Here is a 46354-nt window from a genome sequence, read left to right as displayed (position 1 = left end):
TCGGAAATCGGGTAGACTACAGTCTATAACCCTTTCAGCGATTTTATCCTTTTAGAGTGAGACCTTAAGGATACCGTAAAATCGCTAGATTGGGTTATTTTTCTTTGGAGAACTTTTCACTGTCCAGCACATTCATCAACCTAAATTGAGGGGGAATCGAGGCGTTTTATGTGATTTTTCACATACATACGCCAACTCGAGCCGCAATTTTCTCCATGTATGCTATTTTTCACATAGAACCGTCCAAACGACCTACCATCGAGCCGCTCCAATGCGATTTTTTACATAAAATTCGCAGTTGCCGGGTTCGGGGATTCAGAGGGTCGGGGGGTCGAAGGTTCCGAGGGTCGAAGGTTCCGAGGGTCGAAGGTTCGGGGGTTCGGGGGAATCACAGCTTTGACGATAGACTGAGCGGTCATGCTTTCTTTCATGCCAAAAAGAGGCCTTACGGCCCCTTTTGCCCACTGCCATCCTGCTCTTCACTTGTCTTGGCTGCTCCGCTGCTGTCTCGCCTATCCTACTATCTCTCGCTCACCCTTGAGACGTGCCGAACTTGCGGCGAAGAGCCGATTCCACTGCCGGAGGGACGAGGTCCTGAACCGGTGCGTTGAACTTCGCGATCTCCTTGACCATGCTCGAGCTTAAATACGAATACTTCGGATTCGTCATCATGAAGATCGTCTCGATGCCCTCATCCAACTGACGATTCGTCGAAGCCATCTGCAGCTCGTATTCGAAGTCGGTCACCGAGCGAATGCCGCGGATACTCACTTGGGCGCCTCGCGAACGCATGTAGCGCACGAGCAAATCCCGGAAAAAATCGATCTCGACGTTCGGAAGATCCTTCGTGACCTCCCGAAGCAGTTCCACCCTCTCTTCGACGGTGAACAACGGATTTTTGGACGTGTTGTTCAGGACGGCGACGATCAGCTTGTCGAACTGCTTCGCGGCCCTCCGGATAATGTCCAAGTGGCCGAACGTCGCCGGATCGAAGCTGCCGGGATACACCGCGATGCGCGGCTCCCCCTCTTGCCGAATTTTGCCGCTGGTCATCATTCCGCTTCGCCCCCGCCCTCTGTCTTGTGGTAGATCGAGATCGCCGTCTCTCCGTATGTCGCAAGGCGACGCCTCGCGAAGAGGCCGATGCGCTCCCCGTAATCGAAGCCGGATTCGTGCTCTACAACCGCAACGGCCTCGTTCGCCGTCAACCCCCGAGCCTCCAGCTCGTCCAGCAGTTCGCGGCACGTCTTCATCGCGTAAGGCGGATCGAGGAAAATCAAGTCGAACCGGATTCCCTTCCGCTCGAGCAGCCGGATCGCCTTGCCCGCGTCGTTCTTGTATACCTCGGCCCGGTCCGCCAGCTTCGCGGCGTCCAGGTTGGTGCGGACAATCTCCACGCTGCGCGGGTTCGTATCGACGAATACCGCCTTGCCGGCACCTCTGCTTAGCGCTTCGATGCCGAGTCCGCCCGTTCCGGCGAACAAGTCGAGCACCGTCTCTCCGTCGAAGTACGGGCCGATCATGCTGAACAGCGCTTCCTTCACCTTGTCCGTCGTCGGACGCGTCGTCTGACCGGGCACGGCCTTAAGCGGCCGCCCCTTGGCTTCTCCCGATATGACTCTCAAGTTGTCATCTCCTGCACGGCTTCATTCGGTGCTATGTTACCATATTCGCGGCGGCTTCAAAAGCAAAAACTCCGGAAGCGGTTGCGAAAGTTCCGCATTTTTTTGCCTCCGGAGGTGTATATTTCTGCGCAATCGGGTCACACTGATAGTACCGGCGCCTCAGAAACGCCGGGGACAACCGCGGAGAAGACTTACGTTTCCCCATAAGCTCTTCGTCCGGTTTCTCCTCTCCCATGTAAGGACTCCGCAGCGATGCGGGGTCCGATTTTTTGTTCATTAGCCCCGAAAATCCTTGATATTACTGGATTCTTATCACAGAATGACATGACAGAAAATCGTATCAAAACCAAGGTTGTCGCCCAATTGTCGCCCAAATTCTAAAGCACAGGCAAATAATAAATGCTCGGGATCACACCCCGAGCAGGATACAAGAAACAAGAATACGAACATATACTCTTATCGCGACCGCAGAATTGGTTGCAAAATTTCCATTTTACAAGTAATATAGTAGCAGAGAACAGACATCAATAGGAGTGGTGAATATGGAAGCCTCCTTTTTTCATTCCGATGCTAAGCAAGTGATAAGGACACATTTAACTCCGCGCACCCGTTCAACAATTAGAAATATTGTAGGTCAGGCTTACATACTTACAGATGAATCCATCAAGCATACCCCTATGTTGAATTGGGAATTAGGTCAAGCACATATAGGATACTTAAGGAACTTAGCTGTTGGGTACTTATTCCAGCACCAAATTAATCAGGGCAACCTTTCGATGTCGTATACATTTGAACACAATAGAACCAAAACTTATAAATATCTGGTTCTGACCCACAACAACGTTAAAATGACCTTCAGCCAGGTTGACTCCAAATACAAAACAGCCAGACCTGCATACTTTAGAGATAAGTTGCAGGCCGTAAACCAAGGCACGATGTACTTTCCAGACATCGACGGCGACCTGCTCTTATCATTAGACGAAGTATACCTTTTACTAACGTACAGCAGAGGAGGCAATGCGCCAAATTTTATTAATATTGGGTTCCCCAACCTTTGGCGTGAGCGCATTAACTTAATGGATGAGCCAACTCTTGTTGAGAGCAGTAATGAATTGGAGAAGGAAGAGGTAATTACGCCTGAGCAACTCATTGAATTTAGAAACTTTGTAACAGAGGTTGAGGGCCTTGGAAACTAACCGTTTTGCAAAATTCGTGCCAGCGCGTCTTACTCAAGCTAGAGAAGCAAGGGGTTACACGCTATCTCAGTTATCAGAAGCTGTTGGCATTTCTCATCAAGCAATTTCCAAATACGAAAATAACCTTTCTCAACCGAGTTTTGATATGCTCGAAAAGATTTCTGACACCCTAAATATGCCCGTGACTTTTTTCTTCAAACCAATAAGCGTATCCAAAGAAGGTGTCGTTTTCTTCAGAAGCGGTGCTATGACATCAGTTAAATCAAAGAATGTCCATAAACACAAACTGAATTGGGTTAGAGATATACATTTATATCTAGAGCAATTTTTGAACTTCCCTGCTATCAACGTGCCTAGAATCATTCAGCGCGAGTACTTCATAGCAACTCCCGATGAAGAGATTGACCGCGTTGCCGCAGAACTTAGAAGGTCTTGGAATTTGGGCAATGGTCCAATAAGCAATGTTTCACTTCTAATGGAGAAGAATGGGGTTATCGTTTCACGTTCACCGTCATCGTCGTACAGTATTGATGCTTGTTCTATTTGGGAGGACGGCGAACGACCATATGTATTATTGAGTGACGACAAGACTGGACCTCGTTCAAGATTTGATATAGCGCATGAACTTGGTCACTTAGTTTTGCATTCAAAGCTGAAGCAGAGTGAGTTCAACCAAAAGCAGAACTACAAAATAATTGAAAGAGAAGCGAACCGGTTTGCTGGGGCTTTTCTTCTACCTGAACAAAGCTTCGGTTCAGAAATTTACTCAAGTTCTCTTGAATACTTTATATCACTTAAAATGCGCTGGAAAATCTCGATTCAAGCTATGGCATATCGAGCTCACTCGCTGGGGGTACTTACTGAGTACCAACATATTTATTTGAGACAGAAACTAGCCAAGCAAAATCAGTTAACCAAAGAACCGCTCGATGAAAAAATTGATTTTGAAGAACCATTAGCACTACGGCAAGCAATAGTCGCCTTAGTCGATCACAATGTCAAGACTAGACAGGATATACTGACTGACTTGCGTCTGGCCAGAGAAGAAATTGAACAATTTTCAAACTTGGACAACGGGTACTTCTTGGAACAAAGTGCGCAAGCAAACATCGTTTCATTTAAACCAAAGAGCAAGTAAAAAACCCGCTCAGCTTAGGCTGGTCGGGGTCTTGCATTTTGTTCTCGTCAACAAAAAAGCCCGAGAGCCGCAGCCCCCGGGCAGATACTCACTTAACAGCAAACGTCAGCCACGCCAGTTCAGAAGTCGTCAGCGTCTTGTTGCCGATCTTGTCCAGCCATGCGGTGTCCTTGATCGTTCCCTTATCGATCAGGGCCTTAACTCCCGCCCTCAGTGTGGCCCACTGGTAATTGCTCAACTCCAACTTGTAGTCCTCCTTCACGGCTGTATCCGCCGTATTGCCTTTCTTCAGCAGCCCCGCCGCCCCCACCGCAGAGGATAGCCCGCTTCCATCCTTAACTCGCCGCCATCCCGTTAATATCAATTGCAATTACGAACAACAGGAACGACAACGCCTCGAACCGTGGTATAATTAATGAAGGTCTTCGAGAGGATTGAGAAAGACAGTTAGCAGGGAGGTCTGGTTAATGGCCGGAAGTGACAATCTCGACCTGATTCTGAAGAAAATCGAAGCGATCGAAAATGAACAGCAGCGGAATGGCGGACACATGCAGCAATTACTGCAAATCGTTGGAGCGACGAATGCCAAGGTTGTCGACTCACGGAACGAGGTGGTTAACGATATTGCAGAAATCGGGCTTCGTCTCTCTCAGACGAACGAGAAGCTAGATGAGCTAGTGGTGCACGTGGAGGCTCTTCTGAAAAACCAATTGAACGTCATGGAGATCCAACAAGACCAACAGAAGATCCTTGAGCGCTTGTCTATTCGTTCCATTTCCCAAGAAGCCGACATCGCAGATTTGCGCCGAATTAAGTAACTATCCTGCAACCAAGAAGGATACCCGCCCGTGCCCTACTCATCAGGCATAGGGTCCCATTTTCCGATCAGTTGAGCGCGAAACGCCAGCGGGTTTTGATGATATTTTCGCGCTGGGCAATAGAAAGGACGAGCCCGAAGTTGTCTCCGAGTCGTCCCCAAGTAGTTCCCCCAAATTCGCCAGAGCGGACTGACGCCCCCTTCCAAGCAATGTCCGATTTTTTATGTTCGATTGCCGCTGAACTTACCCTTTCACCGAACCGGCAGTCATGCCCGCCACGATTTTATTGTTGAAGAACAGGAACAGAACCAACGGCGGAATCGTGATAAGCAGAATGTCGGTAAACAGCAAGTTCCACTGCGAGACGAACTGGCTCGTGAAGTTGTACAAGGTAAGCTGCACCGTCGCGTTCTTGGCCCCCGGGAAGAAATAAAGCGGGTTCGTGAAGTCGTTGAAGATGGATACCGACGAGGTGACGATCACCGTCGCGGTGACCGGCTTGAGCAGAGGGAAGATGATGGTGAAAAACAACCGGTAGCCCCCATAGCCGTCCACGACGGCGGCCTCGTCGATCTCTCGCGGTATCGCCCCCATGAAGCCCCGGTACAGCAGCACGCAGAACGGCAAACTCAGCGCTACCTCGACAAGCACGATTCCGGTCAATGTTTTGAACAAGGCGGCCTTCTGCAGCACCCAGATGGTGGGCACGATCGCAGGGGGAATAATAAGACCCGACAGGACGAGAAAATTCAGCCACGGAGACAGCCTGCCGCTGCGGCGCTGCATGACGAATGCCGCCATCGAGCACACGACGATTAGAACCGCAATGGAGAGAAGTGTCAGCAGCGAGCTGTTCCAGAACGCGCGAAGCAGCATGTAATCCCGAATTTGGACGACTTCCTTGATATTCGTCCAGAGCTGCACGCGGGAAGGCCAATTCATATTCATCAAGGAGGCTTCCTGGGCGCTCTTCATGGCGTTCACGAATACGAAGTAGAGCGGCACGCCGAACAGAACGATGCTGCAGAGGACGGCGAATGCTTCGACGGCCGACCGGTTCAGCCTGCTCATCCTGCTCATAAGTCCACCTCCGAACGGTTCAAGTACCGGGACAAGGGGTATACGAGCGCCGTGACGAACACGAACAGAATGACGTTGCCCGCCGTCGCGAGGCCGTAGAAGCCTCCCTGGTATTGCTTGTAGATAATAGACGCGATCACGTCGGTTGCGAAGCCCGGTCCGCCCTTCGTCATTGACCAGATCAGATCGAACGATCGCAGGGGTTGCGGCGCTCCCCGCCTCATTGACGACATGCGAGATCTCCCCGCCGCCCGCCAGCACGACGGAGGTCGCGTGATGGATCTTGACCCCCGGCGCGTCCGGAACCTCGATGGCGCTGTGCAGCTTCACGTCCGCGTCCCGGAAGTAGGAGTAGACGCCGAGTCCCCAAGCCTCGTGGCTCGTGACCGTGTCGGCGACCTTGTGTAGGACGAGTATCCGTCCACCGTGCCGCCATGGCTCTTCCATGCCTCCTGATTCGGCACCTCGTACGGAATCTCCGATTGGTAGAAAATAAGTTGTCCGCCGGCGCTGGCGCCGTGATCCGCCCTCCAGATCCAGAAGTGATCGCCGATCACATCGCCGCTGTTGATCGCAAGATTCGTCTCCGTCGTTCCGGCATGCGCCCCTCCCACCCGGAAGAACAGGTCGTGAAGCGATGTCGGATTGGCCGAGTGATCCGCCGAACTGCCGGCCGGCCCTACTTCAAGCAAGGAGGGGGAGCCTCCCGGCCCCGCATCGAAGAGCAGGCTGGCGACGATGACGCCGTCTACATCCGCAACGGCCATCGCTTCCTTGCCCGCGGCGGGGATCGAGGTTGCGAAGCCTAGCCCCATCACGATTGTATCCGGACGCTCCACCTTGATCGTATCCTCAAGATGATAGATTCCGGGAGTAAGCAGCAGATTCTTGCCGAGGCTCAGCGCGGCGTTCATGCTTGCCGCCGTCGAGCTGTCCGGGTCCGCGATATAGAATTGATCGAGCGGAATCGATCGTCCCGGCGTCGGCCCTCCAGCCAACTGATTCCTTGCGAATTCTCCCGGATGGCCGGCACGAACACCTCATAATTGTTATTTTCACCGAGGTACAAGTACGGCTTCTCCCGAATCGTCGGCGTGCGCTCGACGACGGTGTACGGAGCGCCCGGGAACTCTCCCTCAGGCGGCTGGGAGTCGCCTGCGAATACCATGTTCCAGACGCCGTTCGACCAGCCGGCATATTGATTGTTGCGTGAGAACCATTGCTGCTGGGACGCCGGAATTACCGTTCCGTCCACCTTTGTATCGGCCAGTTACCCGCCGCTCGCAAGCCCCGCATTCCACCAAGGATCGAAGTCGAACAGCTCCAACTGGCCCTTGATATGCATCCGCCGCATCGGAGCGGCTTGCGCCACGGCCCATTGGGCCGAGCTTCCGGCAGGCGGCGCGGTGCTCATATTCTCGCTGGAACGCCAGAAGTTCACGAGTGCGTTGCCGTTATTCCAGTCGGCGTCCGCATTCAAGGTCCCGTTGATCGTCACGTCGTCGGGGTTCCGCCCGAGCCTGGACACCTGCGTATAGAAGCCCACCTTGACGTTCACGTCGTCATAGACTCCCGGCTTGAACAGGATGGCGCTGCGTTCGTCGCCGAACTCGTTCGTCTCCTGCACGGCGAACACCGAATCCGCTGCGCCCTGAATGTCCGTCATGGACATCTCCGGATTAACGATATAGACATTCGGACCGAACGGGTTGCCCGAAGTCACGCCTGCGACGGCCGCAGAGAGGCCCGATTCCGTCCCCGAGACGACGGCCGACAGCTTGTAGAAGTAAGATCGACCGGCCTACAGCCCCTCATCCGAATATTCGAGGGAATCGCCCGTCGATGCGTGCACCCGGCTGTACGTCCCGTTCAGGCTGCCCGATCGATAGACGCTGTAGCCGTCCGCGCCGTCCACGGCCTTCCAGCTCAGCCGGCAGGTGTCGGGTGTGCAATTGACGCCGAGGCCGGACTTGCCGGGATACGGATTGTCCCCGTTGTACACCCGGATGCCGGTCACCGTCCATGGCGTATCGGAAGTGCCGGTCTGCCAGACGTTCACCAGTCTTGCCCGCGTCTTGGGCACCGAGATTGTCGTCGTGCCGGGCTCCCCGGCCGTCTGGGCCAGTTGGGCGCCCCAATCGGCATCGGACTGAACGATGTATTGCCTGCCGTAATTCGGCGAATCTCCGGAGTCGACTTCGATCGTATCGAACTCCGTTGCGATCTGCATGTCGATCTGCAGCACGAGCCCCACGGGGATTGGAGCTTGCTGCTCGTCCATGCCGTAGCGGGATCGCCGTCGAACACCGCCGCCGAGACGGCATCCAGATCGACCTCCCCGTCGTCGAGCGTTGTCGTGATTCTCCAGCCCGACGAATCCAAGAGCCCTGTCGGCTCGGTGGCCCTCGCGCCTTCTGTAAGCGGATACATAAACGCCGTCTGCAAAATCATGACCCAAACGAGCACCCTTGCCGCCATTCTGCTTCCGCCTCTGTTCATCCCTAATCGCGCCATCTGCATTCTCCTTCATCCATTATGGAATCCAGTAAAATTGTAAGGGAACGCCTTCGGAAAACGAACGCAGCATCGATTGGATGCGGAGGGCTATCTTTTTGGAATGCGGCAACCGGCTTGCTCGGGAACGTCCGCTCAATCGCAATACAGACTCGCGTCGAAGCTCTCCGGGCCCGTGCGCACGAGCCCCGCCGTATCGCCCCGTACGTAGGCGGTGTACTTCACGAGGCAGACGTTCGGTGTCTGGATGTCGTAGTCGCTTCCCACGACGGTGAACACCCGAACGACGGAGTCCTGCTGGGTAAGCTCGCTTAGCGTCGCCGTATAGACAAGCGCGCTTGCGCCGAGCGGCACCTCTCCGAGCATGATCTGCCGGTAGACCGAGAGGGTGACGTTCCTGATTCCTCCCGGCTCGTACTGGATCGACACGGTTGCACCGAACTGGGCTCTCACGACGCCTGTCGGCTGCAAGCAATTCAGACCGACGACGGCGAAGAGTTGATCCTGATCGACCGGAAGCAGCGGAATGGCCAAACTGCCGGCGAAGCTGCTGTTCTGGCTTGTTCTCGCATCGAGCAATCTCGTCATCTGCAGCCCCTCCTTTCCCTTATTCTATGCTCATCCCTGCCGCTATGCTTGGTTACTTGCACGGCCCCCGCGCAATGTCGCACAATGTCGTGACAATTGCCGTCTTCGCTTGGCAAGCCGCTCTCTTCCGGGTATCCTTTTCTTAAAGGTGGTGCATGGAACAATGGATGGCAAAAAGGGCTTTGCGCTCGTTATGCTGTACTGCTTCGGGGTGCTTCTTATCGTGATCGCTTCCTACCTTATGGTCCGTCATTACATAGCGGCGGAGTAATCGTTCGCCGCTCTTCGTCTACTCTGGTCCCCGCATGGGCAGGCGCGGAATTCGGGGTTCCTGTGCGCTTGCCCCGTCCCGTACTTCGCCCGCCGTCATAGGATGATTGCGTGATGAGGAATCACAATCAATCGATGGCGGTGATAGATATGAGTTATCCGGTAGCTGGCGCGGGTGTTGGTCCCTGCGGAACTGGCGGCGCATGGGGTGCCGCTACGATCGCCCTCGTCCTCTTCGTCCTTCTCGTGATCATTCTGCGCGCAGGCATCTGATTGGAATGACGATCGACTTGAACGCAGAACGGCGGCACCGGGGAGCGATCCCGGTGCCGCCGTTTGGCGTTCCCCAAGGTTATACGGAGCTCGGCCACGCGCCGAACTGGGCCCGATACAAGCGGCTGTACGCGCCTTCCGTCGCAAGCAATTCCTCGTGCCTGCCTTCTTCGGCGATCCCCTGCTCGGATACGACGACGATCCGGTCGGCGTCCCGGATGGTTGCGAGCCGGTGCGCGATAACGAGCGTCGTGCGTCCCTTCGACAGCTCCGCGAGCGACTGCTGGATCGCCTTCTCCGTCTCGGTGTCGAGCGCGGAGGTCGCTTCGTCCAGAATCAGAATCGGCGGATTCTTCAGGAAGATGCGGGCAATCGCGAGCCGCTGCTTCTGGCCGCCCGACAGCTTGACGCCCCGTTCGCCGACGATCGTATCCAGCCCTTCCGGCTGCGCGCGGATAAACTCGTCCAACTGCGCGCGCCGCGCCGCTTCCCAGATCGCCGCTTCGCTTGCCCGCAGATCTCCGTAGGCAATGTTCTCCCGGATCGTTCCCGAGAAGAGGAACACGTCCTGCTGGACGATGCCGATCTGCCCGCGAAGCGACGCCAGCTTCATCCGCTTGATGTCGATGCCGTCGATCGAGATGACCCCTTCGTCCGCTTCATAGAAGCGCGGCAGCAGGCTGCACAGCGTCGTCTTGCCCGCTCCGGACGGACCGACGAACGCGATCGTCTCTCCGGCCCGGATCGCCAGATCCACGCCGGAGAACACCATCGCCCCATTCTCATAACCGAACGATACTCCGCTGTAGCGAATGTCCCCTTTTACCCGGCCTATCTCGATTGCATTCGGCGCATCGGCGATGTCCGGCTCCGTCTCCAGCAGCTCCAGATAGCTCTTGAACCCCGCCATACCCTTCGGATAGCTCTCGATGACCGAATTGATCTTGTTGATCGGCCCGAGGAAGACGTTCGAGAGCAGAAGGAACGCGACGAACTCCCCGTACGTCATCTCGCCGTTCACGACAAACCAGGTGCCGCACACAAGAACGAACAGAATGACCAGACGCATGAGGAAGTAACCGATCGACGAATTCTGCGCCTGGATCTTGTACGAATCGAACTTCGTCCGCCGGTACTGCTCGTTGTTCTCCGCGAACTTGGCCGCCTCGTGATCTTCGTTCGCGAACGCCTGCACGACGCGAATGCCGCCGATGCTGTCCTCCACCCTGGAGTTGAACTCCCCGATGTCCTTGAACATGCGTTGGAAGGAACGAATCATCTTGCGGTTAAAATAAAGCGAGAGATAAATAAGCCCCGGAATGATGACGAACGACAGCAGCGCAAGCTTCCAATTGATCGCCAGCATAAGCGAGAAGGCGCCGGCCAGCGTCATGATTGCGATGAAGACGTCCTCCGGGCCGTGATGGGCCATCTCTCCGATCTCCATCAGATTGCTTGTCATGCGGGCCATCAGATGGCCGGTCTTGTTGTTGTCGAAGAAGCGGAACGACAGCTTCTGAACGTGATTGAACAGCTTGCGCCTCATGTCCGTCTCGATGTTGATCCCAAGCTGATGTCCCCAGTACGTCACGACGTATTGCAGCAGGCCGTTCACCGCATAGACGGCAAGCAGCCCGAGGCACGCCCAGAAGATGAGCGTCCATTCGCCGCTGGGCAGCAGATCGTCGACAAACTTGTTCACCACGATAGGGAAGCCGAGCTCCATGAGCCCGGCGAAGACGGCGCAGCAGAAGTCGATCAGGAACAGTCCCTTGTAAGGCTTGTAGTAGGCAAAAAACTTGCGCAGCAATTGTGCTCCTCCTCGTCAAAGGCGAAGGGCCGACACGGGCGTCGGCTTCCTGGAAGAAGCCTGCCCGTCTCGACCCGCACCTGGTCTTGTCTTACTGCTTGCCGACAACCGCGGAGACCACATCGTCGATGATGCTGCTCTGGGAGATCGGCCCGGAGGACATCCACGTTCTGGCCGATACCTTGAACACATGGTTCTGTTGAACGGCCGGCATCGCCTGCCATACCTGCAGCTTCTCGACCTCCGATTGGGCTGCGACTTCCTTGTCGTAGTCTTCCTTGGAGCTGATCGAGCCTCCGTAGATCGCGAACACGTAATCCGCCGTAATGGCAGGGAGCTTCTCCAGGGAAGTGTTCACTCCCCAATCGGCGTCCGCCTCCTTCTCGAAGTCCGCAATGCTGGTGTCCGGGTTCAGTCCGAGCTGCTCGTAGAGCAGCGGCATGAAGCTCGGGAAGAATACCTGCAGGTCCTTGTCCGACGGACGAATGTAGAGCACGGTCTTGTCTGTGCCGACCGCGGAGGCGATCTGTTCCTTGGCGGCGGCGATCTTGTCCGCGTTGGCCTGGATCACTTCCTGGGCCTTGTCCTCCAGCCCCAGAATCTTGCCGATCTCCGCGATCGACGTCTTCCAGTCGTCCGGCTTGTAGGCGATGGTCGGAGCGATTTTGCTCAGCTCCTCGTATCCGGCCTGGTCCGTGAAGTATTGCTGGAGTACGATCAGGTCCGGCTGCGTCGCCAGAATTCCTTCCAGGTTCGGAGCGGTGTCCGGGCTGTTCGACAGCGTGACGTTCTGCTCCTTCAGCCGGTCATACAGATAATAGCCGTCGAAGCCGTAAGCATACACGAGCGGAGTGCCCAGCGACAGCATAACGTCCTCGAGGCCGATGACGGCCACGCGCTTCGGATGCAGCGGAACCTCGGTCTCCCCGAAGCCGTGCTTGATCGTCAGCGTGGCCGGCTCCTCCGACGCCGCCGGAGCGCTGGCGGACGGGCTTGCCGCTTCGCTGGCGGACGGCGAAGCGGCGCTCGCGGACGCTCCCGCGTTGTCGCCGGAGTTCGCGTTGTTCCCGCAAGCGCTCGCGATTATCGCAAGAAGCAGGACGAGCAGCAGTCCAATCGTCCCCCTTATTGTCGTTGCTTGGTGGTGCCTCTTCCCTTGAATCATGACTTCTCCTCCGATTGCCGATGTTGAGAATCATTCTCACGGAAGCTATTATAAATCACGATTCTTCTTGGAGAGAATAGGAGATCGTGCCGAATTTGGCGCGTTAGAGAGCACAAAATAACCGATCGAGCTCCTGAAGCAGTTGCTCGTGCCGATTGGCCGTGTATTCCAGATACGGCTCCCGCAGCCACGTCTGGCTGGATGCCAAGTGAACGTTCCGGTTCCGCACCGCGTTCAGCCCCGCCCAGGCGCTCGTCCGCTGCAGTCGCTCCCACTCCTGCTGGGACTGCCGATCCTTCGCGACGCTGATCAAGATCGTGTCCGCACGGAACGACTTCAGCATGGCGAGATGGTCGCCCGCGGCGAGCTCGCGCATAAATTCGATGCTCTCGACGCCCGGCGCGCATTCGAGCCCAAGATCGTCGTAGAGCACCGTCCCCGCTCGCCTGCCCCATACCCGCACGCCGGCCGGCGATATCGTCAGAAGCAGCAGCTTCCCCTGCCGGAAGGCATCGGGAACTCTTCGGCGAACCGCTTCGGCTTGCTCCTCATAACGAGCCAGCCAGCGCTCGCCCTCCTGCTCCCGATCCAGGAACGCGGCCGTGCTTCGCAGATGAGTCCTCCAATCGTCCGCATGCCAACGAAGGAACAACGCCGGAGCGATCGCGCGCAGCTTCTCCTTCTCCTGCTCGGGAATCAGCTCGTCCAGCGCGACGATCCGGTCCGGCCTCGCCCGCTCCAGCGCAAGCCGGTTGAAGTCGTAGTCGTGGCTCAGCGGCACCTTGACGTCGAACCGATACTTGCGTCGGTAGTCGTCCGTCCAGTTCTGGTCGATCGGCGCGGCGAACGGAATCATCCGCAACGTAAGCAGATGGCCGATATTGGGCCAACTGTATGCGGCCGCCTTGCATTGCCGGTTCAGATAATACGTTCTCGGCGGGATGCCGACCTGCTTCTTGAACTGGCTGCTGAAGTAAAGCGGGTCCTTGTAGCCGACCGCCTCGGCCACATCGCCCGGCGCAAGCCCCTCCTCCAGGAGACGCTTCGCCTCGTTCGTGCGCAGCTCCGTCAGGAAGTCCATCGCGCTCTGGCCGAATCTCATCTTGAACAGCCTCATGAAGTGGTATCTGCTCATGCCGGCCAGTTCCGCCAAGCTCTCGATCGTGACGTCTTCCCGATAACGGGTCAGCATGCAGGCCCGCACCTTCTCGAGGGCGTCCTCGTTCCGGTCGTGCTGTCGGAAGAACGAATGCAGCAGCTCCTGGAAGGCGGCGTGGCTGACGAACCGGTCCGCCGTCCTGCCCGTATGCCAATGCCGCTCGATTCTCTCGCAGAAGGACAACGCGATGCCGTCCCCGGAGGAGATCAGCCGGCCGCGTTCGCGCAGCGCCTCCAGGGACCGCTCGCAATCCGCTTCCGGGCCGATCAGGTCGAAGCGCAACTCGTATAACTGCCGATTCCCTTCCGTGTCGAAGTGCAGCTCCACCCGTTGGCCGGGCATGACAAGATAAGCGGCCCCGTCTTCCAGCAATTGCGGCAAGCCGTCGATAATGCAGTGCCCCGAGCCCCCGTCGACGGCGACGAGCGCGAGCGCGGGAGCGATGTCGTACAGGAGCCGGTAGACGCGCGCCACGGGCTCCCGGCGGCTGTCCAGCAGCCGGAACCAGACGCGTTCCAGCGATTGGTCCGCCGCTTCGTCCGCCTCCGCTTCCTGCCGATTGCCATTCTTGAAGCCAAGTTCCATCCCCGATTCTCCCCCTTGCTGGCCTGCTGTGCGGTTTATTGCGATTTATGCGGTCTATGCCGATCTATGGCGGTCTGTGGCGGTCTGTGGCGGTCCGTGCGGCCTGTAGGCTAGTCTATAGGAACAATTCTATTTGAAAACGATTTTCAGTGTCAATTTATTTAGCGAGAAGGGGGCGGAATCGGCCGCTGATTTTGTGTGGTTTTTCGCATTCATCGGCGTGGTTTCCGCATGGATCGAGGTGTTTTATGTGTTTTTTGGCATATATGCGGGCGGTTCGGAGCGAAACAGCCTCTACGAATGTGATTTTTCGCATACAATCGCCCAAATCCCCCGTTATCGTCCTGCGCCAATGTGGTTTTTCACACAAAATTACTAACTTCATCGCGCGGCCTCGCTTCTCCTTCGGCAAATCTCAAAAAAACACCGAATTATGACCCGCCCGTCAGTCTGGCAAGGTTTTATTCCGTGCTTATTTGAGTTACGATGAATAGCGGAGACGTGTCCCGTTATGCCGAGACAGCCTGATCCTACGATACGGAGGGAACGAGATTGGACAGCTTCGCATGCCTATACGTCATTCGCGGGGAGCCTTATCCGACGGGCACTTGCGTGAACCTCGCCGCGGACGAGACGGTGATCGGACGGGAATCCGACTCGTTCTCCCCGGACCTGGCGTTCACGAACGCCTTCGTCTCCCGCCGACACATCGTAATTCGCAGGGAGCAAGACCGCGCGGTGCTGTACGACCTGGGCAGCCGTCACGGCACGGAGATCAACGGCGTCAAGGTGACGCCGCATCGGCCGTATCCGCTTAATACATTCGATATCATCAAGCTCGCCAGGGGCATGTCCGTCCTTCACTTCTCCTATTCGTTCGCCGAGGAGACGCTTGAGCTCGAACCGCTCAGTATTACGGGGCGTTACGAGGTGCCGGAGCTTCCGCTTGCGATTCATTGGGAGAAGCGGGAATGCGTGGTGGAGGGCTCCCGGATTCCGATGTCCGAGAAGGAGTATCTGCTGCTTCGCCTGCTTCACGACAACGCGAACAAGCTCGTGCCGCTCGAGGAGCTCAAAGCCGCCGTCTGGCCGGAGCGCTCGTCCGCCGGCGAGGGCGTCCCCGACGTCACGCTCGACGAACTGAACGCCCTTGTCTATCGAATCCGCAAAAAATTCGGCAAGGATACCTTCCTGATCAGCGCGGTTCGCGGAAGCGGCTATGTGCTCGAGTCGGAAGGCCAATCGTCCTAGCGACAGAAGGAGTATTCCCATGCGATATATAGAAGCTTCGTCCACCGGTCCGCTGCGCGGAACGGTACATATTCCGGGAGCGAAGAACAGCTCCCTCGCATTGCTCGCCGCCGCCTGCCTCGCTGACGATATCGTCTCTCTGGAGGGCATTCCCCGCATTGAAGACGTCCGCATCGTGGAAGGAATCGGCCGCGATATCGGCATGGAGCTGCGGCGGGAAGATGAGCGGATCGTCATCGATCCGCGCTTCATTCACAGCGCCGCGATCGACCCGGGCAAAGCGTCCAGCTACCGCGCATCCTATTATTTCGCGGGCGCGCTGCTCGCCAAGTTCGGCAGCGTCACGATCGGGTTCCCCGGAGGGGACGACTTCGTCGCCAGGCCGATCGATCAGCATATCAAGGCGTTCCGGGCGCTCGGGGCCGAGGTTCGCCTGGCAAGCGATCATTATGTTGTCGAAGCCGCCGAACTCAAGGGGGCGGACATCTACTTCGACACCGTCACCTCCGGCGCGACGATCAACGCGATGCTCGCCGCTTCGCGCGCCCGGGGAAGGACGCGGCTGCGCAACGCCGCTCTCGATCCGGAGGTCGTCGATACGGCTCACTTCCTGAACCGGCTCGGCGCCCGAATCTACGGAGCGGGCACGGAATGCATCCGCATCGAAGGCGTTCCTTATCTGAACGGAGGCAGCCATACGGTCATTCCGGACCGGCTCATCGCCGGGGCGTTCCTGATGGCGGCGGGGCTTCGCGGCGGTCAGGTGACCGTGCAGAACATCATCCCCGAGCATCTCGGCTCGTGTCTGGCCAAGCTGGAGGAGATCGGCATGCACGTGGAATGCGGCGACGGCCGGATCACCGCCAGCGGCACCGGGATGCTGAAGGCGACCCGCGTGCGCGCGGGCATGTACCCGGGCTTCGCCACCGACCTGCAGCAGCCGATGACCTCGCTGCTGCTCCTCGCCGGCGGCAAGAGCATCGTGACCGACCGCGTCTTCCCGAAGCGGTTCGCTCACGTCCCGCAGCTTCGCCGCCTCGGCGCCGACATCGAGATTCGGCGCGAGAGCGCCTTTATCCGCGGCGGGCTGCCGCTGAAGGGCGACTGGGTGCACGCGACGGACGTGCGCGCGGGCACCAGCCTCCTGCTGGCCGGCCTCGCGGCCGAGGGCCGCACGCGGATTACCGGCGTCGAGCATCTCGAGCGCGGCTACGAGGACGTCGTCGCCAGCTTCCGTGCCATCGGAGCCCAAGTGGCCATGCGCGAGATGGACGAGCGCGAGCTCGGCGAACGCCTTCCGCTTCAGGGCTAACGCTTCGTCAGGTCCGGGAGGAGGCGAGCGCCTTCTCCGCGTAGCGGGCCAGCCGGACGCTGATCTCCGAGCGCAGCGTCTCCCGGACGATGCCGAACCGGTCCTCGTAGCCGCGGCAGCGATAGCGATAATAGAGAATGCCGTCGTGGACCTCGTCGTCGAACACCTTGATATTCTTGTCCCGGAGCTCGCGCTGAAGCTTGGCGCAATCCCGGCCGATGTTGTCCACGACCTCTTGAATGATATCCTCGAAGTAGCTCTTGAACAGATGCTTGGAACGATTCATCTCCGTCAGGCTGTTGCTGCTTATCGTCAGCATATGCGGGAGCATGATGGCGTCCCGGATCATCCGGAGCTCCTCCGGCGTCGCGTAGCCGGAAGGCTTGTCGCTGCGCTTCTCATATTGCTCCTGATGCTCGGCTAGCAGCATCTTCGACTTCCAGCGCTCGTTGCCGTCCAGTCGGCTCATCGGTAATGCCCTCCAATCTGTTCCGCCCTCTCCCGGGCAACGCCGGATTCGAGCAGCGACGATGCCCGCATGACCGCATCGCTGCCGTATCGATTCTTCAGACGATCCGTCGCCCGCTCCAGCTCGTAGGTCGCCGCCCGATCCTCGAACAGGTCGAGCTGGATCGCCGAATCGTCCCCGAGCCCCGTCAGCGATACGTAGAGACGCGACACCGGTTCCCCCTTCCAGTGGGCGACGAACAGCCGCCGCGCAGCCGCTGCCACTTCATGCGTCAGCGCTGTCGCCTGCGGAAGCGTCGTCTGACGGCCGAACGAGGTGGCGCGCTCCTCCCCGTCCTCCACCGCGCCGACGGCCACGACTCGCCCTTGCACCCCGAGCCGCCGCGCCCGGCTGCATACCTCGAGCGCGAGCTCGAGAAGCACGACGTCGATATCCTCCAGCTTCCGGTACAGCCGGCTGCGCAGCGCCTTGCCATGGCTGACGGACTTCAGCGCGTCGGCCCGGATGGCGGGCTCGACCGGGCTCGGGTCGATGCCGCGAGCCGTCTGCCAGTAGTACTCGGCCATGATGTCGCTCTGCTTCCTCATCTCCCTGCGCAGTCTCCGCTTGAAGTCGCTCAGCTCCAGCCGGGCGATGTCGCCGATCATGGCGAGCCCCATCCGCATAAAGTGCCGGGTCATCCGACTGCCGACCATGAACATCTCATCGATCGGCCGTTGCCACAGCTCCTTCTCCAGATTGTCGTACCCGAGCCGGAACACGCCGTTCTCGCTTCTTTTCGCCAAATTATTTGCCATCTTGGCAAGGATCTTCGTTGGCCCAATCCCGATCCGGGACTCCACGCCGGTCGAGAGCTTAACGCGCGATTGAATAAGTCGGGCGATCTCATCCGGCGGCCCGAAGGAAGACAAGCTGCCCGAGACATCGAGGAACTGCTCGTCGATGCTGAAGGGCTCCACCTGATCGGTGATCCGCTCGTATATCTCGGTAATAAGCAGGGAGATCGTAATATACCTCTGCATGCGAGGGCGGATGACCACCAGGTCGGGACACTTCGCGAGCGCCTCGCCGACCCGTTCCGTTGCCGCAACGCCGTGCGCCTTGGCGATCGGGCACGCCGCCAGAATAATGCCCGACATTCGTCCCGGATCGCCGACCGCCACCGGCCGATGGCGCAGCTCCGGGTGCGCGTCCTTCTCTACCGATGCGTAATAAGACCGACTGTCGCTCAGCATCACGATTCTCTCTCGGGCCATTCTTGTCATCGCCTTCCCCTGCCGTTCGATCCCTCATCTTATGAGAACAAGGGAACGTTTGTTCTATATTATAATCAGAACTTACGTTCGTATTCAATGACAAAAAAATGGATCGTTCTCCGCCCGTTTCTGAAGGTTCTGCCGCAGACGGATCGGACCCTGCCGCGCTCGGACGCTCGGAGCTTCGGACAATGGGACGCTTAACGAAGAACGCTCACGAAGCATGCCCGGCTACCGGCTGGAACGCCAGCACCCGTTCGGTTCGGAAGCGCCTCGGCTGCTGCCGGGCGATATCGTACGCGAGAATCGTGCCCGCTGCGACCTGGCGGATCAGAATCGTTCGTTGGGTCAATTGCCCCTTCCGGTCCTCATAGACGATTACGACTGTCCGTCCGATATACTTGTCGATGGACATCGCCGTCCCTCCTCCGCTCGTCATTTTTTAGAACACCTGTTCTTATTATAATCAGAATGTACGTTCGTATTCAATGGATATTGCTGTATGCGACAAGTGTTTGACGCCCGCCTGCCGCTCGGCCATCGCCGACCATCGACCATCGACTGCCGCTGTGCCCCGAACGCGCCGGGTGTTCCTGCTCATCTCTGCCTGAACGAGCGGGAGAAGAGACAGGAGAAGAGGCCGCCCCTGCCGGCGAATGCCGAAGGGACAGCCTCTTCAACCCCATGCGTTATGGCTTCACATCTCCCACATAGAATGCAAATACCGTCTCAATCGGCTTGAAGTACAGGTAGCCGTCGTCCTCCCACGGCTGGAAGTGCAAATCCATCCGCGAGTCGTTCCAGTTGTCCGGCGTCCCCTTGGTGGCGAGGCGCCCCGGCACGATCGGCTCCTCGACGATCCCCGGGAATTCCTGATAGCCGAACAGCAGGTTGCCGTGAATGGCGATGATCTCGTACTTGCTCCCGAAGAACGCCCGCTCCTCCTGCAACTGATAGTGATAGTAAATGTAGCTCGCGATCATCTCCGGCTTCAGATGCGCGACGCGGCCGCCCCGCCGCTCGACCGGCTCCTTGCGCAGCCAGTGCTCCTTGCTCTCCGGCTCGTTGAAGTGGAACACGTCCGCCATCTCCGCCCAGCGGCTCGGCTTCCCCTGCCCCGGCCAGCTCTTCAGGTACGGCATCGCCTCGCCCGCGATCTCCTCCGGCGCGACATCCCTGCCCATGCATTCATAGTAGAGGAACAACTGGTTCCGCCAACGGAACGCCGCAGCCGTCATCAGTTCCTCCCGCACAACCAGTTCCTTCGCCTGCCGCCCCTCTGCCAGAGCCGCCAGGCCCTGCTCCTCTTGCCCGTCTTCCCATTCCGCCCGATAAAATTTACGCTTGATCATCGCTCTGCCTCACCGCTCCTTCTCCCTGCTGTCTTCCGAACTTATTGCAATTCCGGCTTCCCGGAGCCCGCCGGGCGATCGCAAGTCCGAGCCCCGCGCTCCCGTGTCTCCTTCCGCGGTGCGCCTCGCCGCTTGTCCCATCGCCTCCAGCGGCTGAACGAGCCGGCGGCGGATGCCGCAGCCGGTCAGCAAGGATGCGAACAGGAAGCCAACGCCGTCCGCTGCCCAGATGCCGGACGGCGTCGCCCCCCTCCGAGCCGATTCATCAGTTCCGCAATGCTCGCATCGTCGTCGACGACAAGAACCGTATAAGGGGGCATCATGGCAGGCTCTCTCCGATAACAGTGAATTGTAGAATGGGGCTGCAGATCGCTCTCATTCCGCTATCAGTATACCATTCCCGCAGCGGAGATTGCCTTCGCGGCGCACATCAGGACGGTTCGTTGCCGGGTTCGTGACTTACGCGACAGGAAGCCGGGCGGCATAGCGTTCAACCTGCTGAACCTCGTCTGGCTGTCGTTCACGGCGGCGGACGCTTACGCGGCGAGCGTGTTCGCGACGATCGCGGTTCTTCTCGCCGCGGCGGAAGCGGTCGTTCGCGGGAACGCGAAGCTGCCGGATTTGCCGGGTAAGCTTGCTGGGGTACGAGGAATGCTGGCGGTGCGAAGGATCGGCTGTATCGGACTCCCCCCTGATGCGGGCGATTCATGCGATTTTATGCGCTTTTTCACATTCATCGGTGCGGCTTGCGGGCGAATCGAGGCGTTTTATACGGTTTTTAACATATATACCGAATTTCGAGCCGGGATTGTCGCCATGTACGCGATTTTTCACATTCGTTGCGCCTTGCAGCCCCTCTTTCCTTGGAATGAATGCGATTTTTCGCATAAAATCCGGCAACCGTCGGCAACACCGGCTTCATCGCAAAAAAACCGCCGGAGCGGCTGCATGGTCGCAGCCATTCCGGCGGTTCTCCGCACGTTGCGGGGCGGGAAACACATGGAACATGGGCGAAGCGCGGGAGAATCCCGACAAGTCCCGTTCGAGACGAGCACCGCCGCGCTACGCGTCCGGCCCCCAGTACAGCCGTCGCGCGTTGGCCGCCAGCGCCCGGCCGGCTGCCTCCTCGCTTAGGCCGCGCAGCCGGCCGAGCTCGCGGACGACGTCCCGCGTCATCGCAGGCGTCGTCTCGCGCCCTGCGAACGGCCCCTCGAACGGCCACGGCCCGTCCGTCTCCGTCATCAGCAGCTCGAGCGGATAAGCGCTCGCCAGCTCGCGAATGTCCGGCTCGTAGAGCACATCCGGCGTGCAGGAGACGTAGTACCCGCTCCGGGCCATCCGCCGCACGGTCGCGGCGCTTCCCTTGAACCAATGGAAGTGCGCCTGCCGAACCCGGTGCCGCTCCAGCAGCTCCAGCGCCTTGTCCGCATCCTCGTAAACGGCGTGCAGGACGATCGGCCGGTCCAGCTCGGCGGCCAAGGCGACGAATCGCTCCAGTTGCCGCACATACGGCGCTTCGTCGAACGGCTCGCCGCGGCTCTCCGTCTCCGTCCGCAAGTAGTACGGCAGCCCGACCTCGCCGATCGCGAACGGTTCTCCCTCTGCCGCGCGGGCGCGAATCCAGTCGCACAGCCGCCCGAGCTCCGGGCCGTCAGCGGCCAGCGCAGGCTGCTCCGGATGATGGCCGTAGGCGGGCAGGACAAGCCCCGGATGCCGCTGCGCAAGCCGCCGGTTCTCTTCGCACGAGGCAACGTCCATCGAGACCGCGACGAGACCGGCCGCTCCGGCAGCCAGCGCCTCGGCCAGCAGCGGCTCCCGGCGCTCCTCGGGATACGAGTCGAGATGAATGTGCGCGTCGTACAACGGATAGGAAGCGCCATGCATGGGCACGTCCTCCCCTATTGGCGGATCGTCGCGCATTATCCGCTCCGGACGCCCGGCGGGAACGTCGCGTGCGCTCATGGGGAAGTCCCCTCTCCAAGCAGCCCCATAATCTCCTCCTTCAGCGCGACGAACGCCGGCTCCTTCCACACATCCCCGCGGCGGGGCCGGGGAAGCGGCACCCGAATCTCCTTCAGGATGCGCGCCGGAGCGCGGGAGAGCACATAGATCCGGTCGGAGAGCGTAAGCGCCTCCTCGATGCTGTGCGTGACGAACAGCACGGAGCGGCGCTCCTCCTCCCACAGCCGCAGCAGCCACGCCTGCATCTCGGCGCGGGTCAGGGCGTCGAGCGCAGCGAACGGCTCGTCGAGACACATGACCGCCCGCGGCATAAGCAGCGCCCGCAGGAACGACACCCGCTGCTGCATGCCTCCCGACAGCACGTGCGGGTACTCCCCCGCGACGTCGCCGAGATCGATGCGCCGCAGCCACTCCGCCGCCAGCCGCTTCGCTTCGCCCGCCTCGATGCCCGCCGTCGTCAGCGCCGAGCTGACGTTGGCCGCGACCGACAGCCACGGGAACAACGATGCCTGCTGCGGCATGTAGCCGATGAGGCCGCGCTTGCCGTTCGTCTCCTTCCCGTCGATGCGAATGCTCCCTTCGTCCGGAAGCTCGACGCCGCCGATCAGCCGGAACAGCGTCGACTTGCCGCTGCCGGACGGGCCGATCAGCGTCACGAATTCTCCCTCGCCCACGCGAAGCGAGAGGCGATCCAGCACCGGATGCCGCTTGCGGTCTCGCCGGTAGCTCTTCGACACGCCGATCAGTTCCAGCTTGGCTTCCTTGGCACTTCCTTCACTCACGCCGATCAGCTCCAGCTTGGCTTCCTTCTCCAGCCCTACGTTCATGCTGCATCCCTCCTTTTCCCCGCCGCGGCGTTCGAGGTTCCGGGTCGCCAGCGGATGACGAGCCGCTCCAGCAGGACGGCGGCACCGTAGAAGGCGAGCGCCAACGCGACGATGCAGACAATCGCGGCGAACACGCCGGTCGTGTCGTAGCCCTTCGACTTGAGCACGATGTAGTGGCCGATGCCCTCGCTCGAGCCGAGCCATTCGGCCACGATGGCCGCCGTCACGCCATAGGTCGCCGTCAGCTTGAGGCCGGTGAAGAACGACGGAAGCGAGGCGGGCAGTTCCAAGCGGCGCAGCACCTCCCACCTTGAAGCGCCGATCATCGCCATGTATTCCCTCAAGTGCGGCGCCGCCTGTCCCAGGCCCGCCAGCATCGACCACGCTACGGGAAAAAAACACACCAGCGCAAGAAGAATAAGCTTAGGCGCAAGTCCGAAGCCGAACCAGACGATGAGCAGCGGACCGAGCGCGATGGTCGGGATATTCTGCGTAATGATGATGATCGGCGACAGCGCCGCCCTCACTCCCGGAATGAGGTGGAACAGCAGGGCGGCCGCAATGCCGATCGCCACGCCCAGCCCAATGCCCTTCAGCGCAAGCAGCAGCGTGAACGACAACTGGTCCCACAGCCGCGCCGCATTGTCCGCCATGTAGGAAGCGATCGTCCACGGCGCGGGCAGCACGTACGGCCCCACCTCGAACGCCGAGCAGACCGCCTGCCAGAGCAACACGAACGCGATCAGCGTCCCTGCCGGCAGCAGCGCCCGGCGAATTTTACTTGCCATCGGGGTATTTCTGCAGAAGCCGCGCCATCGAGGCGTTGCCGCCCCCGTCCACCGACAGCTTGATCTGAGACAGAACGGACGGGCTTCCAAGCTCGAACATCTCTGCGTTCATCTTCTTGACGATGTCCAGCAGCGTGTCGAGATCCCCCTCCATCGTCGTCTCCATCGGACCGACCCGGTACGGGACGCCCGACTCCTTGATGATGCCGATCGCGCGATCGACGTAGGGAATGACGTCCGTATCCCCTTGCTTCAACTTCGGCAGAATCTGAATGCTCAGCAGCGCTTGCGCCATGTCGTTGTCCTCCTCGAATGTTCGTTCATTGGGCTTGCTCGAAGCTCGGCCGCTCGACCGCTCCGCTGCGAACTTCCCGTTACTGCGGCAGGAAGTCGTTCGTGAACATCGCGTCGTAGTCGAGCTCCTTCGTCAAGAGGCCGTTCTCCTTCAGGAACTCGGCATAGCCGGACCATACCTCGCGCTTCTGCTCGCCCCAGCGGGGAGCGTCGGCCTGGTACTTGTCCGCCAGCCAATCCTGGCTTGCCTTCACGAGGTCGGCGTTCAGATCCGGCACCGCCTTCAGCAGAATGTCGGCCGCTTCCGCCGGGTGCGCGATCGCATACTCGTAGCCTTCGGCCGCGCCTTCCACGAATGCCCGCACGAGCTCCGGCTTGTCCGCGATCATTTGCTCGCTTGTCGTCAGCACCGGCGTGTAGTAGTCGAGCCGCTTGTCGAAGTCCGACAGGTACACCATGTTCAGCTTGATGCCGCGCTGCTCGGCCTCGATGCCCGTCCACGCGTAGAAAATCCACTCGAAATCGATATCCTTCGTGATCGCCGTGAAGAAGTCGGCCGTTCCCGCGTTGACGAACTTCACCTTGGAGGCGTCCGCCCCTTGCGTCTTCATCATCGAGCCGATGACCGCTTCCTCGGCCGGAGAGCCCCAGCCGCCGTACGCATGGCCTTCGAAGTCCTTCGGCTCCTTGATTCCCTTCTCCTCCGGGCTGGCGAAGCCCGACGTGTTATGCTGGATGATCGCCGCCACGGAGACGATCGGCAGCCCTTGCTCGCGCGCCAGCGTAAGCCCTTCCTGGGCTCCGATGCCGAAGTCCGCCGCTCCGCTCGCCACCATCGCATCGGCTCCGCTCTCCGGGGGCTGGACGATGTCGACTTTTAACCCTCTTTTCTCCCAGAAGCCTTGATCGGCCGCCACGTACAGCCCCGTATGGTTCGTGTTCGGCGTCCAGTCCAGCACGACCTTCACTTCCTCCAGCTTCGCCGCGCTCCCGGACGACGCCGTGGCGGGCGCCGCTCCCCCGTTCGAATTCCCGTCGTTGCCGCAGCCGGCCAGCGCGATCATCGCCGCCAGCGACAGCAGCCCCGCCTTGCCCGATTGTACAAGCTTCTTCTTCATCTTGTTCTCTCTCCCCTATCCTCTTTGTCTGAGCAACCGGACCTGACGGACGCAATCCCTAGCATTGTATCCCTTCTCGGTGCAACCAAAAAACGCCTCCCGAAAATTCCGGAAGGCGCCCCGTTCATGCAAGGACGATACGGAGAAGCCGGTTCCCGTCTTAAGCCGGGCCGCGCTTCTCTCTCACCTGCCCGCGACGCGCGCGGGTAACGCGAAGGAACGCATGCTCATGCGATTCCCCCTTGTATAGGTGCAACTGCCTCCGCTGGAATTATCCAGATCAGGTCTGACGGTCGAAAGCGGATCAGCTTCCCTCTCAGCCAAGTTCCCTCAGCTCCCGCGTAAACGTTCAATATGTCGGTTGTCTCGTTCATCATCATACTGGGAAAAACAGCCGCGGTCAACCTCCGATTCGCGAGAGCCGCGGTGGGCGGGGGCGAAACAAAAAAATCGGCAGCGATGAACGGCAGCGGATCGAGCTACAGCGAGTCTGGCGGCGCGCTGGCGGCAGCGCGGAGCCGGCGTCCCCGGAAGATGCCGAAGCGCGGGTCGCGCTCCAGCAGCCGGCAAGCCCAGGACATGGGACCGTTGCCGGTTCCGGCGGGGCCCCCCGTCTCTGCCGGCTTCGCCAGCGCCTCCCGGTTCAGAAGAAGCGCGGCGGTTCCCGGCTGCAAGGACGCTTCCCGCTGGAGCTCCTCCGGGCCTTCGCCCGCTTCCAGCTCCTCTTCCTCCCGGCGTTGATCCAGGAGCACAACGGGGCGATCCTTCATCCGGAGCAGCGCATAGAGCAGCGGCTGGACGGTCGACGGCAGGAAGACGTCCCCGGCGCCGAGGAGCATCAGGAAGCGGCCCCTTGCGAACGGGATCAGCTCGAGTCGGCTGCGCTCCGCGCCGAGGCGGCTTCCGCTGGCGCTGCGCCGGACGCGCAGCCGGGGATGGTCCGCCAGGAAGCCGGCGAGCACCCGCGGCGTCTCGTCCGTTGAGCCGTCGTCGAACACGCATACCTCGATCAGGCCGCTTGCTCCGATCTGGGGCAGGAGCGCCTCCAGACATGCCTTAAGCTCGGACGCTTGGTTCAACGTCGGGATGCCGATCGACAGCAGCGGCCGCTCGCTCCGCGCCCGCAGCACGGCTTCCGCCTGCTCGCCGCTGCGGATGCGAACCCAATCGAGCGAATCCGGATCGAACAGCTTCATGATCCGGGCGGGCGAGCCGACCGCGACGCTGTAGTCCGGCACGTCCTTCGTCACGATGCTGTTCGCGCCGACCACGCAGCCTTTGCCGATTGCGATCGAACCGGCGATAACGGCATTCGAGCCGATCCAGCTTCCTTCCCCGACGACGACCCGGCCGTCGGCTCGCGTGATGCCCTGCCGGATGACCGGCAGCCCGATCCAGCGGTACTCATGGTCCGTATCGGCGATATAGACGTTGGGGCCGTAGCCCGAATTCGCCTCCAGGACGATGGAATTGGCCGCGGAGAGGCGAAGGCCGAAGCCGGTATGCACGCCGTCGCCGATGACGATCTTCGGCCGCTCCCCGGTCACCGGCGTGCAGACGTTCAGCCAGTAGCCGAATCGCAGCAGGACGCCGCTTCCGATCGAGATCTCCTCCGCTCCGTACACATTGCCGGGCGGCTCGAGCAAGCTATGGGGACCGAACGAATGGAACGGAGGGTCCTCCGGACGGAGTGTGCGCTCTTCGAAGGGATTCATCTCGTCAGCCCTTCTTGCGGCAGATCGCTACCGCGTAGGACGGCCTGGCGTTCTTGATGCGGCCAAGCGGCGCCGGGGCGAAATACTTCGCCAGGTCATGATGCAGACCGGGAAGATCGAACGGGCTCGCGCCAAGCGAAGCGGCGATGTCCGCCCAATCGGGCGCAACCCGCCCGTGCGGCCCGAAGAATGTCTGGCCGTGGATGCTCTCGATGTCGTAGAGCGCCGCCAGCTCGCCGACGAACTCCCCGAGCGAGTATTCGAAGCAATGGTACGGATTGCTCATCGATTGGCCGAACTGCCGGTGCGGGTTCGTCACGTCGCGGTTCGGCGTGGAGATGATAAGCCGCCCTCCCGGCTTCAGCACCCGCGCGGCTTCCTTCAGCCAGTCGCTGCCGTCCGGCACGTGCTCGATCGTCTCGAACGAGACGACTAGATCGAAGACGCCGTCCGGGAACGGGAGCGACAGCACGTTGCCGACCTTGAAGGCGACACCGGGCCCGCCGTAATCGCGAGCGGCAAGCTCGACCGAGACGGCGTCGACGTCGATGCCGCTGACGGCGAGCGCTCCCGCATCCTTCAGCATTCTTGTGCCGTAGCCCGTTCCGCAAGCGGCATCGAGCACTAGCTTGCCGAAGGCGTAGGGCTGAGCCAGCCGGTACCGGTACACATGCTCCGCGAACACGTCCGGATGGCTGCCAAGCACGGCGTCGCTGAGCACAAGGCGTTCGCCGGTGAAGGCGACATCCTGCTGCGCCTTCGGAAGCTGCGCGGAGATCGGCCCGCGAGCCTGCGGCCCGGCGGCTATCGCTGTGTCGGCAGACTCCGCAGCCGCCGTCGGAGTCGCGGCAGGCGGGCTCTCTGCCGGGTCGGGGCTCGGGGCTGCAGTCGGCTCTTCCACTCTGCCTGCTTCCCCGCCGGGCCGATTTGTCTTCGTCGCCGCCCCCTTCACTGCACGAAACAAATAATACAGCACCGAGAAGTCGTCCCTCCTTCCTCGTCCCATCAGCTTCAAGAGCGCCTCGACCGACTCCGCGTCGATGCGATCCGCCGTGCGAACCGTCTCGATCCGCTCGTAGCCCGCTTCTTCGAATCTCCGTCTCGCCTCGGCTTCCGACAACATCGTGCCGGGAGCGAGCCGGTTCTGCGGCGCAAGATACGCTTTGACATGGGAGAAGTGAAGCCGGTTCGGCACGGTCGCCAGCACCGCTCCCCCCTCCTTCAGCAGCCCCGCCGCAACGCCGAGCGCCTCCGGCGGAATGACCGCCCCGAAGATGTCGTGCAGCAGAACGACATCGTAATCGTACTCGCCCGCTTCGGGACTCCAGAGCCCCGGATCGGCGACGGACCAGATCTTCTCCGCCACGAGCCGGGCCGCCGCTGCGGCGGGCTCGTGCGCCTCGAAGCCGAACAGCCGATAATCCGGATGGCGGTTGCTTAACTCCAGCAGAGTTCCTCCGCAGCCGCAGCCGATCTCGAGCACCTTCAGTCCTTTTTTCCCCGTGCAGTAGGGCTCAAGCGCATCCAGAACATCGGTCCGAACGTTCATCGCGGCCGTCGGCTGGAAGCCCCACTTCCGCTCGAAGCGGCTCGAATTGTCCTTCATCAGCCGGCGATACAGCTCCGGATCGTGCCGGAAGGACGCGCTGCCCTCGTGATGCACGAACGTATCCTCGCAGAGCATCAGCTTGTAGCCGACGCGGCGAGCCCGCCAGCACCAATCGTCGTCCTCGAAGTTGCCGATGCCGAAGCTCTCGTCGAGCTCTCCGACTTCCTCCCACGCCTTCCGCTTGATCAGCAGGCAGAAGCCGATGAGCTTCAGCCGCTTCCTCCAACTGCCGGAATTCGAGACGTTGTACGCCTCGGCGAACCGTTCAAGCTCCTCCGGAGTTCGGTACTTCGTCTCGATCGCCTGCCCGTAGCCGGCCCGGTTCGTCACCGGCCCGACGGCTCCGACATCCTCGGCGCTCTCCAGCGCGGCCGTCAACTGCTCCAGCCAACGCGGAGTGGCGGCCGTGTCGTTGTTCAGCAGCAGCAGGCGCTCCCCGCTCGCCAGCCTCGCCCCGCGGTTCACCGCCTTCGGGAAGCCCTCGTTGCTCTCGTTCTCGACCAGCCTCACATCCGGCTGCCGACGCAGCCAATCGACCGTCCCGTCCGTGGAGCCGTTGTCGACGAAGATCAGCTCATAGCTGCCTTCCGGCGTATGCCGGCGCACGCTGTCCAGACACCTTCGCGTCTCTTCGAGTTGGTTAAACGTCGCCACGATGATGCTCGTCGTCATGCCGAATCCCCTCCTAATCCGAGCGCTTCCGTCAGCTTGGCCCGGTTGGCGAGCAGGTTCGGATCGTCCGGCAGGAACTCGAGAGCCTTCTCGTTATGTTCGTAAGCCCGCTCCAGATCGCCCAGCAGCCCGTAGCAGACGCAGAGCTGAAGATGGGGAAGCCATGTCCACGCAATCAGATTAACGACGCCGAAGTGGTGCACGGGCAGCTCGAGCGTCAGTGCCAGCTCATACCAGAAAATCGCTTTGCGAACATCTCCCCGGTCCTGGTAGCAGTAACCGATGGCGCAGCAATGGTCGGCCCTTGGCAGGTCGTAAGCCATAATGCGCACGAGCGATCGCAGCTTGCCCTCCATGTCTCCGAGATAATGCCGGCACTCCGCCAGCTTGGAGCAGGCGAGCACGTAATCCTCGTAATATTGCCCCGGCTGCTCCAGGAAGCGCTCGTACGTCTCCGCCGCCTCCCGGTACATCTTCGAATCCGCCAGCTCGTTGGCATAGTAGAGCACGTTGCGGCCCGTCAGCTCGCCCTCCCTCTCGAGCATACGCCGGAAAATCGCGAGATTGCGAGGAGAGTGGTCGCCGCGCCGATCGTGCGTGACGGCGATGTGAGTCAGGTAGACGTTCCCGTCCACCTCCAAATATTCGTGAATCGGGTTGTGCCACTTGAAGCCGCAGGCTCTCCGAACGAGCCGGTTGCGCCTGGCCATCGCCGCCGTCTTACCATTGCTGTCGAACGCAAGATGGTATTCCATCGCGACGGAATCGACCGCGGGGTCCAGCGTCAGCTTCAGCTCCCGGAACAGTTCCCGGTCCCGCTCCAGCAAGCGGTCGTCGGCATCCAGCCACAGAATGTACTCCTGCGTCGCCAGCGAGAAGGAATAGTTGCGCGCGGCGGCGAAATCGTCGATCCATTCGTAATCGTGAATACGGGCGGAATAACGCTCCGCAATCTCCTTCGTCCGATCCTTGGAGCCGGTATCGACGATGACGATCTCGTCGACCAGGTCGGCGACCGAGCCGAGGCATCGGTCCAGCACCTCTTCCTCATTCTTAACGATCATGCACAGGCTGACCGTAACCATCCCGTACCTCCTTCAGCCTTGCGGCGCCATCTTCTGTCCCAGTCTATTCGGCGGCGGTCGGCTTCGCTTGGACAGGAGCTCGCCCCCAGGGGCCGCGATTCCGCCAAAAAAACAAGCCGCCGGATCGTGAACCGCACCCGAACGGCTTGCCTGTTGTTGCTTATGGCCGGCTTATAGCTGCCTATGGCTGGCATATGACTGGCTTATAGCGGGTCTTTACGGTGCACCTTGCGAGGCAACGCCCCAGAACACTTCCGGACCCGAACGAACGCCGCTCAGAATGATGAGAGGACCGCCGGAGATGAATGCCGAGTAGATCGTCTCGGCGGCTGCCGGAGCCAGAAGATCTTGCGCCGTGAAGGAGTAGATGTCGCCGAACAGCGACACGCGAATGCCAAGCGTCGCCGAGTAGATGACATTGGCTGCGTTGTAAGTCGTCGTGCCGCGCAGCACTTCGATCGTGAACGTGTTGCCGACGATCGGATCGCTGATGCCAACCGTGCCTGTGAGGTTGATAACGGTGTTCGCCTTATTCTGGGTCTGCAGGCCGATAACGCCGAACAGCGCCGGAGCCGTCGTAAGCGGAACGTTGGGGAATCCCGTCTGGCTGGAGTTCATCGAGCTGCGAAGATCAAGGAATGCTCCCATCTTGTTCACCTCCTTGTACGTGAAGATAGAACAGCATACGTCGAATCTCGTCCGGCCGATTGGACAATCCGCTAGACTACGGTTTGATTTTGCGCGGATTGCGCGAATTCGGGCAACCGGCCCCTCGTTGCGGTATACTGGGAAGTAGATTAACAGAGACGGCCTGCAGGTTAAGAAGAACCGTCGGGCCAATCGCCCTGACGGTTCCCCGCTGCGCATTCGCACCTCTCCAACCTGCCCGTCATCGCGCTGCACGAATGTGAAATTTCGCATTAATTCCTGGAGTCCGGCGGGGTGGGCGGCGGCTCCGGCGGGTTCGGCGGGTTTATCGGATCTTGGCAAAATAGGAGGAACGACCATGTGCGGAAGGTATACGATAACGGTGACGATCGAGGAGCTGTTGGCGCGATATGACGCGGACAACGCCATGGGCTCCTATGGGCCCTGCTATAACGCGGCTCCCGGACAGCTCATTCCCGCTGTTGTCGCGGGCAAGCACCGCAATCGGCTCGGCCCGCTCAAGTGGGGGCTCGTGCCTCCGTGGGCGGAGGACGCGAAGATCGGCTCCCGGATGATCAACGCCCGCGCGGAGACGCTCGAGGAGCGCCGCGCCTTCCGGAACGCGTTCCGCTCGAAGCGCTGCATCATTCCCGTGGACGGCTTCTATGAATGGAAGCGCTCGGGCGACGGCAAGCAGCCGATGCGGATTATGCTGAAGGAAGGCAAGGTGTTCAGCCTCGCCGGCCTGTACGAGACTTGGATGTCTCCGGAGGGAGAGAAGCTGCACACATGCGCGGTGGTGACGACGTCGGCCAACGAGCTCGTGGCCGGCATCCACGACCGGATGCCGGTCATTCTGCGGCCGGAGGACGAAGCGCTCTGGCTCGACCGCGAGGTGCGGGAGCCGGAGCTGCTCCGCCACCTGCTTGTCCCCTGCCCGGCGAGCGAGATGACCGTCTACGAGGTCGGCCCCGAAGTCGGCAACGTGCGCAACGACAGCCCTTCGCTTATCTTCCCCATGGCGAGGGACGCGGACCGATAAGCCGGCTCCCGCGGGCCGCCGACCGGTCAGGTGCGCAGTTCGACCGCCTCCGGCAATCGAAGAAGAGACCGCCCCTCGGAGCGATCTCTTCTTCCGCGTACCTGTCCGCGCCGTCCCTGCGACGACGATCCGATCCCGCTAACGGAACATTGCCCACAGCTTGATCAGGTGCAGCGTGTTCCTCGGGTCGATCTTCTGCGCCAGAACGAAGGCGACGAGCTGCTCCTCCTGAACGTCGGTGAGCGGCTCGTTCAGGATCTTCGCGGCGGACTTCACATACTTGCGAACTTTGAGCCGATCCTGGAGATCGTACTTCGTCGCCCCCTCCAGGAGCTGCTTGATCTTGTCCTTGATCGTCGGGTTCTTCATCTTGAACTTGACGCGTTCCACCAGGTCGGGCCGGATGCCGAACTTCTGCCAGCTCATCCCTCGCTCACTTCCTCTCGGCGATGTCTTGACTATCCTATGCCGATTCCAGGTAGCTGAGACCCCCGCTTGACAACGTTAATCGAGCGGTTCCCCTTGCAGAGCAGCTTCTCTGCGCAGAAATTCCCTTAACCCTTCGTACGACGGGGACGTCCAGAACTCCGGCAGGGCGGTCAATTCCGCCGCGTCGTCCCGCGCCTGCTCCAGCATCGCGAAGTCCTCGATCAGGTTCGCAAGCCTGAACTCCGGCACTCCGCTCTGCTTCGTCCCGAAGAACTCGCCGGGGCCGCGCAGCTCGAGGTCGCGCCGGGCGATCTCGAAGCCGTCGTCCGTGTCCGCCATCGCCTTCATCCGCTCCTGGCCGTTCTCCGACTTCGGATTCGCGATCAGAACGCAATACGATTGGAATTCGCTGCGCCCGACCCGGCCGCGAAGCTGGTGAAGCTGCGACAGGCCGAAGCGATCCGCGTCCATGACGATCATCAGCGTCGCGTTCGGCACGTCCACGCCGACCTCAATGACCGTCGTCGACACGAGCACGTCCGTCAGCTTGGCGGCGAAGTCCGCCATCGCCTGATCCTTCTCGGCGGCGGACATGCGCCCGTGCAGCAGACCGATCTTCAGCTCGGGAAGCGTCAGCTTCAGTTGCGTATGCAGATCGATCGCGTTCTGCACGTCGAGCTTCTCCGACTCTTCGATCAGCGGGCAGATGAAGAACGCCTGATGACCGAGCTCCGCCTCGCGCCGGATGAAGCCGACGACCCGATCCATCATCTCGTGCTTCACCGAGTACGTCTTGATCGGCAGCCGCCCCTTCGGGCGCTCCTTGATCGTCGAGACGTCCATGTCGCCGAAGACCGTAATCGCAAGCGTCCGCGGAATCGGGGTCGCCGTCATCGACAGCACGTCCGGGTTCAGCCCCTTGCGGCGAAGCACGCTGCGTTGGCCCACGCCGAACCGATGCTGCTCGTCCGTGACGACGAGGCCGAGCTTGCGGAAGATGACGTCGTCCTGGATCAGCGCATGCGTGCCGATCAGAATATCGACAAGCCCCATCTCCAGTCCGGCGAGAATGTCTCGACGCTTGCGGTCCGTCGCGCTGCCGGTGAGCAGCGCCACCTGAACGCCGTAAGGCTCGAACAGCTTCGTCAGCGACCGATAGTGCTGCTCCGCCAGAATCTCGGTCGGCACCATCAGCGCCCCCTGGTACCCCGCCTTAACCGAAGCGTAGAGCGCGATTGCGGCGACGATTGTTTTGCCCGAGCCGACATCGCCTTGCAACAGCCTGTTCATCGCATAGGATCGCTTCATATCCGCGGTGATCTCGTTGATGACCTGCTTCTGGGAATCGGTCAGCTCGAAGGGCAGCGCAGCCGCGAAGTCGCGGATGTCCTCGCCCTTGATCGGATGCGCGATGCCGTCCGGCTGCTTCCGATTCGCCGCTCGGTACGCCTGAAGCTTCAGCTCGAACAGGAACAGCTCCTCGTACACCATCCGGCGCCGGGCCTCCTGCCCTTCCCGGGAATTCTCCGGCCGGTGAATTCGCACAATCGCTTCGCGGCGCGGCATCAGCTCATGGCGATGAACGACGGACGCGGGCAGCAGCTCGGGGATCATCGCTCCGTATTGCGTCAGCGCTTCGTCGATCTTCTTGCGGAGCCAAGTCTGAGTGATGCCGCCGCCGACGGAATAGACCGGCTGCAGCGTTCCCGACCTCGCCGTCCCGCGGTCGGGGAATTCCGACTCGGCAACCGTGATCTGCCGCCGCCGCTGGTCCCACTTGCCCGTCACAATCACCTCGCGGCCAACCTCAAGCTGATCCTTCAGGAAGGCGCGGTTGAACCACACCGCCGTCACGACCATTCCTTCCACCGACACGGCGCACAGCAGCCGGGCCGTACGACCGTACCGCTGCAGCGACGGGAACGCGGCGACGACGGCTTGCACCGTGATTTTCTCCCCGTCCTTCACCTCGCCGAACTCCCGCAAGCGATAGTCCTCGTAGCGGAACGGATAATACTCCAATAAATCCCCGATTGTATAAATGCCCAAGGCGTGAAGCTCCCCCGACTTCTGGGTGCTCACGCCTCGCAGCTTCTCGACGGGTATCGCGAATAAGTCCAAACCCATGTCAACCAACCTCGTTCGCGCGAAGCGCTTCGGCACAGCTCCGGCAGCCGCCGATTCCCTGTGCGCGAAGGCTGCGCCTATCCTCCGGCCGCCCCTGACGCTTGCTTAGACGGCCGGGCCCATAAAGATGCCGACGGTGCCCGGACCGGCATGTGTGCCGATGACCGGCCCGATCTCTGACTGCATGTAGCGGCGGATCTGGAATCGCTCCTTCAGCAGAGCGATCAATTCCTCCGCCATCTCGGTCTTGCCCGGCGTGACGACGACGTTCAGATCGACCGGCTTGCCGGCGAAGTCGGCGTCCAGCAGCTCGACAATGCGTGCGAACGCCCGCTTCTGGCCTCTTGCCTTGTCGAGGGCGTTCACGTACCCTTCGTCGTCGATCGTCAGAATCGGCTTGATGTTGAGCAGCGAGCCGAACAGGGCCGAAGCCCGTCCGATTCGTCCGCCTTTATGAAGGTATTCCAGCGTGTCGACCAGGAAGTACAGCTTCGTCGAGCTCTTGATCCGGGCAATCTCCGCAACAATCTCGTCCATGGAAGCGCCCTGCTCCGCCATCTCCGCCGCCCGGATGACGAGCATGCCGTAGCCCATGGAGGCCGACTTCGAATCGATGACCGTGACCTTCGACTCGTCCTCCAGCATCGACTTCGCCAGCAGCGCCGATTGATAGGTTCCGCTGAGCGCCGACGACAGATGAATCGAGAGCACTTCCTTGCCGTCCGCCATCTGCCGTTCGAACTCGGCGAGGAAGTCGGCGGGAGACGGCTGGGAAGACTTCGGCAATCCGGGGAAGCTCTGCAGCTTCTCGTAGAAGTCCGCCGGCTGCAGGTCGACGTTGTCCAAATACTCCTCCCCGCCGAAATGAACCTTCAAGGGGACCATGCCGATGCGAAGACGCTCTCTCTCCGCGCGCGGAATATCCGCCGTGCTGTCCGTTACCAGAGCGATTGCTCCCATCTCGATTCCTCCGCTTGATCTCAAATACCGCCCAAGACGCTCTCGTACCGCCTCAGACGCTCTCGACCATGAACCAGTAAGGATACAGCGGTTGTCCGCCCTCGTGGACTTCGACTTCGGCATCCGGGTAGTGGTTCCCGATCCAGGAGAGCAGCGTGTCCGTGTATTCGGAGTCCGCCCCCTCGCCTGCCAGAATCGTGACGACCTCGTCGCCGGTCGCGAGCATCTTGGCCAGCAGCTCGCGGGCCGCTTCAACCAGGCCGTCGTTCGACGCGACGATCGTCTTGTTCAGGATGCCGATGTACTGGCCTTCCCGAATGTCGACGCCGTCCATCCGCGTATCCCGTACCGCCTTCGTAATCTGCCCCGTCGCGACCTTCTCGATCGCTCCCGTCATCCGCTCGGCGTTGACTTCGAGCGGGTCCTCCTCGCGGTAGGCGAGCAGCGCCGCCATTCCCTGCGGCACGCTTGTCGTCGGAATGACGGTTACCGGCTTGTCGGCCAGCTCCGCCGCTTGCTTGGCCGCCAGTTGGACGTTCGAATTGTTCGGCAGAATAAAGATATGGTGGGCGGCAAGCGACGAGATGGCCTGCACGAGATCCTCCGTGCTCGGGTTCATGCTCTGCCCGCCCGAGATGACCGAATCGACGCCGAGGCTGAGCAGCAATTGCTCGTTGCCCGATCCCATGCTGACGGCCACGATGCCGAGCGGAGCCATCTCGAAGGCCAACGGATGAGCGACGGTCGCGACCGCTTCGCTCGCTTGCGCCGCTTCGGCTGCGGCCAGCTTGCCCATCGCTTCCGGCGGCCAGCCGGTCGCGGCTTCGACCCCGATCGAATCTCCCTCATAGCCCTCGGACAGCTTCGCCGTTGTCGGCCCGGGCTTCTCCTGCTCATGCTCCAGCAGCTCGCGATGCTGGTCCTGCATGTTCAGAATATGAATCGAAGACAGCTCGCCGTAGAGAAGCGCCGCATTCAACACGTCGCCGGGGCGGCGGGAGTGCACGTGCACCTTGACGATGTCTCCGGCGTCGATCAGGATGATCGAATCGCCGTCCTTCTCCAGCGTCTTGCGGAAGGAAGCCTCCGGGAACGGAGTCCTTCTGGCAACGGCGTCCCGATTGACGAAAAATTCCATGTCGTATGGGAATTGGATCGACTCGGTCTTGATCTTCGCCTGAGCGAAGCCATGAGCGGAACCGGAACCGTGAGCGGAACCGGCCGCCTCCGCAGCGTGCGCGCCCGACGACGCAGCCGCCGCGGCTTGCGGCTCGGGCGCGGCGAAGTCCGATGCTCCCGTGCGGCCCTCCAGATATTCCATAAACCCTTCGTAAATATAGACAAGCCCTTGCCCGCCGGAATCGACGACGCCGACCTGCTTCAGAACGGGCAACATGTCCGGCGTTCTCGCCAGCGTCTCCGACGCCTTGAGGACAATCTCCCGCATCCACTCCACGAGGTCGGCTGTGCGCCGCGAGGCGGCCAGCCCGTGCTTCGCCGCTTCGCGGGCGACCGTCAGAATCGTCCCCTCCACCGGCTTCACAACCGACTTGTAAGCGGTGTCAACTCCTTGTTGCAAGGCGGCAGCGAACGCGGGTGCCCCGATCTCTTGCTGTCCGGCGACCGCTCTTGAGAAGCCGCGGAACAACTGCGACAGAATAACGCCCGAGTTGCCCCGCGCGCCCATCAGCAGCCCCTTGGCCAGCACCTCGGCCGCTCTCCCCACCTCGACGGACGGCTTGCTGCGAAGCTCGTTCGCCCCCGCCGTCATCGTCATATTCATATTCGTCCCCGTGTCTCCGTCAGGGACGGGGAATACATTCAATTCGTTCACTCTCTCCGCGTGACTGGCCAGCCTCTCGGCTCCGGCCAGCACCATGGCGGACCATTCGGTTCCGTTCAAGCTGCGTTTGCTCAAATGCCTATTCTCCTCCCGAGGTACGATCGGTCGTTTATCTTCTGCCTTACTTAAGGTGCATCCGGTCGTTGCCTATTGAGACACTCTTACGCCTTGAACATAAACGTTGACGGAATCGACGCGAAGCCCGACGATCTCGTCGAGTACGTATTTGACTTTGGTCTGAATGTTATGCGCAACCTCGGAGATCTTCGTCCCGTAGCTGACGATAACGAAGAGATCCAGGTGAACCTGCTCTCCGGTGCGCCGAACCTCGACGCCCCGCGACAGATTCTCTCTGCCGAGCAGCTCGGCAATGCCGTCCTTAAGCTGCTTGCGGGAAGCCATCCCCACCAGCCCGAAGCAATCCATTGCGGCCGACCCCGCTATGACGGCGAGCACCTGGTCTGCGATCTCGATCTTGCCGTTCTCGTTCGCCATCTGCATAGGCATCGGAATCCACCCCTTTATGCTGGTATTATGGACCATAACTTATTGTACTATAAAATTTGTTTGAGATGAAGCCAAAAACACAGATTGCAACGCTACGGGCCGTGTGCTATGATAATGAAAGTGTCTGCAAGGTCTGGGTAGGGAGGTGGATTTAATGGCTCGCAAATGTTACATTACGGGTAAGAAGCCGGCTACCGGCAACAACGTATCTCACGCGAACAACCACAACAAGCGTTCTTGGGGAGTCAACGTGCAAAAGGTGCGCATTCTGGTGAACGGTAAGCCGAAACGCGTTTACGTCAGCACCCGCGCCCTGAAATCCGGCAAAGTGACTCGAGTGTAAGCTCGAACAAGTCCTTCATACGGGTACGCATTGATACCATAACAAAAAGCACCTGGGACCAGGTGCTTTTTGTTATGCGTGCCGAGCTTAAGCCGACTTATGCGTGCAAGCGTCTCCCGGCAGAGCCGGAGCCTCCGGGAACCGCGGGTTCCTAAGGAGGCGTCAGTTCTTCTGGAAGGTGTTCAAGATTGCCTTAACGAACCCGCCCAGAAACTTCGGCAGCTTGATGGTATAGAACTTCATCCTCCACCCCTCCTCCGGACCTAGAGCGTCCCCCGCAGCCCAGCGCACGAACGCGCCTAACCGTTGAACACGCGCTGTTGATTCTAGTGTATGCAAGAGGGACGTTGTCCTAGTCCGGGCGGATGCGGAGAATCTTCATTCCTTATGTTGCTTCCCTTCGCGTCATTCGACCGAAGCGCTTCTGAGGCTTGCCACGGCAGCGAGCGGGTCGTCGCTTCCATAGATGTAATTGCCTGCGACAAGCGCATTCGCTCCGGCTTGCTTCACGAGAGCGGCCGTCTCGGCGTTGATGCCGCCGTCCACCTCGATATGCACATCGGTCAGCCCTTTCGCGTCCAGGCGGCTGCGAAGCTCGCGGATCTTCGGCAGCATGGCCGGAATGAACGACTGCCCTCCGAACCCCGGATTGACGGTCATGATCAGCGCCAGATCGATGTCTTCCAGCACGTAATCCAGCACGGACAAGGGGGTATGAGGGTTCAGCGCCACGCCCGCCTTGAGGCCGAGCTCGCGGATCGCATGAATCGTTCGGTGCAAGTGAAGGCATGCCTCGGCGTGGACCGTAATCCGGTCGGCTCCGGCTCGCTTCAAGTCGTCGAGAAGCTTCTCCGGCGTATTCACCATCAGATGAACGTCAAACGGAAGGCTTGTACAGGAGCGAATTGCCGCGACGATCGGAGGGCCGAACGTCAGATTCGGAACGTATTGGCCGTCCATAATATCGATATGAATCCAGTCCGCGCCGATGCGCTCCGCCGTGCGGACGTCCTCTCCGAGCCGGGCGAAGTCCGCCGACAGGATGGATGGTGCTACAATCGTCATACCCTTAATACCTCCGTCTGTTCTCTCTCCACTCGGTCATGAAGCTGACGTAATGCTCATAGCGGCTCGCGGCGACGGCGCCTTGCTCCAGCGCTTCCTTAACCGCGCAATCGGGCTCGTGGACGTGCGTGCAGCCTCTGAACTTGCAGCCGCCCGCCAGCTCCCGGAATTCCTTGAAGCAGGAGCCGATCTCCTCGATTCCAAGCTCCCCGAAGTCGAGCTGGCTGAAGCCCGGCGTATCCGCGACACAGCCGCCGCCCTCCAGCCGGACGAGCTCGACATGCCGGGTCGTATGCTTGCCTCGGCCAAGCTTCTCGCTGATCTCGTTCGTCTCGAGCGTAAGTCCCGGGACGAGGGCATTGACGAGCGAGGACTTGCCGACGCCCGATTGTCCCGCGAAGACGCCGACCCGGTCCTTGAGCCTCGCTTGCAGCTCCGGAATTCCGTCGCCCCGCTTCGAGCTGACAAGCGCGGTCTCGTACCCGATGGAAGAGTAGAGCGCGCGTGCGGCCGTCACGTCCGCTTCGATCCGTTCGCGCTCCTCCGACGCTTCCATCGCATCCAGCTTCGTGAACACGATCAGCGTCTCCAGCCCCGTGTGCTCGATGTGCACAAGGAACTTGTCGAGAAGCTGAAGATTCAGCTCCGGACGGATGATCGAGAAGACGAGAACGGCCAGGCTCGCGTTCGCGACCGGCGGCCGGATCAGCTCCGTCGTCCGGGGGAGCAGCTCGTCGACCGTTCCTTCCCCGTTCTCCGTCTCGCTGAAGACGACGCGATCCCCGACAAGCGGGGATTGCCCCCGCTTCTTGAAGATGCCGCGCGCCCGGCACTGAACCGTCTGCCCCTCCTCCGTCTCCACGTAGTAATACCCGCTTAGCGCCTTGTAGATCATTCCTTGCGGCATCGGCACGCTCCCTATCCCTGTGAATTGTCCGTCGCCGGATCGCCGCCGGATTCCGTTCCGCCTTCGCCGGTCGTCCCCGTGTCCGTCCCGCCGCTATCCTCGGGTTCGGACGACTCCTCCGCCGGCGGTTCCGCCGAGGCCGGGATATCGTCCTCGTAAGGCACGATGTATTCGTCGAAGAAGTCGTTGTCCCGATAGACCGTCACCTTGCCGCTCGTCCCCGGCGCCAACACCAGCGTAAGCGTATAGGTCGAAGGGGATTGAACCTTCTTCACGCCCCACTCCCTGCCTTCGCCGAGCGCATCCGAGATCAGAATCCGCACGCTGCTCGTCTGGCCGTCGATCGTCGGGTACACCGTCAATTCGAACGGGCGCTGCTTCGCATCGTCCGGGAAGCCGCTGGCTATCCAGATCTGCACTTCCGTGCCGGCCGTCACGAGCTCGTTCTTCTCCGCGGGGAATTGCTTGAACACATGGCCTTTGGTCGAATAGCTCTTCTCGTAATTAATGTTGCCGTCCGGCAGCTTCAGGTCGTACTGCAGCAGCTTGGCCTTGACTTCCTCAAGCGTGAGGCCGATCAGCTCCGGCATCGCGAACTCCTCGAGCCCTTCGCTGACCGTTAGCGTAATCGTATCCTTCTCCGGATCGAAGCTGTCGCCGGATGCGGGATCTTGCTCAAGCACCGTGCCCGCATCGCTCTCGTCGTGAATCGAATTCTGCTTGATCCGATCTTCCGTCACCCCGAGCGCCTTGAGCTCCGCAATCGCGTCCTTGATGTCTTTATCCGTAAGAGAGGGCATCGTCGACAGCTCCGGCCCGGTGCTGACCGTCAGCGTAATCGTCGCGCCTTCCTTGACCTTCATATCCTGCTTGTCCTGCCGGATTACGTACCCTGCGGGGATGGTGTCGTTCGCTTCCTCCGGATACGGCATGGCTGCGACGAGACCGAACTCGGCCAGCTTCGCCTGAGCGTCCTCGAAGCTCATCTCGACCACGGTCGGCACGTCCACGTCCTTCGGGACGAACGAGCCCTTCAGCGCGAACACGGCCCAGATCAGCACGGCGATCAGAATCGCGGCGATGACCGCGAACACGGTCGGCGCGACCCAGCGGCGCTTCGGCTCTTCCTCTTCGTCGTCTCCGCCCTGCCCGTTCTTCGCGATCGTCTCCTCCGCCGACATCCGCATGTCCGGCTTCAGCGCCGGCATGACGAGCGTCTGCTCCCCGTCGTCCTCAAGCGAATCGCTCGGGAACTGAATCGGCGGCTCGTGCAGGCGCTGCGGCTGCAGGCACGTCTCCAGATCCTGAAGCATCATCTTCGCGGACGGATACCTCTCCTGCGGGTTTTTCCGCATCGCCTTGAGAATAATGTTCTCGACACTTTGCGGAATGTGGGGATTCACAAGCTTCGGCCGCTCGAACGGCTCCTGAAGGTGCTTAAGCGCCACGCTGATCGGGCTCTCCCCAAGGAACGGAAGCCGCCCCGTCAGCATCTGGTACAGGACGATGCCGAGCGAATAGATGTCGGACTTCTCCCCGGTGCTGACTCCCTTGGCATGCTCGGGAGAGAAATAATGCACCGAACCGAGCACGGAGCCGGTCTGGGTAATCGTCGATGTCGTCACCGCCCTCGCAATTCCGAAGTCCGTCACCTTTACCCGGCCGTTTTTGCCAATGAGGATGTTGTGCGGCTTGATATCGCGATGAATGATTTGGTTATGATGGGCGTGATCCAGCGCGTCGGAGATCTGGGCGGCAATCCGCACCGCTTCTTCGACCTGCAGAGGCGCCCTGTCGCGAATGATTTCGTTCAGGTTGTAGCCATCGACGAATTCCATAATGATGTAGTGCGTATCCTGTTCCTGCCCGACGTCGTAAATGCTGACGATATTCGGATGGGACAGGGCTGCGGCCGACTGCGCCTCCCGGCGGAACCGGCGTACGAAATCCTCGTCGTGCATGAATTGCTGACGCAGCACCTTCACCGCGACGAGCCGGTTGAGCAGATTGTCCCGAGCCTTGTAGACCAGGGCCATGCCGCCTCCCCCGACGCGATCCAGCAGTTCGTACCGACCACCTAGCGTATGTCCGATCATGCCTTCCCTCCTCCGGCGACGCCAACGTCCGGCTCGTGTTCCACAAGCGCGACAGTGACGTTGTCGTCTCCGCCGGCCAGCAAGGCGAGGGCGATCAGCCGCTCCGCCTTCTGCTCCAGGTTGGAGCTCGCTTCCGTCAGCGTATCCTTGATGAGATGCTCCTCGACCAGCGAGCTGAGCCCGTCGCTGCAGAGAAGAAGAAGATCTCCCGGCAGCCAGTCGAAGCGCAGAACGTCCACCTCGACCTGCAGATCGGTGCCAAGCGCTCTCATCAGCACGTTCCGCCTCGGGTGAGTAGCCGCTTCTTCCGGGCTAAGCTGGCCCGACTTGGTCAGCTCGTGCACGAGCGTATGGTCCTCGGTCAGTTGCAGAAGCTCGCCGGCCCGAAGCCGGTACGCCCGGCTGTCGCCGATGTGGCCGATCAGGCCGGCGTTCGGGTCCAGCAGCGCGAGCACGATCGTCGTTCCCATGTTGGAATACTGATCGTTGCCGGACGCGGTCTCGTAGACGACCGAATTCGCCCGCCGGATCAGCTCCTTCAGACGAATCGCGGCCGCGTCGGAGCCGAGCTCCTCCTGCCAGGACGACAGCGAAGCGACGACGCTCTCGACCGTGAGCCCGCTCGCGATCTCCCCCGCCTTGTGCCCGCCCATGCCGTCGGCGACAACGGCCGCGATCAATCCGCTGCCGAGCGTATCCACCCACGCGCTGTCTTCGTTCACTTGCCGTACTCTTCCCACATGAGTTCTCAATGCCGTCTTCACAACGATCACCTCGCCTGAGCCTCTTTCTCCTTCTCCAGCCGCTCTCTCTTCTCTTTCTCTTCCGTATGCTTCGCGCGCAACTGTCCGCAGGCGGCAGCGATATCGTGGCCCTGCTCCCGACGGATCGTCGCGTTGATCTTCTTGCGCTCCAGAATGCGCTGGAACTCGAAGATATCGTCGCGGGGCGTCCGAACGTAATTCCGTTCCGGAACGTAGTTGACCGGAATGAGATTGACGTGGCAGAGCATTCCCTGCAGCAGATCGCCAAGCTCCTCCGCGTGCTCCGGCCGGTCGTTCACGCCGCCGATGAGCGCGTACTCGAACGTCAGCCGCCGGCCCGTCTTCTCGATGTAATACTTGCACGCGTCCATGACCTCGTCGAAGCGGAAGCGGCGGTTGACCGGCATCAGCTTCGAGCGGAGCTCGTCGTTCGGAGCGTGGATCGAGATCGCCAGGCTGATCTGCGTGTTCTCGTCCGCGAAGCGATACATGTTCGGCACGATGCCGCTCGTCGACACCGTGATGTGGCGCTGGCCGATATTAAGTCCCTTCGGATGCGTCATCAGGCGGAGGAACGTCATCATGTTGTCGTAATTCTCGAACGGCTCCCCGGAGCCCATGATCACGATGCTCGACACCCGTTCGTTCTCCGGATCGAGCATGCGCTGCGCTTGCACCACCTGCGCGACGATCTCGCCGGCCGTCAGATTGCGCTTGAGTCCGCCGAGCGTGGACGCGCAGAACGTGCAGCCGATGCGGCAGCCGACCTGCGTCGTGACGCAGACGCTGTTCCCGTAATTATGGCGCATGAGAACCGTCTCGATCGCATGATCGTCATGCAGGCCGAACAGGAACTTGACCGTTCCGTCCTTCGATTGGAACTTCGTAATCTCGTTAAGCGTGACGAAGGCGAACGCATCCGCAAGCTTCTCCCGCAGCGCCTTCGGCAAATTCGACATCTCCTCGAAGGAGCCGACCCGCTTCACATAAAGCCAATCGAAGATCTGCCCGGCACGGAATGCCGCTTCGCCTTGCTCCTTGACCCACTCCTGGAGCTGTTCGAGCGAATAGTCGTAAATAAAGGGCTTATCCGGCTTGTAGTTCAGCTTGCTGTCCAAGCCCTTCAATTCTTTTTTGTCGCCTTTGTTGTCGCTCTTGATCTCGCTCTTGATCTCGCTCTTGATCTCGCTCTTGATCTCGCTCTTGATTTCGCTCTTGTTGTCCTCTACTTTGTCCATATGTGTCACCACCGTTCGATCTATTTTATCACAAACGTCCTTCCGGCAGAAGATTGCCCGCCGGGACGTCGCCCAGCCATTGCCGAAGCGTTGCCGATCCGTCAGCGAGCCGTTATGGAAGCCGCTTCAGCTTGGCGATGAAGAAGCCGTCGCTGCCGAACTGCTGCGGCAGAAGCTGCACCATCCCCGCGAACGGCTCCGGCAGCGCGCCCCCCTGCTTCAAGGATTCGATAATCTCCTGCGGCCAATCCGTATCCGGCATATAATTCGGATGCTTCTCCAGGAATCGGAGGATCGCTTCCTCGTTCTCTTCCTTCGCAATCGTGCAAGTGCTGTAGACGAGCGTTCCGCCGGGCCGAACGAGGCTGTGCACCTTCTCCAGCAGCTCGGCCTGCAGCGCGGCCAATCCCGCGATGTCCTCCTCGCTCTTGTTCCACTTGATCTCCGGCTTGCGCCGGATGACCCCGAGCCCCGAGCAAGGGGCGTCCAGCAGCACCACATCCATCGAAGCCGCAGGCAGCGTGTCCGCGAGGCCGGCCGCATCCCCGACCACAGTGCGAATGCTGCGGAGGCCGAGCCGTGCGGCTTGCTCGGCGACGAGCGCCTCCTTATGGGGATGAATATCGTTGGCGACAACTTCGCCCGCATCTCCCATCAGCTCCGCCAGATGAGTCGTCTTCCCTCCCGGAGCGGCGCAACAGTCGAGCACGCGCATGCCCGGCTTCGGGCCGGCGACGGCGGCGACGAGCATCGAGCTCTCGTCCTGCACGGTGAGCAGCCCTTCGCGATACCAATCGGTCGCCGCCAGGCTGCCGGCCCGGGAGGCGACGATGCCGCCCGGCGCCAGCTTCGAAGGCCGAGCGTAAATCTGCGCTTCGTCCATTCGCTCCAGCAGCTCGCTGCGGGAGATCCGGGTCGGATTGACCCGCGCCGAGCTCTGCGGCGGCTCGTTGCCCGCCTCGCAGATCGCTTCGGCCGTCTCCGCGCCGTAAACATCGATCCAGCGCTTCACGAGCCATTCCGGATAACTGTGGGTCAGCGAGATCCGCTCCGCATCCCCCAGCCCGGAAGGCAGCTCGGACGCGAGCCCTTCGCGCACCAGCCCGCGCAGAACGCCGTTCACGAGTCCCGCGATGCCGGCGTGCCCCCGCTTCTTCGCGATCCGCACCGCCTCGTCCGTCACGGCGTGAGCAGGCACGCGATCCAGCCACCTCAGTTGATAATAACTAAGCCGCAGCAGACTGCGGACCCACGGCTCCACCTTGTTCGGCCATCCCTTGACCCGCTCCTTGAGGACGCGGTCGATCGTGTTCAGCCGCTGAATGGTGCCGTAGACGATCTCCGTCGCCAGCGCGGCATCCTGCCGGGACAAGGCCGCGGCCGAGAGCACCCGATTCAGCTCGAGACCGCTGTACGCCCCCTGCTGGTCCACCCTCAGCAGCACATTCAGCGCCGCTTCGCGCGGCCCCCGGGGCGACGGCGCCCTGCGCTGGGCTCCTCCCGATGCCGGCTTGGCCGCCGCTCCCGCCCCCGGCTTGGCCGCTCCGCCAGGGCGGGGCGCTTCTCCTCTCGGACGGGCTGTCTCTTTGCGCGGGCTTCCCTGCCCCCGCTTGGTCGATTGCTTATCCATGCTCATTCCGTTACACTCTCCGATTGCGGCAGGCTTGCGCCCTGCTTCTTCACTCGTTGACTTCTTAGCTTATTGACTTCTTAGTTCATTGACTTCTTAGTTCATTGACTTCTTAGTTCATTGACTTCTTAAGCTCGTTGCGTTCCCCGGTCGCCGCCGCTCCCTATCGCGCTTTGTGCGTCGTGCATCCGTCGGACAGCCTGCCGGCAGGCTGTCCACTTTAGCGAAGAGGGCGCCTTATCCCCGTCGTTCAGTAATGCCATCTTAGCCAGAGAGTGCCTTATCCCCTCGGTTCAGGTCAGGCAACCGAAGGGAAACTGAATGGAAGGGATAAGGCACCCTTTTGGCAAAAACAGAAAGACAGCATCGCCCCCACAGCAAGCGCCATAACGGAACGCTCCACCCGCTGCCCGCCAGAGACGAAGCTCCGTCCAACCTCCTCAACCATTCACGACAACCATTCACGACGACCGTTCGATCACCTTCACGCCGACGTTCCGATCGCGTTCACAATGACCGACCAATCGCGCCCACGACGTCCGACCGATCGCGTCAGCCCCCACCACTCCGTATGGCCAATTTTATGTGAAAAACCGCATACAAATCGGCGCCAGCCCCTCGAATGACCGATTTTATACGAAAAATCACATAAAATCATCTTCCGCCTGCCTCGTATGGCCAATTTTATGCGAAAAACCGTTACTACTTAGGTACCGGGGATAACAAGTGTGCCGCGAAAAGCGTCGGTTAACGAGGAGAGAACGGGGAGTTTTTGTTTAATCAACGTGGAGATGACGCTCCGTAAACGCGCAAACGTGACGGCA

Annotated in this window: 45 protein-coding genes and 1 pseudogene; 8 read left to right on the top strand and 38 right to left on the bottom strand. The window is 60.6% G+C overall.

The features are described from left to right. Positions 1–531 precede the first annotated feature (531 nt). Both coaD and rsmD read right to left on the bottom strand, forming a co-directional pair. Positions 532–1053 (bottom strand): pantetheine-phosphate adenylyltransferase, encoded by a 522-nt coding sequence (gene coaD / locus E6C55_RS30100; protein ID WP_136373545.1) that lies wholly within the window; start codon positions 1051–1053, stop codon positions 532–534. Next, positions 1053–1625: a 16S rRNA (guanine(966)-N(2))-methyltransferase RsmD gene (rsmD, locus tag E6C55_RS30095; protein ID WP_136373538.1), complete on the bottom strand. Its 573-nt coding sequence runs from the start codon at positions 1623–1625 to the stop codon at positions 1053–1055. The genes coaD and rsmD overlap by 1 nt, the downstream gene beginning before the upstream one ends. A gap of 542 nt (positions 1626–2167) precedes the next feature. Here rsmD and E6C55_RS30085 point away from each other — a divergent pair. Together E6C55_RS30085 and E6C55_RS30080 are read left to right on the top strand one after the other, a co-directional pair. Continuing rightward, the gene (locus E6C55_RS30085) at positions 2168–2821 is read left to right on the top strand and encodes a hypothetical protein (RefSeq protein WP_136373536.1); all 654 of its coding nucleotides are present in this window, start codon (positions 2168–2170) and stop codon (positions 2819–2821) included. Further along, complete coding sequence (locus E6C55_RS30080) at positions 2811–3959, top strand: helix-turn-helix domain-containing protein (RefSeq protein ID WP_136373535.1); 1149 nt, start codon at positions 2811–2813, stop codon at positions 3957–3959. Before E6C55_RS30085 ends, E6C55_RS30080 begins: the two co-directional genes overlap by 11 nt. An 88-nt stretch (positions 3960–4047) precedes the next feature. Here the strand turns inward: E6C55_RS30080 and E6C55_RS30075 are convergent, their stop codons facing one another. Beyond that, a complete protein-coding gene (locus tag E6C55_RS30075; protein ID WP_136373534.1) occupies positions 4048–4269 on the bottom strand; it encodes a hypothetical protein in 222 nt (73 codons plus the stop codon). Between the two features lie 157 nt (positions 4270–4426). Between E6C55_RS30075 and E6C55_RS30070 the strand changes: the two genes are divergently transcribed. Next, a complete protein-coding gene (locus E6C55_RS30070) occupies positions 4427–4777 on the top strand; it encodes a hypothetical protein (protein WP_136373533.1) in 351 nt (116 codons plus the stop codon). Between the two features lie 243 nt (positions 4778–5020). Here the strand turns inward: E6C55_RS30070 and E6C55_RS30065 are convergent, their stop codons facing one another. The 10 genes and pseudogenes from E6C55_RS30065 to E6C55_RS30015 all read right to left on the bottom strand — a co-directional run bounded on the left by E6C55_RS30065 (position 5021) and on the right by E6C55_RS30015 (position 14221). Then, positions 5021–5848: a carbohydrate ABC transporter permease gene (locus E6C55_RS30065; protein ID WP_136373544.1), complete on the bottom strand. Its 828-nt coding sequence runs from the start codon at positions 5846–5848 to the stop codon at positions 5021–5023. Positions 5849–5853: 5 nt separating this feature from the next. Beyond that, a pseudogene (locus tag E6C55_RS30060) lies at positions 5854–6057 on the bottom strand (sugar ABC transporter permease); the annotation flags it as partial. Between the two features lie 126 nt (positions 6058–6183). Continuing rightward, a complete protein-coding gene (locus E6C55_RS35265) occupies positions 6184–6855 on the bottom strand; it encodes a hypothetical protein (protein WP_330999673.1) in 672 nt (223 codons plus the stop codon). Next, a complete protein-coding gene (locus tag E6C55_RS35260) occupies positions 6768–7112 on the bottom strand; it encodes a hypothetical protein (RefSeq protein WP_136373532.1) in 345 nt (114 codons plus the stop codon). Before E6C55_RS35260 ends, E6C55_RS35265 begins: the two co-directional genes overlap by 88 nt. Positions 7113–7127: 15 nt before the next feature. Next, positions 7128–7523, bottom strand: a complete 396-nt coding sequence (locus E6C55_RS35255) for a hypothetical protein (protein ID WP_136373531.1) — start codon at positions 7521–7523, stop codon at positions 7128–7130. Positions 7524–7658: 135 nt separating this feature from the next. Further along, positions 7659–8138, bottom strand: coding sequence for a hypothetical protein (locus tag E6C55_RS30040; protein WP_136373530.1), 480 nt, complete (start codon positions 8136–8138; stop codon positions 7659–7661). Positions 8139–8506: 368 nt separating this feature from the next. Then, a complete protein-coding gene (locus tag E6C55_RS30035; protein WP_136373529.1) occupies positions 8507–8959 on the bottom strand; it encodes a hypothetical protein in 453 nt (150 codons plus the stop codon). 622 nt (positions 8960–9581) lie between these two features. Continuing rightward, positions 9582–11312: an ABC transporter ATP-binding protein gene (locus E6C55_RS30025; protein ID WP_136373528.1), complete on the bottom strand. Its 1731-nt coding sequence runs from the start codon at positions 11310–11312 to the stop codon at positions 9582–9584. Positions 11313–11403: 91 nt separating this feature from the next. Then, complete coding sequence (locus tag E6C55_RS30020) at positions 11404–12477, bottom strand: ABC transporter substrate-binding protein (protein WP_136373527.1); 1074 nt, start codon at positions 12475–12477, stop codon at positions 11404–11406. Between the two features lie 103 nt (positions 12478–12580). Next, complete coding sequence (locus E6C55_RS30015; RefSeq protein WP_136373526.1) at positions 12581–14221, bottom strand: helix-turn-helix domain-containing protein; 1641 nt, start codon at positions 14219–14221, stop codon at positions 12581–12583. 133 nt (positions 14222–14354) lie between these two features. On the opposite strand from E6C55_RS30015, the gene E6C55_RS30010 reads away from it, so the two are divergent. The 3 genes from E6C55_RS30010 to murA all read left to right on the top strand — a co-directional run bounded on the left by E6C55_RS30010 (position 14355) and on the right by murA (position 16784). Next, positions 14355–14600 carry a hypothetical protein gene (locus tag E6C55_RS30010; protein WP_136373525.1) on the top strand — a complete coding sequence of 82 codons (246 nt, stop codon included), beginning with the start codon at positions 14355–14357 and terminating at the stop codon, positions 14598–14600. A gap of 173 nt (positions 14601–14773) precedes the next feature. Further along, positions 14774–15472, top strand: a complete 699-nt coding sequence (locus E6C55_RS30005; RefSeq protein WP_136373524.1) for an FHA domain-containing protein — start codon at positions 14774–14776, stop codon at positions 15470–15472. A 19-nt stretch (positions 15473–15491) separates the two neighbouring features. Continuing rightward, positions 15492–16784 carry a UDP-N-acetylglucosamine 1-carboxyvinyltransferase gene (gene murA, locus E6C55_RS30000; RefSeq protein ID WP_136373523.1) on the top strand — a complete coding sequence of 431 codons (1293 nt, stop codon included), beginning with the start codon at positions 15492–15494 and terminating at the stop codon, positions 16782–16784. Positions 16785–16791: 7 nt separating this feature from the next. Here murA and E6C55_RS29995 read toward each other — a convergent pair whose 3' ends face one another. The 13 genes from E6C55_RS29995 to E6C55_RS29935 all read right to left on the bottom strand — a co-directional run bounded on the left by E6C55_RS29995 (position 16792) and on the right by E6C55_RS29935 (position 30579). Next, positions 16792–17253, bottom strand: coding sequence for a hypothetical protein (locus tag E6C55_RS29995; protein WP_136373522.1), 462 nt, complete (start codon positions 17251–17253; stop codon positions 16792–16794). Continuing rightward, complete coding sequence (locus E6C55_RS29990) at positions 17250–18509, bottom strand: DNA polymerase IV (RefSeq protein WP_136373521.1); 1260 nt, start codon at positions 18507–18509, stop codon at positions 17250–17252. Before E6C55_RS29990 ends, E6C55_RS29995 begins: the two co-directional genes overlap by 4 nt. A 214-nt stretch (positions 18510–18723) precedes the next feature. Further along, positions 18724–18924 carry a hypothetical protein gene (locus E6C55_RS29985; RefSeq protein WP_136373520.1) on the bottom strand — a complete coding sequence of 67 codons (201 nt, stop codon included), beginning with the start codon at positions 18922–18924 and terminating at the stop codon, positions 18724–18726. 274 nt (positions 18925–19198) lie between these two features. Next, positions 19199–19861, bottom strand: coding sequence for a hypothetical protein (locus E6C55_RS29980; protein ID WP_136373519.1), 663 nt, complete (start codon positions 19859–19861; stop codon positions 19199–19201). Positions 19862–20923: 1062 nt separating this feature from the next. Beyond that, positions 20924–21745, bottom strand: coding sequence for a TatD family hydrolase (locus E6C55_RS29975; RefSeq protein WP_230986922.1), 822 nt, complete (start codon positions 21743–21745; stop codon positions 20924–20926). Positions 21746–21819: 74 nt separating this feature from the next. Continuing rightward, the gene (locus E6C55_RS29970) at positions 21820–22650 is read right to left on the bottom strand and encodes an ABC transporter ATP-binding protein (protein WP_136373518.1); all 831 of its coding nucleotides are present in this window, start codon (positions 22648–22650) and stop codon (positions 21820–21822) included. Beyond that, positions 22647–23438, bottom strand: coding sequence for an ABC transporter permease (locus E6C55_RS29965; protein WP_136373517.1), 792 nt, complete (start codon positions 23436–23438; stop codon positions 22647–22649). The genes E6C55_RS29970 and E6C55_RS29965 overlap by 4 nt, the downstream gene beginning before the upstream one ends. Continuing rightward, positions 23428–23733, bottom strand: a complete 306-nt coding sequence (locus tag E6C55_RS29960; RefSeq protein ID WP_136373516.1) for a thiamine-binding protein — start codon at positions 23731–23733, stop codon at positions 23428–23430. The genes E6C55_RS29965 and E6C55_RS29960 overlap by 11 nt, the downstream gene beginning before the upstream one ends. A 79-nt stretch (positions 23734–23812) precedes the next feature. Next, positions 23813–24850 carry an ABC transporter substrate-binding protein gene (locus tag E6C55_RS29955; protein ID WP_136373515.1) on the bottom strand — a complete coding sequence of 346 codons (1038 nt, stop codon included), beginning with the start codon at positions 24848–24850 and terminating at the stop codon, positions 23813–23815. Positions 24851–25329: 479 nt separating this feature from the next. Continuing rightward, positions 25330–26565, bottom strand: a complete 1236-nt coding sequence (locus E6C55_RS29950; RefSeq protein WP_136373514.1) for a glycosyltransferase — start codon at positions 26563–26565, stop codon at positions 25330–25332. 4 nt (positions 26566–26569) lie between these two features. Continuing rightward, on the bottom strand, positions 26570–28846 hold the full coding sequence (locus E6C55_RS29945; protein WP_136373513.1) for a methyltransferase domain-containing protein: 2277 nt from the start codon (positions 28844–28846) through the stop codon (positions 26570–26572). Continuing rightward, positions 28843–29931, bottom strand: coding sequence for a glycosyltransferase (locus tag E6C55_RS29940; RefSeq protein ID WP_136373512.1), 1089 nt, complete (start codon positions 29929–29931; stop codon positions 28843–28845). The genes E6C55_RS29945 and E6C55_RS29940 overlap by 4 nt, the downstream gene beginning before the upstream one ends. Positions 29932–30147: 216 nt before the next feature. Next, the gene (locus E6C55_RS29935) at positions 30148–30579 is read right to left on the bottom strand and encodes a hypothetical protein (RefSeq protein WP_136373511.1); all 432 of its coding nucleotides are present in this window, start codon (positions 30577–30579) and stop codon (positions 30148–30150) included. 358 nt (positions 30580–30937) lie between these two features. On the opposite strand from E6C55_RS29935, the gene E6C55_RS29930 reads away from it, so the two are divergent. Continuing rightward, positions 30938–31621, top strand: coding sequence for an SOS response-associated peptidase (locus tag E6C55_RS29930; RefSeq protein WP_136373510.1), 684 nt, complete (start codon positions 30938–30940; stop codon positions 31619–31621). A 138-nt stretch (positions 31622–31759) separates the two neighbouring features. Here the strand turns inward: E6C55_RS29930 and E6C55_RS29925 are convergent, their stop codons facing one another. The 5 genes from E6C55_RS29925 to E6C55_RS29905 form a co-directional block, all read right to left on the bottom strand. After that, the gene (locus E6C55_RS29925; protein WP_136373509.1) at positions 31760–32047 is read right to left on the bottom strand and encodes a stage VI sporulation protein F; all 288 of its coding nucleotides are present in this window, start codon (positions 32045–32047) and stop codon (positions 31760–31762) included. Positions 32048–32125: 78 nt separating this feature from the next. Next, positions 32126–34177 carry an ATP-dependent DNA helicase RecG gene (recG, locus tag E6C55_RS29920; RefSeq protein WP_136373508.1) on the bottom strand — a complete coding sequence of 684 codons (2052 nt, stop codon included), beginning with the start codon at positions 34175–34177 and terminating at the stop codon, positions 32126–32128. 105 nt (positions 34178–34282) lie between these two features. Continuing rightward, complete coding sequence (locus E6C55_RS29915) at positions 34283–35137, bottom strand: DegV family protein (protein ID WP_136373507.1); 855 nt, start codon at positions 35135–35137, stop codon at positions 34283–34285. A 52-nt stretch (positions 35138–35189) separates the two neighbouring features. Further along, on the bottom strand, positions 35190–37055 hold the full coding sequence (locus E6C55_RS29910) for a DAK2 domain-containing protein (protein WP_168735948.1): 1866 nt from the start codon (positions 37053–37055) through the stop codon (positions 35190–35192). A gap of 72 nt (positions 37056–37127) precedes the next feature. Further along, entirely contained in the window at positions 37128–37487 is a 360-nt protein-coding gene (locus E6C55_RS29905; RefSeq protein WP_136373506.1) for an Asp23/Gls24 family envelope stress response protein, read from the bottom strand. Between the two features lie 154 nt (positions 37488–37641). On the opposite strand from E6C55_RS29905, the gene rpmB reads away from it, so the two are divergent. Next, a complete protein-coding gene (gene rpmB / locus E6C55_RS29900) occupies positions 37642–37830 on the top strand; it encodes a 50S ribosomal protein L28 (protein ID WP_136373505.1) in 189 nt (62 codons plus the stop codon). Positions 37831–37992: 162 nt separating this feature from the next. On the opposite strand, the gene spoVM is transcribed toward rpmB, so the two are convergent. The 7 genes from spoVM to rsmB form a co-directional block, all read right to left on the bottom strand. Next, the gene (spoVM, locus tag E6C55_RS29895) at positions 37993–38073 is read right to left on the bottom strand and encodes a stage V sporulation protein SpoVM (RefSeq protein ID WP_010345573.1); all 81 of its coding nucleotides are present in this window, start codon (positions 38071–38073) and stop codon (positions 37993–37995) included. A 162-nt stretch (positions 38074–38235) separates the two neighbouring features. Beyond that, entirely contained in the window at positions 38236–38895 is a 660-nt protein-coding gene (rpe, locus tag E6C55_RS29890; protein WP_136373504.1) for a ribulose-phosphate 3-epimerase, read from the bottom strand. A 4-nt stretch (positions 38896–38899) separates the two neighbouring features. Further along, positions 38900–39802 (bottom strand): ribosome small subunit-dependent GTPase A, encoded by a 903-nt coding sequence (gene rsgA / locus E6C55_RS29885; RefSeq protein ID WP_136373503.1) that lies wholly within the window; start codon positions 39800–39802, stop codon positions 38900–38902. Between the two features lie 11 nt (positions 39803–39813). After that, positions 39814–41898 (bottom strand): Stk1 family PASTA domain-containing Ser/Thr kinase, encoded by a 2085-nt coding sequence (gene pknB / locus E6C55_RS29880; RefSeq protein WP_136373502.1) that lies wholly within the window; start codon positions 41896–41898, stop codon positions 39814–39816. Then, positions 41895–42662: a Stp1/IreP family PP2C-type Ser/Thr phosphatase gene (locus E6C55_RS29875; RefSeq protein WP_136373540.1), complete on the bottom strand. Its 768-nt coding sequence runs from the start codon at positions 42660–42662 to the stop codon at positions 41895–41897. Before E6C55_RS29875 ends, pknB begins: the two co-directional genes overlap by 4 nt. Positions 42663–42667: 5 nt before the next feature. Continuing rightward, positions 42668–43900 carry a 23S rRNA (adenine(2503)-C(2))-methyltransferase RlmN gene (rlmN, locus tag E6C55_RS29870; protein ID WP_136373501.1) on the bottom strand — a complete coding sequence of 411 codons (1233 nt, stop codon included), beginning with the start codon at positions 43898–43900 and terminating at the stop codon, positions 42668–42670. A gap of 112 nt (positions 43901–44012) precedes the next feature. Then, on the bottom strand, positions 44013–45536 hold the full coding sequence (gene rsmB, locus E6C55_RS29865) for a 16S rRNA (cytosine(967)-C(5))-methyltransferase RsmB (RefSeq protein WP_330999672.1): 1524 nt from the start codon (positions 45534–45536) through the stop codon (positions 44013–44015). Between the last annotated feature and the right edge of the window lie 818 nt (positions 45537–46354).

The sequence above is a fragment of the Cohnella fermenti genome, assembly GCF_004801405.1.
GTDB lineage: Bacteria > Bacillota > Bacilli > Paenibacillales > Paenibacillaceae > Cohnella > Cohnella fermenti.
Note: the sequence above shows the minus strand (reverse complement) of the source record. Positions and strands in the feature narration are given on the sequence as shown.

Bases quoted from the DNA above. Each gene is read 5' to 3' on its own strand.
- coaD (WP_136373545.1), bottom strand. From the start codon at position 1,053: ATGACCAGCGGCAAAATTCGGCAAGAGGGGGAGCCGCGCATCGCGGTG.
- E6C55_RS30085 (WP_136373536.1), top strand. From the start codon at position 2,168: ATGGAAGCCTCCTTTTTTCATTCCGATGCTAAGCAAGTGATAAGGACA.
- E6C55_RS30070 (WP_136373533.1), top strand. From the start codon at position 4,427: ATGGCCGGAAGTGACAATCTCGACCTGATTCTGAAGAAAATCGAAGCG.
- E6C55_RS30065 (WP_136373544.1), bottom strand. From the start codon at position 5,848: ATGAGCAGGCTGAACCGGTCGGCCGTCGAAGCATTCGCCGTCCTCTGC.
- E6C55_RS35255 (WP_136373531.1), bottom strand. From the start codon at position 7,523: ATGACGGACATTCAGGGCGCAGCGGATTCGGTGTTCGCCGTGCAGGAG.
- E6C55_RS30040 (WP_136373530.1), bottom strand. From the start codon at position 8,138: ATGGACGAGCAGCAAGCTCCAATCCCCGTGGGGCTCGTGCTGCAGATC.
- E6C55_RS30035 (WP_136373529.1), bottom strand. From the start codon at position 8,959: ATGACGAGATTGCTCGATGCGAGAACAAGCCAGAACAGCAGCTTCGCC.
- E6C55_RS30020 (WP_136373527.1), bottom strand. From the start codon at position 12,477: ATGATTCAAGGGAAGAGGCACCACCAAGCAACGACAATAAGGGGGACG.
- E6C55_RS30015 (WP_136373526.1), bottom strand. From the start codon at position 14,221: ATGGAACTTGGCTTCAAGAATGGCAATCGGCAGGAAGCGGAGGCGGAC.
- murA (WP_136373523.1), top strand. From the start codon at position 15,492: ATGCGATATATAGAAGCTTCGTCCACCGGTCCGCTGCGCGGAACGGTA.
- E6C55_RS29995 (WP_136373522.1), bottom strand. From the start codon at position 17,253: ATGAGCCGACTGGACGGCAACGAGCGCTGGAAGTCGAAGATGCTGCTA.
- E6C55_RS29990 (WP_136373521.1), bottom strand. From the start codon at position 18,509: ATGGCCCGAGAGAGAATCGTGATGCTGAGCGACAGTCGGTCTTATTAC.
- E6C55_RS29985 (WP_136373520.1), bottom strand. From the start codon at position 18,924: ATGTCCATCGACAAGTATATCGGACGGACAGTCGTAATCGTCTATGAG.
- E6C55_RS29980 (WP_136373519.1), bottom strand. From the start codon at position 19,861: ATGATCAAGCGTAAATTTTATCGGGCGGAATGGGAAGACGGGCAAGAG.
- E6C55_RS29975 (WP_230986922.1), bottom strand. From the start codon at position 21,745: ATGCATGGCGCTTCCTATCCGTTGTACGACGCGCACATTCATCTCGAC.
- E6C55_RS29970 (WP_136373518.1), bottom strand. From the start codon at position 22,650: ATGAACGTAGGGCTGGAGAAGGAAGCCAAGCTGGAGCTGATCGGCGTG.
- E6C55_RS29965 (WP_136373517.1), bottom strand. From the start codon at position 23,438: ATGGCAAGTAAAATTCGCCGGGCGCTGCTGCCGGCAGGGACGCTGATC.
- E6C55_RS29960 (WP_136373516.1), bottom strand. From the start codon at position 23,733: ATGGCGCAAGCGCTGCTGAGCATTCAGATTCTGCCGAAGTTGAAGCAA.
- E6C55_RS29955 (WP_136373515.1), bottom strand. From the start codon at position 24,850: ATGAAGAAGAAGCTTGTACAATCGGGCAAGGCGGGGCTGCTGTCGCTG.
- E6C55_RS29950 (WP_136373514.1), bottom strand. From the start codon at position 26,565: ATGAATCCCTTCGAAGAGCGCACACTCCGTCCGGAGGACCCTCCGTTC.
- E6C55_RS29945 (WP_136373513.1), bottom strand. From the start codon at position 28,846: ATGACGACGAGCATCATCGTGGCGACGTTTAACCAACTCGAAGAGACG.
- E6C55_RS29940 (WP_136373512.1), bottom strand. From the start codon at position 29,931: ATGGTTACGGTCAGCCTGTGCATGATCGTTAAGAATGAGGAAGAGGTG.
- E6C55_RS29935 (WP_136373511.1), bottom strand. From the start codon at position 30,579: ATGGGAGCATTCCTTGATCTTCGCAGCTCGATGAACTCCAGCCAGACG.
- E6C55_RS29930 (WP_136373510.1), top strand. From the start codon at position 30,938: ATGTGCGGAAGGTATACGATAACGGTGACGATCGAGGAGCTGTTGGCG.
- E6C55_RS29925 (WP_136373509.1), bottom strand. From the start codon at position 32,047: ATGAGCTGGCAGAAGTTCGGCATCCGGCCCGACCTGGTGGAACGCGTC.
- recG (WP_136373508.1), bottom strand. From the start codon at position 34,177: ATGGGTTTGGACTTATTCGCGATACCCGTCGAGAAGCTGCGAGGCGTG.
- E6C55_RS29915 (WP_136373507.1), bottom strand. From the start codon at position 35,137: ATGGGAGCAATCGCTCTGGTAACGGACAGCACGGCGGATATTCCGCGC.
- E6C55_RS29905 (WP_136373506.1), bottom strand. From the start codon at position 37,487: ATGCCTATGCAGATGGCGAACGAGAACGGCAAGATCGAGATCGCAGAC.
- rpmB (WP_136373505.1), top strand. From the start codon at position 37,642: ATGGCTCGCAAATGTTACATTACGGGTAAGAAGCCGGCTACCGGCAAC.
- spoVM (WP_010345573.1), bottom strand. From the start codon at position 38,073: ATGAAGTTCTATACCATCAAGCTGCCGAAGTTTCTGGGCGGGTTCGTT.
- rpe (WP_136373504.1), bottom strand. From the start codon at position 38,895: ATGACGATTGTAGCACCATCCATCCTGTCGGCGGACTTCGCCCGGCTC.
- rsgA (WP_136373503.1), bottom strand. From the start codon at position 39,802: ATGCCGCAAGGAATGATCTACAAGGCGCTAAGCGGGTATTACTACGTG.
- pknB (WP_136373502.1), bottom strand. From the start codon at position 41,898: ATGATCGGACATACGCTAGGTGGTCGGTACGAACTGCTGGATCGCGTC.
- rlmN (WP_136373501.1), bottom strand. From the start codon at position 43,900: ATGGACAAAGTAGAGGACAACAAGAGCGAAATCAAGAGCGAGATCAAG.
- rsmB (WP_330999672.1), bottom strand. From the start codon at position 45,536: ATGAGCATGGATAAGCAATCGACCAAGCGGGGGCAGGGAAGCCCGCGC.